General features: G+C 50.3%; 49 protein-coding genes, 2 pseudogenes and 1 riboswitch (2 of these 52 cut by a window edge). Of the genes and pseudogenes, 12 read left to right on the top strand and 39 right to left on the bottom strand.

The features are described 5' to 3' along the window. The 11 genes from AC0YOA_RS32375 to AC0YOA_RS32325 form a co-directional block, all read right to left on the bottom strand. Positions 1–656, bottom strand: the 5' portion of a protein-coding gene (locus tag AC0YOA_RS32375; protein ID WP_475790113.1) for a phytanoyl-CoA dioxygenase family protein. It extends 106 nt beyond the left edge of the window; only the first 656 of its 762 coding nucleotides appear in the window; the start codon lies at positions 654–656; its stop codon lies beyond the left edge, outside the window. Next, positions 637–939: a hypothetical protein gene (locus tag AC0YOA_RS32370; protein ID WP_475765023.1), complete on the bottom strand. Its 303-nt coding sequence runs from the start codon at positions 937–939 to the stop codon at positions 637–639. Before AC0YOA_RS32370 ends, AC0YOA_RS32375 begins: the two co-directional genes overlap by 20 nt. A 39-nt stretch (positions 940–978) precedes the next feature. Beyond that, positions 979–1,737, bottom strand: coding sequence for an SDR family NAD(P)-dependent oxidoreductase (locus AC0YOA_RS32365; RefSeq protein WP_475790112.1), 759 nt, complete (start codon positions 1,735–1,737; stop codon positions 979–981). A gap of 31 nt (positions 1,738–1,768) precedes the next feature. Further along, entirely contained in the window at positions 1,769–3,856 is a 2,088-nt protein-coding gene (locus tag AC0YOA_RS32360) for a right-handed parallel beta-helix repeat-containing protein (RefSeq protein WP_475790111.1), read from the bottom strand. A gap of 168 nt (positions 3,857–4,024) precedes the next feature. After that, positions 4,025–4,873 (bottom strand): carbohydrate ABC transporter permease, encoded by an 849-nt coding sequence (locus AC0YOA_RS32355; RefSeq protein WP_210037540.1) that lies wholly within the window; start codon positions 4,871–4,873, stop codon positions 4,025–4,027. Between the two features lie 5 nt (positions 4,874–4,878). Then, positions 4,879–6,864, bottom strand: coding sequence for a carbohydrate ABC transporter permease (locus AC0YOA_RS32350; protein WP_475790110.1), 1,986 nt, complete (start codon positions 6,862–6,864; stop codon positions 4,879–4,881). Positions 6,865–6,886: 22 nt separating this feature from the next. Further along, positions 6,887–8,548 carry an ABC transporter substrate-binding protein gene (locus tag AC0YOA_RS32345; protein WP_475790109.1) on the bottom strand — a complete coding sequence of 554 codons (1,662 nt, stop codon included), beginning with the start codon at positions 8,546–8,548 and terminating at the stop codon, positions 6,887–6,889. Positions 8,549–8,844: 296 nt separating this feature from the next. Continuing rightward, positions 8,845–9,525, bottom strand: coding sequence for a GntR family transcriptional regulator (locus AC0YOA_RS32340; RefSeq protein ID WP_475765015.1), 681 nt, complete (start codon positions 9,523–9,525; stop codon positions 8,845–8,847). A 173-nt stretch (positions 9,526–9,698) separates the two neighbouring features. Continuing rightward, positions 9,699–11,579: a molecular chaperone HtpG gene (gene htpG / locus AC0YOA_RS32335; RefSeq protein ID WP_210037536.1), complete on the bottom strand. Its 1,881-nt coding sequence runs from the start codon at positions 11,577–11,579 to the stop codon at positions 9,699–9,701. 232 nt (positions 11,580–11,811) lie between these two features. Continuing rightward, a complete protein-coding gene (locus AC0YOA_RS32330) occupies positions 11,812–12,096 on the bottom strand; it encodes a hypothetical protein (protein WP_475790108.1) in 285 nt (94 codons plus the stop codon). 191 nt (positions 12,097–12,287) lie between these two features. After that, the gene (locus tag AC0YOA_RS32325) at positions 12,288–13,394 is read right to left on the bottom strand and encodes a GerAB/ArcD/ProY family transporter (RefSeq protein ID WP_475790107.1); all 1,107 of its coding nucleotides are present in this window, start codon (positions 13,392–13,394) and stop codon (positions 12,288–12,290) included. Positions 13,395–13,708: 314 nt separating this feature from the next. On the opposite strand from AC0YOA_RS32325, the gene AC0YOA_RS32320 reads away from it, so the two are divergent. Beyond that, complete coding sequence (locus AC0YOA_RS32320) at positions 13,709–14,122, top strand: hypothetical protein (protein WP_475790106.1); 414 nt, start codon at positions 13,709–13,711, stop codon at positions 14,120–14,122. A 33-nt stretch (positions 14,123–14,155) separates the two neighbouring features. Here AC0YOA_RS32320 and AC0YOA_RS32315 read toward each other — a convergent pair whose 3' ends face one another. Then, positions 14,156–14,563 carry a cupin domain-containing protein gene (locus AC0YOA_RS32315; RefSeq protein ID WP_475790105.1) on the bottom strand — a complete coding sequence of 136 codons (408 nt, stop codon included), beginning with the start codon at positions 14,561–14,563 and terminating at the stop codon, positions 14,156–14,158. 140 nt (positions 14,564–14,703) lie between these two features. Here AC0YOA_RS32315 and AC0YOA_RS32310 point away from each other — a divergent pair, with 140 nt between their 5' ends. Further along, positions 14,704–15,123 carry a winged helix-turn-helix transcriptional regulator gene (locus tag AC0YOA_RS32310; protein WP_475790104.1) on the top strand — a complete coding sequence of 140 codons (420 nt, stop codon included), beginning with the start codon at positions 14,704–14,706 and terminating at the stop codon, positions 15,121–15,123. A 128-nt stretch (positions 15,124–15,251) separates the two neighbouring features. Here the strand turns inward: AC0YOA_RS32310 and AC0YOA_RS32305 are convergent. Together AC0YOA_RS32305 and AC0YOA_RS32300 are read right to left on the bottom strand one after the other, a co-directional pair. Continuing rightward, positions 15,252–15,473 (bottom strand): annotated as a pseudogene (locus AC0YOA_RS32305) (IS1595 family transposase); the annotation flags it as partial. 406 nt (positions 15,474–15,879) lie between these two features. After that, entirely contained in the window at positions 15,880–16,464 is a 585-nt protein-coding gene (locus AC0YOA_RS32300; RefSeq protein ID WP_475790103.1) for a TetR/AcrR family transcriptional regulator, read from the bottom strand. A 188-nt stretch (positions 16,465–16,652) separates the two neighbouring features. On the opposite strand from AC0YOA_RS32300, the gene AC0YOA_RS32295 reads away from it, so the two are divergent. Continuing rightward, positions 16,653–18,137, top strand: coding sequence for an MFS transporter (locus AC0YOA_RS32295; protein ID WP_475790102.1), 1,485 nt, complete (start codon positions 16,653–16,655; stop codon positions 18,135–18,137). Positions 18,138–18,646: 509 nt separating this feature from the next. After that, entirely contained in the window at positions 18,647–19,267 is a 621-nt protein-coding gene (locus AC0YOA_RS32290) for a cysteine hydrolase family protein (RefSeq protein ID WP_475790101.1), read from the top strand. A 172-nt stretch (positions 19,268–19,439) separates the two neighbouring features. On the opposite strand, the gene AC0YOA_RS32285 is transcribed toward AC0YOA_RS32290, so the two are convergent. Then, positions 19,440–19,982 (bottom strand): SDR family NAD(P)-dependent oxidoreductase, encoded by a 543-nt coding sequence (locus AC0YOA_RS32285; RefSeq protein ID WP_475790100.1) that lies wholly within the window; start codon positions 19,980–19,982, stop codon positions 19,440–19,442. Positions 19,983–20,744: 762 nt separating this feature from the next. On the opposite strand from AC0YOA_RS32285, the gene AC0YOA_RS32280 reads away from it, so the two are divergent. Next, positions 20,745–21,851, top strand: a complete 1,107-nt coding sequence (locus AC0YOA_RS32280) for an acyltransferase (protein WP_475790099.1) — start codon at positions 20,745–20,747, stop codon at positions 21,849–21,851. Positions 21,852–21,862: 11 nt separating this feature from the next. On the opposite strand, the gene AC0YOA_RS32275 is transcribed toward AC0YOA_RS32280, so the two are convergent. The 14 genes from AC0YOA_RS32275 to AC0YOA_RS32210 all read right to left on the bottom strand — a co-directional run bounded on the left by AC0YOA_RS32275 (position 21,863) and on the right by AC0YOA_RS32210 (position 40,315). Continuing rightward, entirely contained in the window at positions 21,863–22,687 is an 825-nt protein-coding gene (locus AC0YOA_RS32275) for a carbohydrate ABC transporter permease (RefSeq protein WP_475790098.1), read from the bottom strand. Continuing rightward, complete coding sequence (locus tag AC0YOA_RS32270) at positions 22,684–23,568, bottom strand: carbohydrate ABC transporter permease (RefSeq protein WP_475790097.1); 885 nt, start codon at positions 23,566–23,568, stop codon at positions 22,684–22,686. The genes AC0YOA_RS32275 and AC0YOA_RS32270 overlap by 4 nt, the downstream gene beginning before the upstream one ends. A 63-nt stretch (positions 23,569–23,631) precedes the next feature. Further along, positions 23,632–24,906, bottom strand: a complete 1,275-nt coding sequence (locus AC0YOA_RS32265) for an ABC transporter substrate-binding protein (RefSeq protein WP_475790096.1) — start codon at positions 24,904–24,906, stop codon at positions 23,632–23,634. A 153-nt stretch (positions 24,907–25,059) separates the two neighbouring features. Beyond that, a complete protein-coding gene (locus AC0YOA_RS32260; RefSeq protein WP_475790095.1) occupies positions 25,060–26,571 on the bottom strand; it encodes a helix-turn-helix domain-containing protein in 1,512 nt (503 codons plus the stop codon). Next, entirely contained in the window at positions 26,571–28,412 is a 1,842-nt protein-coding gene (locus AC0YOA_RS32255) for a sensor histidine kinase (RefSeq protein WP_475790094.1), read from the bottom strand. Before AC0YOA_RS32255 ends, AC0YOA_RS32260 begins: the two co-directional genes overlap by 1 nt. Before the next feature lie 71 nt (positions 28,413–28,483). Further along, a complete protein-coding gene (locus AC0YOA_RS32250) occupies positions 28,484–30,163 on the bottom strand; it encodes an extracellular solute-binding protein (RefSeq protein WP_475790093.1) in 1,680 nt (559 codons plus the stop codon). Between the two features lie 31 nt (positions 30,164–30,194). Further along, on the bottom strand, positions 30,195–32,552 hold the full coding sequence (locus tag AC0YOA_RS32245; protein ID WP_475790092.1) for a helix-turn-helix domain-containing protein: 2,358 nt from the start codon (positions 32,550–32,552) through the stop codon (positions 30,195–30,197). A 197-nt stretch (positions 32,553–32,749) separates the two neighbouring features. Next, the gene (locus tag AC0YOA_RS32240) at positions 32,750–33,631 is read right to left on the bottom strand and encodes a carbohydrate ABC transporter permease (RefSeq protein ID WP_210037521.1); all 882 of its coding nucleotides are present in this window, start codon (positions 33,629–33,631) and stop codon (positions 32,750–32,752) included. 13 nt (positions 33,632–33,644) lie between these two features. Next, positions 33,645–34,523 carry an ABC transporter permease gene (locus tag AC0YOA_RS32235; protein ID WP_210037657.1) on the bottom strand — a complete coding sequence of 293 codons (879 nt, stop codon included), beginning with the start codon at positions 34,521–34,523 and terminating at the stop codon, positions 33,645–33,647. Between the two features lie 159 nt (positions 34,524–34,682). Beyond that, entirely contained in the window at positions 34,683–36,326 is a 1,644-nt protein-coding gene (locus tag AC0YOA_RS32230) for an extracellular solute-binding protein (protein WP_475790091.1), read from the bottom strand. A gap of 530 nt (positions 36,327–36,856) precedes the next feature. After that, positions 36,857–37,408: a GNAT family N-acetyltransferase gene (locus AC0YOA_RS32225; protein ID WP_475790090.1), complete on the bottom strand. Its 552-nt coding sequence runs from the start codon at positions 37,406–37,408 to the stop codon at positions 36,857–36,859. Between the two features lie 42 nt (positions 37,409–37,450). Next, the gene (gene cysK, locus AC0YOA_RS32220) at positions 37,451–38,386 is read right to left on the bottom strand and encodes a cysteine synthase A (RefSeq protein ID WP_475790089.1); all 936 of its coding nucleotides are present in this window, start codon (positions 38,384–38,386) and stop codon (positions 37,451–37,453) included. Between the two features lie 204 nt (positions 38,387–38,590). Then, entirely contained in the window at positions 38,591–39,004 is a 414-nt protein-coding gene (locus tag AC0YOA_RS32215; RefSeq protein ID WP_475790117.1) for a LytR/AlgR family response regulator transcription factor, read from the bottom strand. A 330-nt stretch (positions 39,005–39,334) separates the two neighbouring features. Further along, complete coding sequence (locus AC0YOA_RS32210; RefSeq protein WP_475790088.1) at positions 39,335–40,315, bottom strand: Ldh family oxidoreductase; 981 nt, start codon at positions 40,313–40,315, stop codon at positions 39,335–39,337. 181 nt (positions 40,316–40,496) lie between these two features. Here AC0YOA_RS32210 and melA point away from each other — a divergent pair, with 181 nt between their 5' ends. Continuing rightward, positions 40,497–41,909 carry an alpha-galactosidase gene (gene melA / locus AC0YOA_RS32205; protein ID WP_475790087.1) on the top strand — a complete coding sequence of 471 codons (1,413 nt, stop codon included), beginning with the start codon at positions 40,497–40,499 and terminating at the stop codon, positions 41,907–41,909. A gap of 108 nt (positions 41,910–42,017) precedes the next feature. Here the strand turns inward: melA and AC0YOA_RS32200 are convergent, their stop codons facing one another. Further along, complete coding sequence (locus AC0YOA_RS32200) at positions 42,018–42,599, bottom strand: TetR/AcrR family transcriptional regulator (protein ID WP_475790086.1); 582 nt, start codon at positions 42,597–42,599, stop codon at positions 42,018–42,020. A gap of 205 nt (positions 42,600–42,804) precedes the next feature. Between AC0YOA_RS32200 and AC0YOA_RS32195 the strand changes: the two genes are divergently transcribed. The 4 genes from AC0YOA_RS32195 (at position 42,805) to trhO (ending at position 46,583) form a co-directional block, all read left to right on the top strand. Next, positions 42,805–43,545, top strand: a complete 741-nt coding sequence (locus AC0YOA_RS32195) for an SDR family oxidoreductase (RefSeq protein WP_475790085.1) — start codon at positions 42,805–42,807, stop codon at positions 43,543–43,545. 400 nt (positions 43,546–43,945) lie between these two features. Continuing rightward, complete coding sequence (locus AC0YOA_RS32190) at positions 43,946–44,770, top strand: oxidoreductase (RefSeq protein ID WP_475790084.1); 825 nt, start codon at positions 43,946–43,948, stop codon at positions 44,768–44,770. 152 nt (positions 44,771–44,922) lie between these two features. Further along, positions 44,923–45,585: a TetR/AcrR family transcriptional regulator gene (locus tag AC0YOA_RS32185; protein WP_475790083.1), complete on the top strand. Its 663-nt coding sequence runs from the start codon at positions 44,923–44,925 to the stop codon at positions 45,583–45,585. Between the two features lie 83 nt (positions 45,586–45,668). Beyond that, positions 45,669–46,583 carry an oxygen-dependent tRNA uridine(34) hydroxylase TrhO gene (trhO, locus tag AC0YOA_RS32180; protein ID WP_475790082.1) on the top strand — a complete coding sequence of 305 codons (915 nt, stop codon included), beginning with the start codon at positions 45,669–45,671 and terminating at the stop codon, positions 46,581–46,583. 140 nt (positions 46,584–46,723) lie between these two features. Here the strand turns inward: trhO and AC0YOA_RS32175 are convergent, their stop codons facing one another. From AC0YOA_RS32175 to AC0YOA_RS32150, 6 genes and pseudogenes are all read right to left on the bottom strand, one after another. After that, on the bottom strand, positions 46,724–47,902 hold the full coding sequence (locus AC0YOA_RS32175) for an NAD(P)/FAD-dependent oxidoreductase (protein ID WP_475790081.1): 1,179 nt from the start codon (positions 47,900–47,902) through the stop codon (positions 46,724–46,726). A 27-nt stretch (positions 47,903–47,929) separates the two neighbouring features. Next, complete coding sequence (locus AC0YOA_RS32170; RefSeq protein ID WP_210037511.1) at positions 47,930–48,364, bottom strand: DUF1641 domain-containing protein; 435 nt, start codon at positions 48,362–48,364, stop codon at positions 47,930–47,932. 436 nt (positions 48,365–48,800) lie between these two features. Then, a pseudogene (locus AC0YOA_RS32165) lies at positions 48,801–49,121 on the bottom strand (helix-turn-helix domain-containing protein); the annotation flags it as partial. A gap of 103 nt (positions 49,122–49,224) precedes the next feature. Next, positions 49,225–49,581 (bottom strand): hypothetical protein, encoded by a 357-nt coding sequence (locus AC0YOA_RS32160; protein ID WP_475790080.1) that lies wholly within the window; start codon positions 49,579–49,581, stop codon positions 49,225–49,227. 154 nt (positions 49,582–49,735) lie between these two features. Continuing rightward, a complete protein-coding gene (locus tag AC0YOA_RS32155) occupies positions 49,736–50,686 on the bottom strand; it encodes an HD-GYP domain-containing protein (protein ID WP_475790079.1) in 951 nt (316 codons plus the stop codon). Positions 50,687–50,787: 101 nt separating this feature from the next. Further along, positions 50,788–52,635, bottom strand: coding sequence for a DUF342 domain-containing protein (locus tag AC0YOA_RS32150; RefSeq protein WP_475790078.1), 1,848 nt, complete (start codon positions 52,633–52,635; stop codon positions 50,788–50,790). A gap of 85 nt (positions 52,636–52,720) precedes the next feature. Then, positions 52,721–52,806, bottom strand: a riboswitch (cyclic di-GMP riboswitch). Positions 52,807–53,240: 434 nt separating this feature from the next. On the opposite strand from AC0YOA_RS32150, the gene AC0YOA_RS32145 reads away from it, so the two are divergent. After that, the gene (locus AC0YOA_RS32145) at positions 53,241–53,975 is read left to right on the top strand and encodes a LytR/AlgR family response regulator transcription factor (protein WP_210037488.1); all 735 of its coding nucleotides are present in this window, start codon (positions 53,241–53,243) and stop codon (positions 53,973–53,975) included. An 11-nt stretch (positions 53,976–53,986) separates the two neighbouring features. Here the strand turns inward: AC0YOA_RS32145 and AC0YOA_RS32140 are convergent, their stop codons facing one another. Further along, on the bottom strand, positions 53,987–54,898 hold the full coding sequence (locus AC0YOA_RS32140) for an AraC family transcriptional regulator (protein WP_475790077.1): 912 nt from the start codon (positions 54,896–54,898) through the stop codon (positions 53,987–53,989). Between the two features lie 180 nt (positions 54,899–55,078). On the opposite strand from AC0YOA_RS32140, the gene AC0YOA_RS32135 reads away from it, so the two are divergent. Continuing rightward, positions 55,079–56,209 (top strand): Gfo/Idh/MocA family protein, encoded by a 1,131-nt coding sequence (locus tag AC0YOA_RS32135; protein ID WP_475790076.1) that lies wholly within the window; start codon positions 55,079–55,081, stop codon positions 56,207–56,209. On the opposite strand, the gene AC0YOA_RS32130 is transcribed toward AC0YOA_RS32135, so the two are convergent. Next, entirely contained in the window at positions 56,168–57,595 is a 1,428-nt protein-coding gene (locus tag AC0YOA_RS32130; protein WP_475790075.1) for a sensor histidine kinase, read from the bottom strand. The two genes, AC0YOA_RS32135 and AC0YOA_RS32130, sit on opposite strands and share 42 nt — an antisense overlap. Further along, positions 57,588–57,671, bottom strand: partial view of a response regulator transcription factor gene (locus tag AC0YOA_RS32125; protein WP_475790074.1) — the final stretch only. The gene runs 564 nt beyond the window's last position; 84 of the gene's 648 nt are visible here — the last part of the coding sequence; the start codon falls outside the window, past its right edge; it ends in the stop codon at positions 57,588–57,590. Before AC0YOA_RS32125 ends, AC0YOA_RS32130 begins: the two co-directional genes overlap by 8 nt.

The following is a 57,671-nucleotide window of genomic DNA, read 5'->3' as shown; positions in this document are numbered from 1 at the left end:
TTTAAAATTTCCACTACCTCAGGGTCGTCGTAGCCGTCGGTATTGAACAGATTGCGCTGCTGCTCCACGGAATTCAGGCGGATTTTGAACACATAACGGGTTTTGTCCGTTTGGTTGGGCTGCGCGCAGTGCCAGATATCCTGGTGCATGAAGGCGATCGTACCCGCCTTCGATGCCAGATGGCGCTGGCCCGCGATATTCTTGTAGCGCGAAATGCTCCAATAGCTGGCCCGGCGCAGCTGGGAACCGGGGAGCACCAGCGTCGGACCCATTTCGACTGGCGTGTCATGGGCGAAATAAAAGGCCTGGATGTCAAAGTTGTGGGGATTCGGATTCATGACGCCGGAATCCACATGCCAGTTCTGCGATTTGCTGTTATTGGGCTTGACGGTATGCAGAAAAGAATGGTCATAAACATAATTTCGGCCCACCAGACTTTCAATAACGCCTCTGACCTGGGGCAGCCCGAAAACCTTGCGGATCGCCTCCGAGCTGTTCCAGAATTCGTAGCCCTGCGGTTCAACTGTCAATTCATCCTTATAAACCGCCTCATTCAGCTCCTGCGGAACCAGATCCTCCAATACAAGCAGCCCGTCACTGCAAAAGCGGGCCATCTGCCGCGCATCAAGCAGATGCTCATTCGCCTTGCTGACCATTGATCCCGACCTCCCTCTCCAGCAAATATTCCCAGGGCAGATGGCCCGTTTCGTTCTCATGGCCATGCATGAAATACGGCAGCTGGGGAGCCTGGATGACCTTCCATCCGTCCCTCATGGCATCCAGCACCGAGTCATAGGGAGGAATCGCGGAATCACCTGTTTCCATCCGGCTGTCCCCTTCAGCCGATGCACCGTCGTAAAGCGCCCACGCCACCGTTTTGGAGCTCAGCTCCGGGTTGGTCAGGCACAGAAACAAAACCTGCTGTCGTTTGACTGTCATCGTTATCGCACCTCTTATTCATAAAATGTGGACGTCAGATTACAGATGATATCCGCCATCGATCGGAATGACCGCTCCATTCACCCACGATGACCGGCTGCCTGCCAGATACAGCACGGCATCGGCAATTTGCCGCGGCGTCCCCACATGCGGCCCGTGCTTGGCGGCTTCCGCCAGCCGATCCGCCTCTTCGTGATTGACCGTAAACTGCCGGAACCACTGATTGAGCAGCGGGGTTGCAACTCCCCCGGGCATAAGCGCATTGAAGCGGATGCCCGCTGTCCGCAGATCAAGCGCCAGCCCCTGCGTCATATGGTTCAATCCCGCTTTTATCGTGTCATAGACCAGGTTATTGCTGTCATTGCGGATACTGTTGATGGAGCTGATATTGATGACGCTGCCCCGGCTTTCCCTCAACCACGGAAGCGCTGCCTGTATGAGGAAGAAAGGGGCCTTCAAATTGACGTTAAGCAATCTGTCCCAATCCTCATGCACGATCTCTTCAACCGGTTTGTTGCAGACGAGAGCGGCATTGTTGACGACAATATCAATGGTTCCCCATCGGCCTGCCGCCTCATGAACGAGCCGGGCCGGCGCATCGCGGTCTGCCAGATCGGCTTTTACAAAATGGGCTTCGCCCCCGCTCTCCGTAATGCTTCTGGCGATCTCTTCCCCTCTCGCCTGATCCCGGCCGCATACCAACACCTTCGCGCCGTGACGCGCCAATGCTTCGGCCGCCGCCTGACCGATCCCGCTCGTTGAGCCTGTTATAATCGCGGCTTTACCCTGAACGCTCATTTCTTCATCTCCCGAAACCGGTAGTTTTACGTTATTGCCTGTCAGCAGCGGAGCGGGGGCCGACATCGGACAGATCAATCGGCTTGAACCCAAGTGCGAATGCCGGCGAATCCTCCTTGAGCGTAAAATCTCCCCCTGCCGCATCCACAAGGCGCGGATCGGCATAGATGGAATGAAGGTCATAACCCAGCTGCCTCATATCCTCGATGGACCGGGTGTCGTCCAGCGAGAAATTCGCCTGCTCATCGAATTTTTGATTGCCGGATAGCGGCTCACCGCCGGAGACGTCCCAGAACAGATTCAGATCGCTGTAAAAGCCCTTTTTGTCGAAATGGCCGGCATATCCCGCAACGAAGATTGGCTGCCCGTCGGCAATGACCAGATTCTTCTCGAATGTTAAGGAATTATGACCCTCCGCCCTGCTCAGAGACGCCTGGCCTTCACGGCCGAAGGCAAAAATATTGTTGCGCACGATATTTTCCCGGCCGTAATGCTGATGAAAAACCTGGCTGGTCGTCCGGAAGCATACGTTATTCTCAATGATGATATGCGAGCTGCCTTCATCCGGATAAATCGCCCAGCCGCCATAGTTGCATTTTTCGATATCATGAACAAGATTGCCGCGGATAACCGTGCCCGGCTGGACGCCAAGCGTGTAGATGCCGCCCATATCGCTGAGCAGACCGTGGCCGATATCATGAATATGGTTCTTCTCGATCCGGTTGTCCTTCGATACATTCTCCGCATATCCCCACACCCAGCCGCAGGAAATTCCCGTGTAATACAGATCGTGAATATGATTATGCGAGATGCTGTTGCCAAACGAATGCACGGAGAGAATGCCGCAGGCACTGTGAAAGATACGCCCGCCGCCGTGAATATGATTGTCCGTAATCCGGTTGTTTCCCGTACGCCTCAGCACAGGGCCATCCGCATCCGCACCGTCCAGCTTGATCCCGCCTGCTCCCATATCGGCGATTGTATTGCCGACAATACGGTTGGACAGGCAGCCCTCGGACAGTTCGACGCCGTACCAGCCGATTCGCTCAATCCGGCAATCCTCGATTGCGCAATAGCGGGCTCTGCGCATATAGATCACGCCGGGAATATGGAATGCCGCCTGAGGTGCCGCTGCAAAATCGATTCCCGGGCGCTCGAACCGCTCTCCCCCGCCTTTGGGCTGTACCCAATCCGTATGGGCAAAGGAAAGTCCTTTGAAGGACAAGTATTCCACATATTTCTCCTCGTCCGGCCTGCCTTCCAGCTTCAGCAGCTGCTGCGCGGAACAGGCGACGAACTCCGTTTCCTCCAGCGTTTCACCCGGGTGCGGGATGTAATAGACTTTGCCGGCCGAGCGGTCAAGATACCACTGCCCGGGCTCGGTCAGAGCCTCGAATACATTCTCCACATAATATTTGGCGTACCGCTTCGCCACATCGTCTTTGAGCACGAACATGCTCCTCCGGCTGGACTTCACCTCACCCGTGAGTTTATCGAAGGATTCCACCGGCATTCTTTCTTCGATCCAGTAATGGACGGCGACGACATCCACATCGTTCATATTGCGCCAGGAGCCGTCGATATCGCCTGGTGAGCAAACGAACGTATCCGTACCGGCGAACAGATCGCTCGTCATACTTCCGCTGTGGAAGCCTGTGCCCGGCACATCCTTCATCCAATAAAAGCCCCGCCTGGGCAGACGGGTCCTCGGCCTGCGCTCTCCGCTCACGAACAGCTGGCGGAAATACCCTTTGCCTCCGGCCGCTTCCGGAACATCAGCTATCCACATCGGTATATCGCCCACTGTCTCTTCCCGCCAGCCCGTAATCCGCCAGCCCCCATCCACCACAGGCTGCTCGCCCGGATAGGCGGCGTACGTGACCGGTCCCGAGTCCTCGGGCGCAAATACGACCGGCTCCGTCTGTTCGTAAACGCCGCCCCGAAGCCATACCGTAACCGGTCCTGACAGCATCGCCGAGTTCTTCAGCCGGCGGATGGCATCCCGCGCTCCGGCGATTGTGGCAAAAGGGCCGTCTTTCCCGTCAGGGCCGGGGTCCGGCTGTCTGCCTGACCAGGCGTCATTGCCGGAAGTGGAAATATACAGCTCGTTTATGCTCATGCTCTCTCTCCTTCTGTAATTCTTTAATAGCTAAGTCATTATAGAATGGCTGCGCATACAGAAACGTCTTCCGATACTCGCAAGTGTTACAAGCGTGTTTGCCTTGCCCTTGCCTAAACCCGGCTAAGCCTGCCGATTCACTGCAGCCTGCTTATCTGCTTGCCCGTTCTAGGCTTTAATAGAGCCCGAAGTAAGTCCTTCGATAAAATAGCGCATGCCGAGCGTAAACATCAGGAGCAGCGGCACGGAGGCGAATACATAGCCCGATGTAATAATGCCGAGATCCGGCCGGGATATTTTGCCTACCGAGTTCCCGGCATCCGGCGCGTAACTGGCCAGTGCCATGGAAATCGTCTGCAGGTTCGGCGTGCTGATCATCAGCATGGGCCAGATCAGATCGTTGTAAATCGATAGAAAATTCATGATCGCGATCGTGATCAGAATCGGACGCGCCAGGGGCAGCGCGATCGACCACACGCAGCGGAATTCGCTGGCGCCCTCCACCCGGGCCGCTTCGAACATTTCCTCGGGCTGGGAGGTGAAGAAGGTGCGCAGCAGAAAAATCGCAAACAGCTGGCCGCCGCCAATGTAGAATACAGCCAGCCCCTCCAGGCTGTTCTTCAGATGCAGCCAGTCGGCAAGCACGAAGTTCGGTGTCAGCAGCAGTACCCCGGGGACCGTCATCAGCATGACGATGACCCAAAACATCATATTCCGGCCAACGAAGCTGAGCCGGGCAAACGCGTAGCCGCTAAGCGTCGCGAACAGCATGATGCCAAGGATGGAGATGACGCATAAATACATGGTCCGCAGGACAGGAGCCAGCAGATCAAACAGCGCGAACGAATAATTGCTGATTTTCGGCGGCCAGGGCAAGCCCCAGAAATCTCCGTATATGAGCAGGCTGTCACGCAGCGACATAGAGACCATCATAATAATGGGAACAAAAGAAAGAATCAGGATAACAGCCAGCAAGGAATAGCTGATGATCGCTTTTGCGTTTATTTTCCTCGGCATCCTCTTTAGACTCCTTCCTGTTTGGAAAACCGCAGGTTCAGTATCGAGCCGGCCAAGACGAAGACAGCCAGAACAAAACCGATGGCCGAAGCATAACCGAAATTGGCGTTCGAGATCTGATTGTACATCTGCAAGCCCGGCACATAAGTAGCCGTTCCCGGTCCTCCCCGGGTGAACAGATAGATATTGGCGAAGCCCTGGATGCTGCCTATGAAGGTGAAGAACAGAATCAGCCTGATCTGCGGCCGGATCATCGGCAGATCAATTTTCCAGAAGCGTCCCCATGAGCCTACTCCGTCGATGGAGGCGGAATCGTAGATATCTCTGCTGATCCCGATCAGACCGCCGAAATAAATCAGAAAAGCAAAGATGCTCACGAATGGAAATCCCGCCATAATAATACTCCAGAGAGCGAGGTTCTCCTCTCCAAGCCAGGCATGCTTCCAGCCGTCAAGTCCGATCACGCCCAGAAACTGATTGATCATGCCGACTTCGGGCTCATACATCATCTTCCACAGCAAAATGCCGACAACGCCGGGTACGATGCTTGGAACGACATAAGCGGTGCGGAACCAGTACTTCATCCGGCTGCTGCGGAGCCAGAAGATCAGCTCCGCAACGAGCAGCGGCATCGTAACCTCTTTGATAATCGAAGTAATCAGGATCAGGAACATGTTCCATATCCCGATCCAGAAAAATTCATCGGACCACATTGCAACGAAATTACTCAGACCGATCACCTTGAGCGGCTCCTTCAAGCTGAAGTTGGTGAAAGAATAGAACACCGCCATCAGTGTCGGCGCAATATTAAAGATAAGAATGAGAATGATGGAAGGCAGCAGCAGCATATAGGCGGATCTGGAACGCCTGAGCTTCCTGCCGAAGCGGATGACGGCGGCACGCCAGCTTGCAACAGACCACACAAACAGGCAGAAGGCTGTTATAGCAAGCGCCGCATCGACGACGATCAGGGCGGTTTGAATATAAAACTGCCTCTTTGCATCCAGAGCGCTGCTGAGGGAAACCGTTACCGGCTTGCCCTGATCGGTCAGCAGCAGAATTTCATCGCCTGTTGTGCCAATCAGACTGTTGATTGAACCGGCTGAAACCCCTGCATTATAAAGAGCGTAGCCTTCCGCATTCAGCACAAACAGCTTCCCGTCCTTATCTCCCGCCAGAATATGTCCCGCTTCGTCCACCGCTGCGACCATTGTAATCGGGTATGCGGAGAGATGATTGATCCACAGAACCTTCCCTTGGGCCGAGACCAGCGAAACATTGCCTCTCTCGTCTCCAGCCAGCAGCTCCTGCTTCCCGTTCAGACTGAGCCGGGTAATCGGCTGGATCAGATTCGTTCTCCACAGCTCCTCGCCCTCAGGGGATAAATAGCCGACTTTGGAATCCGCGGTGCCGAAATATACGCCTTGCTCTCCGGCTGCGACGGCGTTAACGTCAAATCCGATCTTCGTCTTGTACCGGTCCGCTCCGGACTCGTCGAACAGACCGACCCAGAACCGGTCTGTATACTGTCCAATTCCGTAAGCAATGGCCATTTCACCGTTTACCGCCGAATCAAGTCCGATGACTCTGCCGTTCACGTCGAAGCCGGCAATCTCGTTCAGCGTCAAATCAAACACATATACCTTTCTGTCGCTTGTGCCGATATAGATCTTGCTCTTGTCGGCTGACAAGGCAAGCGCCGAGGCCGTTCCTTCAAGCTTCTTCTCCCTGAGCACCTGCTGCTTGCCGTCAAGCAGGATTAACCGGCTGTCGCTAGTGATTGCGGCGGTCGTCCGGGCGTCAATCCCGGCGGCTTTCATCACATTCCCGCCGCTGATCGGGCTGCCTGTCTTGTAAGGCTCACCGGAAGAGGCAAAAACGAGAACATACAGCAAATTCACAAGGATGAGCAGGATAAGCGTTCCAATGGCAGCCCGCAGTCCTCTTCCGGCGAATATCGGCGCGCCTTTTTCCCGTGTTATGTTCGGCATAATACCCTCCTGCCCCGGGCGGCTACTGCCCCGGCGCCCGCTCCGGATGCTCGATGTCTTCGGCGGTCAGCCCTGCGTTCTTGATGATCGCGTCAAAGTTTTTGGTCCATGACTCCTGAAGCTTCTTGCCGAATTCCTCAGGCGTGATTTTGCCCTCCAGCGCCTCCTTATACAAATTAAAGTGGGCCTTATCCAGGTCAGGCACGCGTGTGGATAACGGATTGTTGAGGGGAATCTCCGCGTTTCCGAGCATTTTGACCCCTTTGAACATCTCCTCGATCTCCGCCGGGACCTTCACATTCTTGACCATAACCGGACCGCCGGGATTGAACTCATCGGCTGCCACCATGCCGTCGACCCATGCCTGATAGCCGGGCTGGGAGAGCCAGAACATGACGAAATCCAGCACCATATCCGTTTGAGCCTGATTCTTCTCGATAATGCTCACATATTCGCCTGTTGCGGATTCGACGCTCCGTACGGGACCCTGCACAAGATCTCCAGTCATCGGCGGGTTCTCGAATGTTCCCCAATTGAAGGGCTTGAGCGAGCTGGTATCTGTAATTTTCAGTTCCTTCAGCCGGGCCGGGTCGTTGAGGTTAGCCATATCCTGCTTTACTGTCGGCAGGCTCCAGGTGCCATCAATAATCATGGCCGCTTTCTGCTGCAGGAACAGCGGATAATCGTCGGTGCTGACGAAGAAATCCTTCTGCGCATATTTTGGAAACACCTTCGCCATGTTGGTGACCATCTGGGCCATTTCCGGTGTATCGAAACGGATTTGACCGTCCCTGATCGCTTTATACATCCGGGCCTGATTAAAATTATATTTCAGATCAATATAAGGATCGTTCGGATCCGCTTTGAAATTCCCGTCCAGCTCGTCGTCGTAATTGTAATCTCCCTCATGCGCCCGGACGATATCATGCCAATTGCGGGTGAATTGATCCAGATAAATCTCGATCACCCACTGCGGCACCTTCCATACGAAGTTGGAGGCAATCGGAATGATGCCTGCCGCGTTGATCTTCTCTGATACCGCCGCAAGCTCATCCCAGTTGGTCGGCGGCTGCAAGTTCAGCTTGTCGAAGATATCCTTGTTGTAGAACCACATAATATGGACCGATTGCGTCGGAAGCATGATCCGGTCTCCTTTGGCATTCTTCGCCACGAAGAAGTTAAAGTCCAGATCATCGTCCCACTTGTTGCCGGTATACGGGTTGACCTGATAGCGGTACTTATCGAAATTCAAATACTTGTCATAGGTCGGTACATAGTTGCCTGCCACCAGGTCAGGACGCGGGCTGCCTACAGCCAGCATCGTTCCGAGGACGGTCGGATAATCGCCGGCTGAGCTGCCCTTGGGCTCCCATACCAGCTTCACATTAGGCTGCACCTTCTTGTAAGCCGCTGCGAGAGCCTCGAACGCTTTGGCATCCCCGACATCATCGGAATTCCCGTTCAGGGAAATGACGATTTCCCCGCTGTATTGTTTATGTTCAGGTTCAGCTGCCGCCGGTTCCTGACCGGCTGCCGGTTCCGCTGGCGTATTTGCACCATTGTTCTCTTGGGTCGCCGGCTCATTATTGGCAGGTACAATCGGCGCGGACGAATTGCTGCACGCAGATAAAATTGCGGTCAAAGCAAGGAGCGTAACTACGAGCATGGAGCTGATCTTTTTCATGCATAACCCTCCGTAGAATAGATTAGGAACGCAGAACGCATTCAAACCCCTTTTCGAAGCAGCAGCCTGTGGTCAGCTATCTATTATAGGTTTATCGAATAAAAACCACCTCCTTTATACAATAAATGGATAATCGATTGTGATGCTGCTATATAAAATGAGTATTGGGAGGGGCAGCAAGTGGAAATAGGCTGGGATAGTTTTGATAATTGAGGATTGATAACGCAGGAAAGGAATAATAGAGGCTCTTGGGTGAGGATGATGTAACCGTTTGCAATATTGAAGAAAGGTTTGGTTTATACCTCCCCTCCATTGCTTTCGATCCAGTCGGTCAGATTTTGCCTGGAATAATTCAGATGCTGCCGGATCGCATTGCGGGTTCCCTGCCAGTCCTGCTGCAGCAGCTGCTTTACGATTTCCCGGTGCTGCGTCATGGATAGATTGTACTGCTCGGGTGTGGGGTCGCTGACCGTCAATATCCGGAAATTCATCAGGTTCTGATAGGTTTCAAGAATCTGAATATTGCCGCAGGCGTTAATAAATTCCGTATGAAAAATCATATCGAAATTACCATACTGCTCGATAGGCGTTACCGCCGGGTCAACCTCCTCGACCGCGAATTGGGTGAGCTGATCGAGCTTGGCAGCAATCTCGTCGAAGCGTTCCCCGGAGAACGTGCGGTATTGCTCAAGCACCCAGAAATCGATCATCAGCCTGAACTCAATCACCTGCTCCACATAGCTCTTATCGATCCCCACGACAAAGGTCCCCACCTTGGGTACGGTTTTGACCAGTCCCTCGGCTTCCAATCGATTCAGCGCTTCGCGGATCGGAGTAATGCTGATGCCCAAATTTTTTGCAAGGACAGGGATGGATATTTTCTCATTGGTACGGAAGCTGCGGCGGATAATCATCTGCTTCATCGTACCGTATACCTGATCGAATAAATTGGAGGTTTGTATTTTGGGAAGTTCCACAGCAATCACGCCTTCTTCAAATAATGGAAAAAACCATTTGTTATATATAAGATATAAGATGCCCGGAGGGAAGTCAACCCAAAATAAAATACGACAAAACTCAGCAGAAAAGAGGCGAAGCCTGTTTCGGCCCGCCCCTTCCTGTACTCCTATCGCCTGTTAAACCACCATGCTTAGACCATGATTTTGCAGATATCGTTCGTGAACTCCACGGGATCCTGAAGCGGCAATCCTTCGATCAGAAGGGCTTGATTGTAAAGCAGAGCCGTATACAGCTGCAGCTTTTCCTTGTCCTTGCCATAAGCGTCCTTGAGGGATTGGAATACCGCATGATGCGTGTTGATTTCCAGCACCTTGTCCGCTTTTACATCCTGATTGTTTGGCATCGCCTTCAGGATCTTCTCCATCTCGATGGTGACCTCGCCGTCCGTCGAGAAGCATACGGGATGAGTGCGGAGTCTCTTCGATGCTTTGACGCTGCTTACTTTGTCCGCGAGGATTTCTTTCATCGACTCGAACAGCTCTTTATTGTCGTTCTCATCGGAATCCGACTGATCCTGATCCTTGTCCTCCTCAATGCCGAGGTCGCCGCTGGATACGGATTTGAATTCCTTCTCTTTGTAGGACATGATCATTTTGATCGCGAACTCATCGATATCATCGGTGAAATACAGGATTTCATAGCCTTTGTCCGCTACCAGCTCGGTCTGTGGAAGCTTGTCGATCCGTTCATTTGTTTCGCCGGAGGCGTAATAAATGAATTTCTGGTCTTCCGGCATTCTGGCGATATATTCATCCAGCGTCACAAGCTTCCGCTCCTTGGAGGAATAGAACATCAGCAGATCCTGCAGCACATCCTTGTGGCGGCCGTATTCATTATAAACCCCAAATTTCAGCTGTCTGCCAAACGACTTGTAGAACTGCTCGTACTGCTCTCTCTCATCCTTCAGGAGGCTTTGCAGCTGGCTCTTGATTTTGCTTTGGATGTTCTTGGCGATCAGCTTCAGCTGGCGGTCATGCTGCAGCATTTCCCTGGAAATATTAAGCGATAAATCCTCCGAATCCACCATCCCTTTGACAAAGCTGAAAAAGTCAGGGAGCAGATCGGCGCATTTGTTCATGATGAGCACGCCGTTGGCGTACAGCTCCAAGCCTTTCTCAAATTCCTTGGAATAGTAATCAAATGGAATGTTCTCAGGAATGAACAAGATCGCCTGATATCTCACTGCGCCGTCGACACTGATATGGATATGCTTGAGCGGCTTGTCGAAGCCGTAATGCTTCTCCATATAAAACTTCTCGTAATCCTCAGGAGTCAGCTCGCTTTTGTTTTTTCTCCAGATGGGAACCATGCTGTTGACCGTTTGCTCTTCCTGGTAAGCCTCGAATTCGTTCTCGGTGCCTTCCTTTACCCTTTGGCTGGAAATCTCCATCTTGATCGGATAACGGATGAAATCGGAGTATTTCTTGATAATCGCCTTTAAACGATATTCCTCCAGGTACTCGTCATAGCTCTCGTCTTCTGTGTTTTCCTTGATTTTCAGGATAACCTCTGTGCCCACCGTATCCTTCTCGAAAGGCTCAATCGTATATCCTTCCGCTCCGTGGGATTCCCACTTGAAGGCTCCTTCGCCTCCCAAAGGCTTGCTGATAACCGTCACGACGTCAGCAACCATAAACGCGGAATAAAATCCGACGCCGAACTGACCGATGATATCATGGCCGTCTTTGGACTCATTTTCTTTTTTGAACGCCAAAGAACCGCTTTTGGCAATGACGCCGAGGTTGTTTTCCAAATCCTCCTGGGTCATCCCAATACCGGTATCTGTAATGGTCAGAGTACGGTTTGCTTTATCGGCTGTAACTTTAACAAAGTAGCTGTCCTTGTCAAAAGCCAAATTGTCATCAGTTAGCGCTTTATAATAGATTTTGTCGATTGCATCGCTGGCATTGGAAATCAATTCTCTCAAGAAGATTTCTTTCTGCGTGTAAATGGAGTTGATCATCATATCCAGAAGCCGCTTGGATTCCGCTTTAAACTCTTTTACTGCCATCCTTATCTCTCCTCCAATTATAAAAAGATTTTCATCCTGCTTAAATAGTAACCGGATTGCGATTAGCACTCTAATCCATTGAGTGCCAATCCTTATTTTATAATCCCCATTTTTTTATGTCAATACGAAGAGACCGGTTTGTACAAAAAAACCCAAGCCGGGGTTGAGCTTGAGCTGGCGCCGTTGAACCGTATGCTTATACTGACAACTGTGCGGCATCGCCTGTACAGCTTTAGAACGAATCGCTCCCGCAGGCGATCAGGTTCAAGCCGGATAACTCGGGAATGGAGCCCCGCTTGACTCCCGGAGGCGTAACAGCACAGAGCTGTTTCGGCTCATAGTCTGAGTCGAATGCAAGAATGGCTGTCGTATGCAGCGGATTTCCGTCGACCTCGAAGGTCATCTGCACTTGACCTGTGCAAACACAACCGTCTTCGTAGTCGGCCTGGATACGGTTGTAGGACAGCAGCCGGAAATCCTGTTCCTCATGGAGCTTCCGCATTTTTTCAATATCCATCTAACCCCCGTATTGCTCGGTCAACTCTTCGAAATGTTGGGACTGCAGCGCGTTCAAAAACGCAGCGGTATTCTTTTCTGCATCATGTCGATTCAATAGAATTCGGATGCCCTGGATTCACCCCTCTCATTGCCGGGGGAGGAGACGCGCATTATATCCAGGTTCGAATGGTATGAAAAAACTTGACTGAATTAGCTGTTGCTGTTCTTGACGGCGACCGGTTTTCCGCGTTTTTTTCGAATTACCGCAATGAGCAGCAGCAATAAGGGATAGCCGATGGTAATATACAATCCCAATTTTCCGGCATATTCTGCAAACTCATATAATTCAAGCACGCTTTGCGGAAGCATGGCAATCAGAAAGATAAAAGGCAGCATGAAAAAAGCAAATATTTTATGCTCCTTCAAATGAAACATCTGGGTTATGGATTTGACCGTAAGGTAGAAAGTCGACAGCATCGTCGTGAACACATTAGTCACCCAGACCGCAAGAAACGCCGCGTCCAGCCGTTCCAATATATTGGCGGGCAGTGCCGTTGTTTTAGCCAATTCCAATGTAGGCCACATCAATAATTTGATTTCTTCCGGACCGAATACGGCTACGGAGGAAATGACTATGAGTACATATAACAAACTGGGTATAGCCCAGCCCCAAATCATGGAGAGATAGGCCTTTGTTGGGGATTTCATGAACGGGATAACCATCGTAATGATGAAGGAGCCTTGAAACAAGGCGGCAATCGTAAATATCCATAAAAACAGGTCGTGATGCTCATTACCCCATACAGGCAGCAAATTCAGGACGCGGGAGTTCTTAAGTGACAATGATACGATAGTAAGGCCGGGCACCATAATGAACGGCAGGTAAAAAAGATGGATACTGGCGAACGTCACAATATCCGTTCTGGCGAATACGGCTGCAAGCAGCAGCATCGCGAGAACGGTCACTTCCAATGGTGTCCTCTTTAATATGGAGGTGATAACCACTTCCCCAAATTCCCTGGAAATCGCAGCTGCCAATATACTGAAGAAAATGACAATACTCAGGCTGGCCACGAATGAGATGCCTCTTCCGATAATATCCTCGCTGTATTGAATAATCGACTGGTCAGGAAAACGGATGCCGAGCACCGTAACAATGATCAGGCCGAATAATCCGACCAATGTTCCGAGCAGCGTGACAAGCGGAGCTCCGGTATCTGCTGCGCGAACAGCAAGAAGGGGAACTGCGAGAACGCCACCTCCGATTGTAGAACTAACTACAATTGCTGCTACCTGAAGCGTGGTGATGGGACGCAATTCATTTTCTCCTCTCAGAATAAGCGATTATAGGGATAGGTTTCCATTTTTTTCATTCAATTATGTATCGCGATTCTTCTAAGTTGAAGTTGAGACAGTCGTTTCATGCAAATAATGATCGCGGTATGAATGACAGTGATCATGGACATTCGTGTACGGTACACACAGCATGCCCGATAAACTGACACTGGGACACAGAATAAACTGCTAGGTAGGGAACTGGATGGCCAAAAGGCATCCCAATGCGTTCATTCACCGCACCTTTTTTTGTCCGAAGGAATTCACCAGCTGGTCTTCTAGGCGAGGCAGGAGATTTGAGCGGATTTGTTCATGGCGAAGATCGTTGCCGGCTATCGCCGGCCGTCGTCACCAATGCAGTAGCGATCATAGTGAGCATTGCACCGCAAATAATTAGCGATTCTTATGCGTACATGTTTGTGTCATTAGAACCGTTTGAGGGGATGTTTATGTCACTGGATCGTGACACAAACATCCCCTCAAAACTAAATGCTTCTCCAAGCTTATACGAGGTAGTGAACGAAGCTTATGAGAGCCTTGTTAAAGTTGGTCTATATCGCAGTCAGGTCAAATACGCCGGCTGCCAGTTGCAGTCTATCTTCTCGTTCGCTGGCGGCATTGCGTCGACGCAGACTCACGCATCAGCACCTGCCTCGGCGATGGCCGTCGGAGCCGGGTGCAGCCATGGGCCGAATAGCGTCTTTCGTTAACTCAAATCTAAATCCAGGGTAGCTCCTACAATCCTATTCCTGCCACGTTACTGGTTTATCGACTATGACGGCATCCGTCCTCCACCATTGGCGGAGACTCCCCGCCTGGACTTGAATTACGATGAAATACAAGTCGCCAGTACCATTATTGCGCACTGTGCGTTCGCCTTCAGGGGCAACACGAACCGTCGTTCCTTCCTTGACATCAAAAATCTGTCCATCCACCTGGAACTGACCTCGCCCGCCAATGAAAACGTATAGCTCCTCATTTTCGCGATGGGTGTGAAACGGGATAGATCCTCCCTCCGGAAGTTGGTTCAGTGAAGTCTCCATACCAGTTAGTCCAAGCATGTCCTTCAGAAAGTACTTGCCTTTGATGGGGTCATCCGACAGACTGCTAAAAGGACCTGCTTCCACAACGTTAAAATTTATTCCATTCATTTGTTAACTTCCTTTCAATTTTAGTTTATCGCTAATTATTGACTAGCAATCAAAGTATAAAGTACGTACTTGCATAATGCAAGCACATATATCAGCTTCATAATCACGACTTGCAAATTGCACGTACAGAGAGTATAATCATGCACATGAAAAAGCGAACCTCGACTGATTGTCCCATCGTATATTCGCTCGATATATTAGGTGATCCATGGAGCCTCGTCATACTTCGCGATGTCCTAATCCATAATAAGCGGCATTACCGCGAGTTTCTTGCTTCAGATGAACGGATCGCAACCAATATTTTGAGCGCACGGCTCCAATCACTCACTGAAGCAGACCTGCTCATCAAGATAGAAGGCGAAACAAACCGCGCACAAACGATGTACCGACCGACGCAAAAGGCGCTTGATCTGTATCCGATCGTCTTTGCCATTATGAACTGGGGCTTTAAATACAACCCAAATACCGATATGAGCATTCCGATCATGCAAGAACTTAAAACAAATGAAAAAGGGCTGGAGCAGCGCCTTTTGCGGAATTTCGATGATATTACGTCTTGATTCAGTTTAACATGACTATAAGCAAGTTATTTATTAATTACATGTAGAAAAGACATGCAGATACGAGCATGTTTTTTTTATTTTCTATGGTTTTTTCGTATTCCTTGCTATCTAAAAAGCGAAACCAAGCCATTGGGCTTGAAACGGTATTGAACCAAAACTTCTTATTCGCATATGAGCTGAATACCCTCCATGAATCGGTACAAAGCACGTTTGTATCAGATACATGACCTCTAATACCTTCACCTAATTTCGTTGTCCGTATACGTACAAGAACCAGAGAAAGCCATCTTCTGACGGTCATGAGCAACCAATACACAAATCTGGTCATTGCTGATTCCACGGTGTTTATAGAATTCACCGTTCAGCCACTTACACTAATCATAGTCACGCCACGTAATATCCACGCTCTCGCCGTGGTACCGCTCGCAAAATACACTTGCATAAATATTGCCAATCTGCTTTTTACGTTCTGGACCGCCATGATCGCTCCACTGTTGAAGCTGAATATGCATGCGTATTTGATTCGTATCGCATAATAGGAGAGGACGTAGGACGCACATATCTGGATCATAAAAGAGTGGCGCATATCGTGGGCGCAAGCGGGGACATCGGCCGCGAGACGGCGCTGATGTTGACCGCCAAAGGTTACGCGGTGATTGTCTCGTCGCGGGACAATTAGCCGGAATCCGGCAACCGAGCCGGGATAACTTCGAGCGCATCCGCTCCGTATTCGGCAGTCCCGGATTGAGCCGTTTATTGTCCGGGACGTTTGTCGAAGTGACTGTCGATGATGAGCTTGGCGGCTTCGAAAAACACGTCAGGACGGAACCTTTCCTTGTGCATATAGGATGTTGACATGGCGCCATTGCATATGAGCCGCATCTTGAACGCGAGCTCGTCCGGCTTGCGTGCGCCGCCGCGCGTGGCGATTCGTTCGATGGTGTCCCACTGCTCCAGCCGGTTCTCGACCGCTTGGCGATGCGCGGGATGGTCCTCGTCCGGGAATTCCACAACCGCATTCATGTAGGCGCAGCCTCGGAAGCCCGTCTGCCGCATCCGCTCGACCAATTGGCGAAGCAGCATATAGAGCTGCTCCTTGGCCGAATCGGGATGAAGGAGCTCCGCCTCCTTCACTCTCTCCCGGCCGAGCCTGCCCCGCTCTTGCAAATAAGCGACAATCAGGTCGTCCTTCGTCGAGAAGCTGCGATAGAAGCTCGCCTTGGCGACGTCCGATTCCTCGATAATCCGATCGATTCCAACGGCACGAATGCCTTCGCGGTAAAAAAGCTCGGATGCCGTGGCCAAAATCCGTTCCTTGGCCGTGCGTTTCTTCTCCACATCGTTCCCTCCTGTCATTAGGAAATATATCTATGGGTCATTGACATGAGACAGATTTGTCTGTATCATTCAGTGCATGTGAGACAGACTTGTCTCCCTAATTCTACAGAAAATCCCCCGCTGCTGTCAAATTGGGCCATAGCCAATCCGTCACGGGGAGATCTCGGGTAAAAGGAGAGAAAATATTAATGTCCGACGTGTTGGAGTCACACAAACTTGCCGGGAGCGCCGCAGCCAGCAGAAGCAGGGCCAAACCACGGCCGCGGTTGATGCTTGCCGTCATGCTGTTGTCCGTATTTATTACGGTCTCGAATGTTTTCATTGTCAGCGTCTCGACTCCCGCTATTCAGAAAGCCCTTCATACGAGTTTTGCCGGAGTCCAATTCGTCGTTTCCGGCTATACGCTGGCCTATGCCGTTTCGCTCATTATCGGCGGCCGGCTCGGCGATAAATACGGGCGAAAACGCCTGCTGCTCTTGGGAGTAGCCGGCTTCACAGCCGGTTCGTTCCTAAGCGGGATAGCGCCAAGCATCGGTTTGCTCTTAGCCGCCCGTATCATTCAGGGCTTCAGCGCCGCGCTGCTTACCCCGCAGATCCTTTCGCTCATCCAAGTCCACTACCCGCCTGAGAAGCGCGGACCGGTCTTAGGGCTTTACGGAGCGTCCATAGGGCTGTCGGCTGCGACCGGACAGATCATCGGCGGACTGCTGATCAGTTGGAATCCCGGCGGTCTGGACTGGCGGACGGTCTTTTTCTTCACCGTTCCGGTCGGGATCCTTTTAATGGCGCTTTTGCCATTCATCAGTGAATCCAGAGAACCGGCCGGCAGCAAGCTCGACTGGACCGGGGCTTTTCTCGTTGCGCTGGGACTTTTCATGCTCGCTTATCCGCTCGTTCAAGGACCGAAGGAAGGCTGGCCGGCTTATCTCATTATCCTTTTGATCCTGGCACTGCCCGTTCTTATTGTTTTCGGACTATTCGAAAAGTCGCTTAAGCGCCGGGGACGCGTTCCGCTTATGAACGTCAGCCTATTCGGGCAAAAAATGTTCACCACGGGAATGGGTGTCGTTTTCCTGCAGTACCTCCTGTACGGGTCGTTCTTCTTCGTCAGCTCCTTTCTGCTGCAAGTGGGGTTTGGCTTCAACCCATTGAAAGCCGGCGCGATCGTCTTGCCGATGGGCCTTGGGATTTTCATAGCCTCCCTGGTATCGGCTAAGGTTGCAGCCAAGATTGGCCCCCGTGTCTTGCTGCTCGGCACTGTCCTTGCAGCAGTCGGTTTTCTGGCACTGGTCTTGTCGGTTCACCTTGCGGGAATAGGGTTTGCCGGCTACGAATGGATTCCGGCGCTTGCGGTACTTGGTATCGGCCTAGGATTCATCGCCTCTCCCATTACCAACATCGTTCTGGCCAAGGTGCGAAGTGACGATATCGGCTCGGCTTCCGGTATTCTGACGACGGGGATGCAGGTAGGACTGACCATCGGTATTGCCCTCATCGGCATCGTTTGGCAGAATGCGCTCGGTAATCCCGCTCCCGCCCTGACGGCGGCGCATATGCAAACCTACGCCGATGCCTTTATGCTCTGTCTTTATTTACTCGTGGGACTGACTGCAATTATTCTGGTCCTTGCCCTGTTATTGTCGCGTAAAGTTAGGACAAGCAGCGAGCGGTAATGCTAAACATCATGGTTCCGACAAGGGCGCCGGGTCTATCCAAGACAAGATGAACATATGATTCCGGAACCGCTATTAATAACGATAGATATGAGCGAAATCTCTTTCACTTAACTCATTCAACAGAGAATGGGGGCAAATGGCCAGATCCAACCCCATCACTAACACTGGCAGCGAAGAGGTCAACGGTCCGATCCCGCCAGGCTCCACTGAAACAATCATTCAAACCACTTCGTCTGAAGTGGTTTTTTTTTATTCAGTGGAGCCCAGGAAGGCGTAAGCAGTGTAAACATCATCGTCTGCTAATTCATTGGCCTGGAGATCGGAAGTCCTACATTAGCCGGGATCTTTCGTCTTACTTTGCACTTGTATTAATACCGATGCGCCATCAAAAAACAGAATATCTCCAAGATTCCATTAATATATATTCATAAACGACGATAGCCGAATCATTATATAAATTGTTACTCAAAAAATAGATATATTTAAATCTGAATTGGAGGAGAAAAATGTTTAAATCTCATCCTGCTAATACAGCAATTGTCATAACGGACCCACAAAATGACTTTCTTTCACCTGGAGGGAAAGGCTACTTTTTAACTAAACATATTATTGAGCATTACAACACACTAGGAAACCTTGAGATTCTAATAAGGACCGCCATGAGTAAAGGGTATCAGCTTTTTGTATCCCCTCATTATATATATCCGCATGATTATGGTTGGCAATTTACTGGAGCTGAACAAGACATGTTATTAAAGCTTCGGGTCTATCAAAAAAATCATGACCACATTTCTGTGGGAGCTGACTGGGTTCCATCGCTTAAGCCATACATCTTGGCAAACCAAACAGTCGTTGCGACCGCCCATAAGGTTGCCAGTCCGCAGAACAATGATCTAGTTTACCAATTACGTCAGCATAGAAAAGAAAAGGTCATTTTGGCAGGTGTCCTATCAAACATTTGTGTAGAATCGCATATGAGAGATTTAATTGAAAATGGATTCCAAACCGCTGTTGTATATGATGCCACTGCAGCTTTAAGCGAGAAGGATTTTCAAGCAGCGATTACAAATTTCCAGGCATTCAGCAGTGCTACGTGGTCAACTCAACAGGCGATCTCGCAATTATAAATCTATCCAGCAACTCTCCCAGAGGAAATTCTTTAAGCCTAGCATGCCCCTTTCACAGCGATCTTCCTATAAAATCCGTCTCCTCAGTGTTTTCATAGACTTTTTTCAAATCAGTTTTGGTCGCCAGGTTGATTCTTATCATAACTCCGGATGCCGGATTCCTGGTTTTTTCTTATTGTCTCATAATCGGCGATAGGATTGCCTCCAGCACGAATCGATCCTTCAGAGAAAAAGTTGGTGCGAAGAAGCCAGGCTTAACCGATGTGACAAAGATTCCTAAAGGCGCTACTTCCTGCGCCAAAGATTCACTCATTCCATCTACGGCAAACTTTGTAGCGCTAAATACGCCGGTTGCAGCCATCCCTTGATATCCGGCTATCGAGGATATATTAAAAATATGACCTGACCTTTGTTTCGGCAGCTGGGGAAGCGCGTGTCTTATTATATTCAACGTTCCAAATACATTGATTTCAAAGTTTTGCCGAATAAGATGATCTGGAACTTCCTCTATTGGTCCAACCTGGCAGTATCCTGCATTATTAACAACTACATCCAATCGGCCAAACCGCTTAATTGTGGCATCAATTGCAGTTTTGACATCTGAATCATTTGTTAAATCCATTTGAAGCGGAAAAAAATTGTCGTGCAGACCAACGGATAGCTCAAGATCTCTAACCACTCTTGAAGTGGCTGCTACCTTATAACCCCTATCCACCAGTGTCTTAACTAAAGCTAATCCGAATCCTTTGGAAGATCCCGTAACGAACCAGACCTTTTTCTGTACATCCTTACCATTCCCTTCAGAATTCTTGATTCACTTTTTCTACTCAAAATGTCTTCTTAGATTCATTTCATTGACAAAAATAATAACGGATAGCATCTTATATCATTCTTCTCTGTCTGTTCCCGGATGCTCTATGCGATCGCCTTCTTGATATATTTCCTCTAGACGCTTCACTCCAACACTTCATATACCTGTGACTGAATGGAATCCATGTCCAGAGCATTTTGACCATGTCATGTTGGGTGAATTATTTTGAAAACAGTCCATCGTTTTCGGAATGTCCTCTGTTTCTATTTCATAGATAGCCATATAAGGCAGCTCGGCTTTTACGCTGTAGTATCTGGTGCCATCCTTTTGCATTTTTCAGCCACGAATAGTGCGTATTATCGTTTTTGCACAAGATAAATAACGACAATCTCATGACAATTATTTACAATTAAATATAATTACCTGAATTCATATAATTTTAATTATTTATGTGGGTATACTCTGGATTTTTCTAATCGGAATCCGTCGGGAGTGAGAATAAGGGGACCAGGAGAACCGAATATGTCTAGGGGAGTTTTCGGGCATACTGGCTAGAAGATTCTGTAAGCTGATTCGAAGGGCGCGCTGGATGTCCATATGTAAGTAGCTAATCTTTCGTTGGAGAGGTAATGTTCAGGATATAGATCAACTGCTATCGGAGGGCGTATGGTGAGAGAAAAACTTACTTATCTCGAAATATTAAGGGGATTTGCGATTCTGGCCGTTTTGGCAATTCATACGACGTCGTCCGCGATCACTGAGCTGTCGACGGCTTCGTCACTTTTTCCCGTCTACAAGATTATTAATGCAGCCTCGCATTTTGCCGTGCCGGCCTTTCTCTTCCTGAGCTCGCTCCTGCTTTTTTATCATTATGATGAGAGCACGAAGCAAAACTGGCTCGTTTTTTACCGTAAACGGCTGAAAACGATCGTTATTCCCTACTTGATCTGGTCCGTGTTCTACTCAGCTGCCGACTCATACGTCAAGCATATGTCCGCGGAAGACAGCCTGATCGGCTTTGTTAAAGGGCTGCCGTTCGGCGGCAGTTACCCCCATCTGTACTTCATCATTGTCATCGCCCAATTTTACCTGGCATTCCCGCTCTTTCATTTGCTGTTTCGGATCCGATTCGTCAAGAACCATCCATTGCTGTGCGGCGCAGCAGCCCAAACGGCCTTTTACCTGTTAAATTATTACACTCTTGATATGAAAGGGATCGGCTCGTTCATCGGCTCGTACCTGCTCTATTTTTTTCTGGGCGCTTATGCGGCCGGAAAATTGAAAACCATTACGGCAAGCAGCAAGGATTGGCGGAGATGGTGCCTTTTTGCCGGATTTATCATCTCCGCCGTTATCTATGTCGGCCAAATGTGGCTGCAGAAAACAAATCCGCACTGGATTCCGCAGCCGTATTACTCTTATCTCAATTTCGTTTCCGACTACTCCTACGCCGCAATCAGCTGCATCGTTCTGCTGCAGGCCGCATCGCTGCTGGAAGGAGGACGTCTTCATCTTTCGCGCAATACGCTGCTTTCGATCGGCACGTACTCATTCGGCATATATTTCATCCATCCATTCTTCCTGCTCCTTTGGCGTCAGGAAGTGATGATTCACGGCGCGATATCCTATCATCTGCTCATATGGGCGGGAGGAGCGGTCGCATTCATTCTTTCATGGCTGATTACAATCGCCGTTCAGAAATCGCGCCTCGGCATGTACATCGTCGGGAAATCGGATAGTCGCAGACTTTCTCCTGCGTCTTCAACGACGTGACTTTTCGTTGACTATCCTTTTACCGCTCCGCCTACGATGCCTTTCACAATCTGCTTCTGCATGAGGATGAAGAAGATAAAGATCGGAATAAGCGTTATAACGGTCATGGTCATGAACAAAGGCCAATTCACCGAGAACTCTCCCTTTGCCTTGTAGATTTCCAGAACGAGCGTAGAGTTGCTGCGGGAGCCCAGAAACAGCATCGGGGCCAGAAAGTCATTCCAGATCCACATCGTCTGGAAGATGATGCTTGTGACGGTGATCGGCTTGAGCAGGGGAAGAATAATCCGCCAGAATATTCCCCATATCGAGCTTCCATCAATAATGGCTGCCTCCGACAGCTCCTTCGGGATCGTTTTCATATAGCCGAGCATCAGGAAGAAGACGAACACCGCACCCCCTGTATACAAGGCAATCAGCCCGTAAAGACGGTCGACGAGGTTCAAATCGGTCATCAGCTGAAATAATGGAATCAGCGTCGTCTGGAAAGGAATCATGAAGCCAAGCAGCAAATAAAGCATGACATAGTGATTCAGGCGTCCCGGGTTGAAGACGACCGGGTAAGCCGCCATTGCGCCAATCAGCACCATCAGCAGGACGGACACGACGGTCACGACCAGGCTGTTGCCGAAGCTTTGGACGATGGAAGTCTGCTCGAACACCTGGGCGTAATTCGAGAAATCCCAGGTCGTTGGCAGGCTCATCGGTCTGGCCGCCGTTTCCTGCTCGCTCTTGAAGGTGTTGACGATAACCAGGTAGAACGGAAAGAACGTCAGCAATCCGACCGGCAGCATCAGAATGTCAAACCACCAATTTCTTCTCACTGCGCCCGTCATTGGATCCGATCCTCCCTCTTCTGCATCAGGGTAACCTGGAAATAGGCGATGACCAGTACAATCAGGAAGAAAACAATGGATATCGCGGAAGCCAGCCCATACTGGGTCTCCGTGATGCCGCGCAGCACGATGACCTGTGTAATCGTATGGGTTTCGAAGCCGGGACCGCCCTTCGTCAAGGCAAAAGGCACTTCATAGACTTTGAGCCCCCCTGTAAGAAGCAGCATGACGCTTACCGTCATGGCTGGCGCAAGCAGCGGCAGCGTGATATAGCGGATCTGCTGCCGGCGGTTGGCCCCGTCGATCGAGGCGGCTTCATAATAATCCCTGGAAATCGATTGAAGGAAGGCCAGATACAGCACGGCATGCCAGCCCACCGCCGCCCAGGCAGCCACAACAATGGTAGACAGCTTGGCCAGAAGCGGATCCGACAGCCACGGCTGCGGACCGGCATGGAAGACTTCACGCAGCACCGTGTTGAGAACGCCGGATGGAACGGGCGACAGGATAAATCCCCATATGAAAGCCAGCAAAAGACCGCTCGGAATGGATGGGAAGAAGAAGATGGCCCGGTGCAAATTTCTTGTCATAAATTTCTGATCCAGTATGAGAGCCAGCGGGATGGCCAGTATCGTGATCAGCAGGGTGCTCAGCAGTGCAAACAGCAGGGTGAACGAGATGCCCGATACGATGGCGTCGTCAGTAAATAATTTCATATAATTTTTTAGTCCGGTAAAATCATAATTCTTGTCATACCCGTCAAAATCCGTGAAGCTCAGAATCAGAGAGCGAATTAACGGATAGATCGTGAATAGCGTGTAGACCAGCAGGATCGGAAGCAGAAAAATCTGGTACTGTAGCAGTCGAAGAACCTTAGTCACGATTGTCTCCTTTCAGCAGCCGAAAGAGCAGCAGGTTTCCCTATTGCCCTGACGCGATGACTGTTATTTATTTTCCATTTCCTCGAACTTTTTATCGATCGCTTCCGCTGCTTGCTCCGGCGTTATTTTGCCGACTGCCATATCCTGTGTCGAGATGACGAATTGATTGCGGAGCGCTTCCTGATGACGCGGCCACGTTACCATCGGCAGGTAGACGTTTCCTTTCATCAGCCCTTCTTCAAAAGCGGTTTGCAGCGCCGGATGCACCTTGGCCTCGAAGTCCTTGACTGTTATCAACGCTCCCGTTCCGTCATAAAACAGCTGCAGCCCTTCCTGCGTGCTTAAATATTCAATGAACTGCAGCGCTTCCTCCTGATGCTTGCTGGCAGTATTGACCGCAAACCCGACGCCTGGCGCTCCTACATAATAATTCGCCCCCTGCTTCGGACCCGGTATAGGCATCATGCTGAAGTTCAGCCCCTCCGTTGCCTCCAGCTTGGCGATGCTCCATGGACCGCCGAAGAACATCGCGACGTTGCCCAGCGTAAATTCACTCTCAATCTGATCGCCTGTCAGACCGATCATATCCGGTGTCAGAATCTGGGTGTCGATCAGATCCTTTTTCCATAGCTTGAACACTTCCGTCCAGCCTTCGGCAAATGTTTTTTCTCCGGTAAAGATTTTGTCATCAAAATTTGCGTCTGCCGCGAGAGTCATGTTGCCGTACAGCGCGGAATGAATCTGGGTGAGGTCCTGCATATTGTCATAGATCGGAGTAATGCCGGCTTCCTTGAGCTTCAGACAGAGGGCGACGAATTCATCCCAGTTTTCAGGCAGCTTCTCAATTCCCGCCTTCGTGAACAGGTCTTTGTTATAATACCAGCCGCCTACCCAGCCGTTCTGCGTGTAAGCATAGGTTTTGCCGTTTTTGCTAAGCATAGGCTTGTTGCTGTCCAGCATCGTTTCCATGAATGGAAAATCCGTCAGATCCAGCGCATGACCGCCGTCGATAATTTCATTCCGGTTTTCGGCCGCGATCATGAAAATGTCCGTAGCCGATTCCGACAACAGCATCGTCTGGAGCTTGGCAATATAGTCCTTCACGGGTGGAGCGAATTGAAAATCAATGGAAATATGCGGATACTTCTTCTTGAATCCGTCGAGAACCGGCTTCATTTCGGTTTCATTGTTCCAGGAAAGCAGGCTCAGCTTAACCTTCTCCTCCGTCTGCCCATTGCTGCTTTCCGCCCCCTGCTCATTGCCGCCGGCGCTGCCGCATGCGCTGAGCAGCAAAGCAGTCAATAGAACAATCGGAAGCAGGCACCTTATTCTTCTCATCGTATTAGTTCCCCCTTCAATACTGGTTGTAAGCACTTACAAGCCATATGATAACTTCTTTGCCGCAACGGGGGAATTCATATTGTTGCATGTTTATTTGTATTTTGTTGCGTAAGCCAGGAGTCATTTGATCTTCCGGCCGCTGCTCCGGATTCAACTGCCGCTTTCCGCTCCTCCCTTTACTTGCCGGTACTGCTTGGGGGACAGGTCAAAATGCTTTTTGAAGCTTCGGCTGAAATGGCTCTCGTCGCCAAAGCCGGTTGCAGCGGCGATCGCGCTGTTCTTCATCTCCGTATTGACCAGCATTTCAGCGGCCTTGGACATTCTTGCCTGCGTCACATACGTCCAATAATTAATATGCAGCTCCTGCTTGAAGGCTCTGCTTAATTGAAATTTATCCATGTTGAACAGCGTGGCGATCCTTTGCAGCGACAGATCCTCGCCGTAATGGAGATCGACGAAATGCTTCACCTGCAGCACCGTTTCACCGGCATGCGGCGCAGCCTCGGATTTATCGGCAATACGGTGAAGCAGGGCTTGAAGGTAATGCTCAAGTCTATCCGCCGTCCGGTAAGCTTTGAGCATGTCGAGTGTTATTCCAGCCCATTCCGTCTTCCCTGCACCGGAGTCATTCAAGGCTTGTCCGGTTATGTACACATAGTGGAGAATCAGCATATATACGTTTTCCGGATGGAGACGCTTCTCCCGAAAATGATCGAACAGCCCGGATACAAGCTTGCTGACCGAAGCGGATTGAAAGCCATAGGATACTTTCTCCGGAAGCGCGCGCTCATATTTTTGAAGCTCCCTGGTTCTCCAGTCTTTCGTGAAATAGCCTTCCTTGTACAGATTGACCGCTTCCTGCGAATAGAAACGCTGCAGGCCCGCTTCCTCACTCTGCCTGTACAGCTCCAGCAATCTGTCGGGAGTATCAGCCACCGTGCTGATCCCGATTGAAGCCTGTGAATCCGCAAACCGCTCAAGCCATTGATCGGATAATTGCCGGTACAACTCCTCCAGCCGCATGGCTGGAACCGGGGCTGTCATTCCCAGCAAGCAGGCATATCCGTCGGGGCTTTTCCGGTGCACGACCGGTATAATCGCATCTTCAAGCCCGGAAATCCACTCGATCAATGACTCGGCGGACGGCTGTCCGCCATCTACATCCAGCAGCATATATTCCCTTATTTGCAGCGCCTGGAACGAGCGCAAGATCACCTCAAACGATTCTGCCGGACAGGATAAGGACTGAACGATCCGGCCCAGCTCATGAGCGAGCGCTGCTTGCTGCTCATCCTGAATGCTTGCGCGAAGCTCACGGATGGAGCTCGTCAGAAGAGCGACATCCACCGGTTTAAGCAAATACTGGGCTACGCTCAGGTGCAGCGCTTCCCGTGCAAATTCAAATTCGTCATAGGCGCTCAAAATAACCGTCTTCGGTTTTCGGAAGGGCTGCTTCAGCTGCTTCAGCATTTCCAGGCCGTTCATGAAGGGCATCTGCACATCAAGTATCAGCAGATCCGGCATGAATTGCTCAATAATCAGCAGCGTTTCCTTGCTGTCGTATGCATGTCTGATCTCAGTAATCCCCAACGAGAGCCAGTCTACCATTTTGTCCAGGAAGGTGTGGAGGGAGGCTTGATCATCTGCTATCAGCAATTTCATTAAAAGTCTCCTTTCCGCAAATCGGCTCCGCCAGGAATGACAGGCAGTAAAATATACAGGGTCGTATGGACACTCTCGTCGCTTCGGATATAAATACCGTAATCATTGCCAAACTTCAGCTTGATCCGGTGGTTGACATTATACAGTCCAATGTTGCCTGGCTTTGGGCTGGCAGGATCAATATGCCGCCTCAGCGCCTTCAGACTGTGCCTGTCCATCCCTTTACCCGTATCCCGGATGACGATCAGCAGCCCGCGCTTAACGGAGAGGACGCTTAACTGAATCGCGCCTTCCCGGCGGTTCTCCCCAAAGCCGTGCCGGATCGAATTTTCGGCCACAGGCTGAAGGATGAGCTTCGGAATCTTGTAAGCCAGGACCGCAGGATCCGGAATATGAAACGTCACTGTAATCCGATCCTCGTATTTTTTGTTCATGATAAATAAATAGTCCTTCATATGGGCTAGCTCCGTCGCCAGCTCCGCCATTTCGTCGGATTGTCTCATGGAGTAACGAAACAGGCTGCTTAAGGAAAGCACGATCGTATTGGAGGATTGGATATTCCCGCATACGATCTCCGTTTGCAGCAGCTGCAGCGTATTGAACAGAAAGTGAGGATTGATCTGGGATTGAAGAGCCTTGAATTCTTCATCCTTCAAGGCGATCCGGGTCAGGTAATTTTGTTGAATGAGCAGCTCAATGCGGTTCATCAGCTCCTTGAATTTGGTGCCGATATGATTGAGCTCCTGATACCGGTAGTCCCTGTTTTTAACAAAAAGCGTGTCATCTCCTCCCATTCTGTCCAGCGTCATCAGCAGCCTGCTGACCGGACGCGAAATCCGGAAGGTAATAACCACGCTGATCAAGGTATTGAGCAGAATGCAAAGATACAGAATGCGGATAAGATTAGATTTGAGCGGGATGGATTGATCGGAGATTTCCTTCATGGTAACGGTTGCAATCATGGTCAAGCCTTTAATGACGGTAGGCTGATAGATAACAAGATGTTCTTCCCCGTCAATTTCCTCCGTGAAATTGCCGCCCGTATCGGAATCAAGCTTTTCGATTCCCTGGAATTTCAGATCGTGGCCGATCTGCTCCCTGTCCTGGTGAACGATAATGGTGTGGTTCTCGTCGATCAGGAAGATATTGCCTCTGTTGTGATAGGTGCTCCTCTCGAACATTCCGTTCAGCTTGTCCAGGTCGAGATTGGCGATAACAGAGCCTACCGTGTCCCCCTGAAAGCCCTGCACCTTCATGCTAACGGACAAGGTCGGAAGCCCGTATCGGGACGTATCATCCTTTAAATAATAGTTTTGTACGTGTACGCCGAGACTGAAGAAGGTGTTGTCCGGATGGGAGCGGAAGGATTCCTGTACCCAGGGCTGCTGCCTGAAGGCATAGTCCCACTGGAGGGAATTGCGGCCATTCAAGTTGTTCACGTATCCATTCTGGCCGAGAATCAGCACATCGCTGATCAGGGACTGGTACGTATAAATGCCTTTCGTTATTTCGGCAATATTGCGTTCATGCTGAATCAGGTTGATCATCTCCATCTTGCCTGCCTCACGCATAAGCGAAGCGACAGAATAATTCCCTGCCAGGAGGATCAGCGAACGCTTGGTCTCTTCCAGATTGAAGCTCAGGCCCAAGGCGGCCTGCTCCATCACCTTGTTGCTCGAACGGATAATTTCATCCGTCATCATTCTCGTGGAGTCCCGGATAGAGAGCATGCCGAAGAACAGGAGAAGAAGCAGATTAACGATCAAATAGGAAAACAGGATCGTCCGGTAAATCGTTCGATTAAAAATAAAATGCCGAAAAAAACGGAACAATTTCTTCATCAGCCACCTCATTTCATTTTCCATATTCCGCACGATTGCATTATACCAGAACCATTGGCATTATTATGCAGCTACATGCGGTTATACCGCTCCAGCGCCTTCTCCTGAATCTCTATCGCTCTATCAATATGCAGGGCTTTCAGCTGCGCGACATAGGCATCACAGGCATCCACCGGTTCGATACCAAGGATGATCTTCAGGGACATCTCATCGACAAGCGTCGTCACATCCATCATGATCGCCGACAGCTCCGCGCTTTCCCGCTCCGTCTTCGGAACCGGCGGCAGCAGATGGCTGTCGGCATCCGTATCCGACCAGATGCGCGTCGCCTCCTTCTGCTCGGGCAGTACATAATACTGCTCCAGGTATCGCACATCCTGCACGAAAGGCCCGAAGTAGCTGGCCCTGTTATACATGGCAAGCGCCTGCGAGGGCGCAAGCCTGTCCGGATTGCGGAGGATAAGATCCGTATACGTCGGGTACCCGTCCACCATCGTGTAGCTTATATTCTCTATTCCGAAGTTAAAGAACAGATGTCCCTCCGGGCTGTAGCCGTAGTCCAGCATCCGGACCGCTTCCTCGACATTGCCGCTCCTGCTGGAGATGGCAACGCCGCCGCTGCCCGAGTACAAATTGGTCCGCTGTCCGAACTTCGGGCGGTCACCCTTGTTCAGCACGGGATAAGGAGCCGCAACGAACCTCGCGTTCGGGTCCCGCTCCTGTACAATCGGCTGCCAGGTACCGATTCCCGCTCCCGCATTCCATATGCTCGCGCCGCTTCTCCCCGATATCATATTGGAATCGAGCGTCTTCGTATCGACCGTCGCAATGTTCCGGTCGAGCAGTCCCTCTTCATACCACTTGCGGAACAGAGCGAGGAATTGCTTATAACCCGGCTCAAGCGGTCCGAACTTCACCTCTCCCTGATCCAGGTAGAAGCCTTTCTTAATGCCGAAAGCACCTACGAAAGCGCCGTTCTCGATACCGAATAACGGGCTTGGCACGCCCAGGAATGTCAGCGGCGCCTGGACGCCCTTCTTCTCCTTGAAGCCCTTCAGGGCGGTATGCCATTCATCAATGGTAGCCGGCACCGGAAGGCCCAGCTCATCCAGCCAATCCTTGCGGATAACCGGTCCCTGGTAAGTGCGCAGCCGGTCGTCTCCCTGGATGAACGGAAAGACGTAATAGCTGCCGTCTGCCGTCTTGACCTGTTTATCGATCTCCGGGTGCCCGCCAAGATAATTTTTGAGATTGGGGGCATAACGCTCGATGGCTTCGTTCAGTCTGAGGATATAACCGTCCTTAATGGCTTTCTCCGGCCCGCCGGGAAAGCTTGCCCATTCGTATTCGATCATGTCCGGCAGCTCGCCCGAAGCGAGGAGCACATTCATCGCTTCCTTCGCCTGATTTGCCGGAGGCTGGATAAATTGCAGCTTCACGCCCGTCCGTTTCTGCCATTCCCTGAAGAACGGAATGTCCTCAAAGGAAGGCTTGATGCTGGCCGCATTGCCGTTCAGCTCCGCCCAATAGGTGAGCGTTTTGCCGGTGCGGATCGGATAGCTTCCGATCCCGCCCGTATGTCCAGGCAAGCCTGCCCCTGCCCCTTTCCCCGAACCTGTCTGCTGCTCCGGCACGGCATTCCCTTGCGAATACCCGGCAAGCGGAACGGCATCCTGCCGATCGCAGGCGGACAGCAGCAGCGCCGCAGTCAGCAGAAGAGCTATCACTGCGGTAAGACGTGATCCTCTCATTTTCCCAGACCTCCCCACTACTTGTCGCGAATTAATGAATTTCCTTATACTTGCCAGGAGTAATGCCTTCATACTTCTTGAACACGCGGATGAAGGTAGCCGCATCGTTGTAGCCGACCAGCCGCGAAATATCCGAGATCGATTCCTGCCTGCTTTTCATCATCCACTTGGCCTGCTTTATCCGGTATTTGTGTATATAGTCCAGAAGCCCTTCGCCGGTCTGCGTCTTGAACAGCTTCGACAGGTAGCTGCCCTTCAGGTCGAAGCGTTCGCCGATCATATTGACATTCAGATTGGAATCCTGATAATGGTCTTCGATATGGTGAGCGACCCTTGCCGTCAGCTCCCGCAGCGATTCCGCCCGCTCGTGCGTCACATTCGTCTCCAGCCTGGCCGCTGCGAAAGCGCATACCTCACGGAGCAGGGCCTGGAGCTCATCCTGCATCTCCTGAATCGTGTCGCATGCGATAATCTGATCCATCCACAAGGGATTGCCGCCCAATACGCTGCTGTCTCCGTCGCCCAGCTCGTTAATCGCTTTCACCATTGTCCCTACAAGGTCGAAAATCAGGCATCTGGCAAGCGTCAGCGACATGATCGGCTTGTTGAAGTTCCGGTCTGTAATCTCCTTCATGAATGCGGATGCATGCTCAAAGTCGCCGGCCTTGATCAGATTGATCATCTGCTGCTCCGCCTGGAGCGGGTAATAGTAGCCGAACTGCAAGTGATCCGCCGGGTCGATCCGGATGTCGTCGTACGTAATAATCCCCTTCTTGCCGAGAACCATCTTGTACTCCATGGCGTCCACCGCCTCCTGATACGCCGCGGCGATGCCGGACAAATTGGCGTGCTTGCCACCGATCGAGACCGTCAGATCCATCTGGTACCGCATGAGGAAGCGCTGGGCCTCCCCGGCAATCATACGCAGCTCATCCTTATAGCGCCCGTCATCGGGCTCCGCCAGATTAACCAGGCAAACCATCATATCGTCCACTTCGGCCACATAACCCGCATGACGATGCTGGCCGGCCAGCTCCTCCACCACATTCGTAATAATAAAATGAATCAGCTTCCGCGTCTCGTTGATATCGATCCCCGGCATATTTTCCGCAAGGCTCCCGTCATTCTCCACGACGAACAGAATAACGGCAAACTCATCGGACAACAGCTTCATGTTGAACGATTTGAAGGCTTCCTCGTATGGGATCGGCGAATCCAGCTTGCCTTTCATCAGCCGGTTCAGCATGTTCGAGCGGAGCACATTCTGATGAATTTGCAGCTGCAGGGCGATATTCTCCTTCTCGCTTCTGGCAGTGGAGATCGCCCGCTGAATGAAGCTCAGTTCATTCCACTCCGTCCGCTCCTCATAGACATTCTTATCGGACAACGACTGTACGAGCTGCTGAATCGGCGAGTAGTTGCGGCGCATGAAGAACCAGGTCAATACGCCGGCACCCATAATACTGATGAGAATACTGATGTAGGTGAACTGCCTGACATACTCCGCCTTCTCCCAGTAAATGCTGCTGGGGATGACAAGCGCATACTTCAAATCCGATACGGCGGACTTCAGATAAAAGAGCTCCGAACTGCCGTCCTTCGCGGAAGCGGGCATCGTCTGACCGCCTCCCTTGATACGCTCCAGAATATGCTTCTCATCCGCCTGCACCGGCAGATTGGACAACAGAACCTCATTATTCCGGTTCAGGATCAGCACCTGTCCGCCGCTGAACCCCGATATGCTCTCGATCGCCGCCTGGAACCGGACTGTATCGGCCATGACGACGACCGTTCCCGTTTCCTTGCCGTTCAGGTCCTTGGGCAGACGGGTAATATAGGCGATTGACGTGTTCGGCTGGGCCGAATCAAGATGGGGCAGCACCATGAACTGATTATGCTCCGATCCTCCGATGACCGCGAGCCACTGCTCATACGTCATCTTCCCGGTCTGATGCAGCGTATTGAAAGCGGTCTTCATATCCCTGACGTTGCCTGGGCGTAGCACCGAAGCCTCCCGCTCCCAGGTTACATAAAATTCATCGATGGAGGCGTACGAGGTTTGATACATGCGGAAATCCTTCACCAGCTCGTAGGCGCTGAATTGCGCGCTTCCGTCGGGCATGCTGGAATACATCAAGGTCTGCAGCTTGGCATTCCAGGTCAGCTCCATGTTCAAGCGCTTCATCAAATCGATCTGGTTGTCTATGGTATACCGCACCTGCTTGAGCATGGAATCGTTGGCGCGGTGAATCTCGCTCCTCAGCGCCCCACTCGACTGTGAATAGACGATGAGGCTGATCAGGATCGGCACGAACAGGACAGTGCTATAAGAGATAAGCCATGTAAAAATAATACTCTTCCGTTTCTTCCATAACTGTCGGATGTTCAATAGAATCTCCTCACCTAAGCGTAGAGTAGATAACAAGGGGTTACCCGAGTCAGACCCTTATTATACCTATAAATGCAAAGGCCAAGGAATATGCAAAACGTTCAAAGCGATTGACGAAACGCACAAAAAACCGAATGGATCCCCTCCATTCGGGTTTTTGTGCCAAGCGGCCGTTACGATTCATATAAATACTGCTTTCAGCCCTTCAATGAGCCGACCATTACCCCTTTGACGAAGAAACGCTGCACGAAGGGATATACGCACAGGATCGGCACAGTCGCGACCATGATCGTCGCATATTTGATCGTCTCGCCGATCTGATGGCGGTCGCCCGCCGAGGCGCCTGCCGACATGCTGTCCGTGGAATTCGCGATCAGAATTTCCCTGAGCACGAGCTGCAGCGGGAACAGCTCGCGGCTCTTGATGAACACGGAAGCGTAGAACCAGCCATTCCACTTGTCTACTGCGTAATAAAGAATCATGACGGCGATTACCGGCATGGACAGCGGAATGATAATACGGAACAGGATCGTAAAATGATTCGCCCCGTCGATCTTAGCCGATTCCTCCAGACTGTCAGGGATGCCCATAAAAGCCGTGCGCATAATGATCAGATTGAACGTGCCGACCGCGAAAGGCAGAATGGTCGACCATAACGAATCGAGCAGCCCTACTCCTTTTACAACGAGATAGAGCGGAATCAATCCGCCGTGGAAGAACATCGTGAACACGATGAATACCATGAAGCTGTTGTTCCACAGCACATTCTTCCGCGACAGCACATACGCGCCGAGCGCAGTCATGACCAGATTAACCGCAAGACCCGCAAATACGATGAACAGCGTGTTGCGGTAACCGATCAGAATGCCGGGGTTGTTCATTACGCTTTTATACGCCTCGAAGCTGAAGCCGAGCGGCTTCCACAGAATCCCCTTGTGGATAATGAGCTGCCCCGCCTCGCTGAATGAAGCGAATAATACATACAGCAGCGGATATAAGGTCACAACGACGAGAAAGATCAATACCGCATAGATACCGGCGTCGAACAATCTTTCGAACAGGCCAATCTCTCTTTTCATTTGATAGCTCACCTCACCATAAACTGCTTTTGTTGACCTTGCGGCTGATATAGTTCGCGGTTACCAGCAGCGCGAGATTGATGACCGAATTGAACAAGCCGACTGCCGAGCTGTAGCTCCACCCGAATTCCAGCAGGCCCTTGCGGTAAACGAACGAAGAGATCACGTCGGCTTTCTCATAGGTAATGGGATTGTACAACAGGATAATCTTCTCGAAGCCGACATTCAGCAGATTGCCCATCCGCAGGATGAGCATAATGGCAATCGTAGGCATGATGCCGGGAAGCGTGATGTAGAAAATCTGCTTGAACCGGCTTGCTCCGTCCATTCTCGCCGCCTCATACTGCTCCTGGTCGATGCTCATCAAGGCTGCGATATAGATAATCGACTCCCAGCCGATACGCTGCCAGATCTCGGACAGAATATAGATCGGCCGGAACAGATCCGGCTTCTGGAGCATCGCTTGCCCGTCGTAGCCCAGCAGCATGAACAAACGGTTAATGACGCCGTCGGCATTCGTAAAGTCGGTGATGATCCCGCAGATGACAACGAGCGAGATGAAATAAGGCATATAGGTGATCGTTTGGGCAACACGCTTGAATGCCCTGCTGCGAACCTCGTTAATCAGCAGCGCCAATATGATAGGCGCGGGGAACTCGAAGATGAGGGAATACAAGCTGATGATAATCGTATTCTTAAGGATTCGGACAAAATAATAGCTGTTGAAGAAATCATAGAAATGCTTGAGCCCGACCCAGTCGCTGCCCACAATGCCCTTCATCGGTGAATAATCCTTGAAGGCGATCAGGGCCCCATACATCGGGGCATAATGAAAAATCAGATAATAGGCGATAACGGGAAGCATCATCAGGTACAAATATTTATTCAGCATGAAGTCGCGTGCGAACCGGTTCCGGCCTTTCTTGACGAACCGCTGCGTCTGGGCGCTGAGCGGCTTCCTGCTGTTCATCGCTTGCGCTTTTGCCACTTGTATCTTCACCTCGATCCGGATTGAAGGAGAGGCCGTACCCCTCCTTCGGATTTTCATTTTTTACCGGCTGTTATAGCGCTCCAGAGCCGCAGTCTGAATGGCAATCGCCCGATCCAGATTAAGCGACTTCATCTTCGCAACGTAGCTCTCGAACTGATCCAGCGGCTCGGAGCCCAAAATGATTTTCAGCGTCATCTCGTCCACAAGGGTATTTATATCATTCATAATGGTAGCGAATTCCGAGCTCTCCTCCGGCGTCGGCGTGATCGGCGGCAGATTGTATTTGTTGGCGTCCGTCTTCTGCCAGGTCGTAACCGCGTCGCGCTGCGTCTGCAGGGCGAAGAACTGCTCGGCGTAACGCTTATCCTGTATGAAAGGGCCGTTGTAGCTGGCGCGGGCATACATGGAGATCGCCTGTGCCGGAGCCAGCTTGTCCGGATTCTTCATCAGCAGATCGGTATACTTCGGATACCCGTCCTCGAGATTATAGCTGACGCCTTCCGTGCCAAAGTTAAAGAACATCCTGCCTTCCTCGCTGTAGCCGTAGTCCAGCATCCGGACCGCAAGCTCCGGATTCTTCGCAGCCGTCGTTATGGCTACGGTTCCTTCGGAAGCATAAGCCATGCTCTTTTGCCCGAACTTGGGCATATCTCCATGCTTCAATACCGGATAGGGAGCAGCCACCAGCACCGCTTCCGGATTGTTCGCTTCCACAAGCGGCTGCCACTTGCCGATGCCGCCGCCCGCATTACCAATGGTTGCTCCTGTAGCGCCCGAAGCAATGCCGCTGTCAAGTGCCTTCGAATCTGCAGTGGCAACATTCTTATCGATCAGGCCCTTCTGGTACCAATCGCGGAACAAGCTCAGGTACTCCTTGAAGCCGCTCTCCGACGGTCCAAACTTGATCACGCCGTCCTCCTGATAGAAGCCGCGGTTCACGCCGAACGCTCCCAGGAAAGCGCCGTTGCCGGATTCATTGAAGAAGCGCGGCTTGCTGACTACCGAGAATGGCGCCGCCGCCCCTTTCTTTTCCTTGAAGGCCGTCAAGGCTGCGGTCCACTCGTCGATCGTCTCCGGAACGGAAAGACCCAGCTCGTCCAGCCAGTCCTTGCGGATAATCGGCCCCTGGAACACGCGCAAATATTCATCTCCCCGGATGAACGGGAAGGCATAGTAGCTGCCGCTGTCGGTTTTGACCATTTTGTCGATGTCCGGATTCTCCTGCAGGAACTTCTTCAGGTTCGGCGCATACTTGTCAATCAGATCGTTCAGCTTGAGGATATAACCGTCATTGATTGCTTTCTCGGGCCCGCCCGGAAAGCCCAGAAAGTTGTATTCGATCATATCCGGCAGGTCGCCGGAAGCCAGCATCACGTTGAGCGCTTCCTGCGTCTGGCCGGTCGGCGGAGCTGTGAATTCGAGCGATACCCCCGTCTTCTTCTGCCAATCCTGGAAGAACGGGATTTCGTTATGCGATGCTTTGACACCGATCAGATTGCCGTTGATCTCTCCCCAGTAGGAGAGCTTCTCGTCCGTCTGTATCGGGTAAGTTGCCGCAGTCGTTTCGGCAGGCGTCTCTGTCTCATTCGCCGGTTTGTCCGTATTCGTATTGCCGCTGCCGGCGTTCCCCCCATTAGAAGAACACGCGATTAATAATGTGCCCAGCATCACGATGCTCAGGGCAGTTGCGAACAGTCTTTTCATTCCCTAACCTCCGTTGGTCGTTTAGTGAGATGCATCTCCTCCACAGACTAACGGATAACCGGCTTCTCCCGATATGAGCAAAAAAGCAAATCCGATGCCGATTTCGTTCCAGGCAGATTGATCATAACGCCAAATGAATTGATCATAACGCAAGAATAACGGCTATCGTTGACAGCCAAAATCAGTTTCTTATGCTCAGAACAGCAAAAAAACCGCCTCTGCGGGCGGTTTCCTGCAATCACATATGAAATTTCATCACTCTGATATAAAGGCCCCTATTCACCGGCATTCGGACCGGTATGAGGCAACTTCCGGCTTGCTTGCTTCCTCAAAAGGAGTCGAATGAATTTGATTTTCTCCATAAACGTCTTCTATAGAACTCATAAGCCGGCGCAAGTACAATAATCGAGACTCCAATTATTTTTAAAACAATCAAGGTTATTACCTCCCACCTGATTATCAATCGCGCTAATCAAATAATTCTACGTCAAGAAGCCGTTTCCTCTAACTGCTCTTGTCAGCCAGATTTCCTATTTTTTCAGCTGGTCATATTCACTCCGGAGCAGGCCGTAGACAAGCTCATCATAATGCTGTCCCTTCGTGAACAGCATATTTCTGAGTCTTCCTTCCTGCTGGAACCCAAGATGCTCCTGCAGCGCTTTGGAGCTTTCGTTAAAAGCATAAACATGCGCCGTTGCTTTCTGGTAGCGCAGCTCCTCAAAATAATACCGCAGCAGCAGCCCGACAGCCTCTGCTGCGTAACCCTTCCGCCAGTGCTCCCGAAATATCGCAACACCGTACTTAAAGGTTCCATGCCTTGCATCACAGCTGTGGGTATTGATGCTTCCGATCAACTCGCCCTCATGTGTTTCAATGGCCAGCATAATATTATCGTTATCAGGGCCGAGAGAGGCTTGATTATCCGCCCATGATCGGGTGCCTTCTTCCGATCTCGGGAAGTGTGTGACATCGCATAACCTGGCGGTTTCAGTATCATAATCATTGTGATGAAACTTCTCCCAATCACCAGGTACTATTGAACGCAACCTTACTTTGCTGCCTGTCCAAATGTTCTCTACCATAATAGTCACTCCTTCATGCTGATCTTACGTACACATGTACCGTTATGAATCCGGATAAAGATCACTGGACAAATAACGCTCGCCGCTGTCCGGAAGCACGACAACGATATTTTTGTTTTTATTTTCCGGTCTTTTGGCGATTTGGAGTGCGGCGAATACAGCGGCGCCCGATGATATTCCGGCAAGCAGACCTTCAACCCGGGCTAACTTACGCGCCGTATCGAACGCCTCTTCATTTTTCACCTGAATAATTTCGTCCACAATGGACCGGTTAAAGTTATCCGGAACAAATCCCGCGCCAATCCCCTGGATCTTGTGAACCCCTTTGCTGCCTCCGGAGAGGACGGGAGAATGAAAAGGCTCTACAGCTATGATTCGGACGGATGGCTTACGCTCCTTCAGCAATTCGCCTACCCCGGTAATCGTCCCTCCCGAGCCGACACCGCCAATAAAAATGTCTACCTCGCCATCTGTATCTCTCCAGATTTCCTCAGCGGTTGTTGTTCTGTGAATTTGCGGATTGGCCGGATTATTAAATTGTTGGGGGATATAGGAATGAGGAGTTATTGCCGCTAAATCTTCGGCTTTTCTTATAGCTCCGGCCATTCCTTCATTCGCGGGGGTAAGCACCAATTCCGCTCCGAGCGCAACCAGGAGCTTCCTGCGTTCCATACTGAAATTTTCCGGCAGCGTAATAATTAATCTGTATCCCATCGCCGCGGCCGCAAAGGCAAGACCAATACCCGTATTCCCGCTCGTCGGTTCAATAATGACGGAATCCTCATGAATAATTCCCCGTTCTTCAGCATCTTTGATCATGGCATAGCCAATTCTGTCTTTTACACTGCCTGCCGGATTAAAAGATTCCAGTTTTACGATGATGTTAGCTTCGACATGATATTTTTTGGTGAAATTGGTGAGTGCAAGCAGCGGCGTATTCCCTATCAGATCAGTTAGATTCTTAGCAATTCCGGACAATGTCATCACTCCGAACCTTCAATTCCAACTTGAGAAGTTGGTATTATCATACTAGCATAGCCATTTTGGAGAGTAAATAAATACCAACCGGATGCGATTCTTATAACAGCTATAAATTTCAAAAAAAAGAAGACGTAGACTAACCGCCTTCCTTATCGTAAGTTACTTCCGCTGCAGATCCCGGACATGGCTGCTCGCAGCACATCAGATCTGTGACGATTCCGGACAAGGTATTGGAGATAACCCGTCTATCTCCCTGACCAGCATAATTTTCTGTCTCACACGCTCTACGGTCTGCTGCAGACGGATTGGATGCACAGGCTTCAAAATATAATCCAGCGCGCAAATATCAAATGCCTTGACCGCATACTGATCATAACCCGTTACAAACACAATCTCTACATGCGGCACCGCCTGCTGCAGCTTCTCGCCCAGCTTCAAACCGTTCATGCCGGGCATATGAATATCCAGAAATACAACATCGGGCTGAAGCTCCTCCGACCGTTCGAGAGCCTGCACCGGATTTGATGTCATCTCAATGATCTCTACACCGCCTACAACTTCTTCCAGCATTCTCTTGAGCTGTTTCAAAGCCAATCGTTCATCATCGATCAACATCGCTCTCAACTTGCGTTCACCTCGGCATTCCCGCCCGGCCGTTCACCAAATACAGCAGCGGTTGTTGGGCAGTCATTCTGTATTCAATGCAGTATACCAACCGCACCTGTACAAAATCTGTACATGACGAGCATGAGGAATTTTATACTTTCTTCTGTAATTCAAAAAAAAAAGAAATACCAGGGAGCTGCCCTGGTATTTCTTGATATCGAGCTCTAATTTGTTCATAGCGGCTGCCATATTTGGGAAACCGGTACTCTCTTGGCAGCCTCGCAGCCGGATCGATTGGCCTCCTGTGAAACAACCATCCCTCGCCCCAACTCCCGGCTATTAGAACGGAAGCTCCAGTCCGAATTCAGCCGCGGCTGCCGCCAGATCGGCTTTGTGTTCACGGCTGACAGGTATGCCCGAGACTGTCCAGTCCCGCTCGCGCTGTGCTTCCAGAACGCCGGGAAGCGTCGCCTGGTCATACCCTGGCATAGGCTGCATGGTGCGGGTCATTCTCATATAGGCATCCATTTCCCCCTTGAAGGCTGCCGGGGAAATAAACCGGCTTATATCAAGGGCAATAATCAAGGCGCCTTGATTCGCTCCGTTGAAGCTTTTGCCGTTCCCGGACGGCGCAGCCGGAACCCCTGCAAGGAAGCCGCCAAGCGCCTGACACAAGAAACCCAGACCCATACTGCGAAATACAAGGCCGGGAGCGAGCTTGAACAGCTCGTCCACATGAGGGGAATCGGCATACAAATCATGCATGGCGCCAAAATCGAGCACCATCGGAACCTCTTCGCCGGAAGGGACCGCAAACGACATCGGCGAGCCGCCCGCCGCTCTCATAATCGAATCCTCGGGCTTCAGCTCCAGCTGATGCCCGGAAGTGACATAGCCAATAAGGCCTTGCTCGGCCAGAAGTCGGGAATAGATGCCGGCTGCGCCGATGTGGCCGTGATTGCGTGTGACCGCAGCGGCTATCCCCTGCTCACGGGCACGATCCGCAAGCTTCTCCACCGCCCGGTAAGCGGCAAAATAACCAAGACCTCCATCGCCGTCGACCACGATTGTTGAAGGAGCCTCATTCGTAATGCTGATCTGCGGATCAGGATTAATCAACCCGTCGCGCATAATACGCGCATAGGTGGCCATTTGTCTGGTTCCATGGCTGAGTACGCCGCGGAGATCATTTTGAACCAATATATCCGTCAAAAATAAAGCCTTTTCTTCAGGCACGCCGGCACTCTTCGCCAATGCGGAAATAATACCGCGCAGCTTCTCCGGTTCCACCCTCGTATGATTTGCTTGTTCAATATTCATATTTGTATAAACACTCCCATCTATCGCCAATTGTACCCCTCGCCCGGCGTAATTACCATTGTATCATTTCAGCCATCCCGCTTCATATTCTTGATTATAATTATGGGGACAACCGTTCAGCTGGAAAACAAATCATGCTATGATGAGGGCATGCAGAAACCATAAGGAGGTTCAACACAAAATGAGAAGAGTTGCGATTATAGGAGCTGGCAGCATTGTATTTTGCAAAACACTGATGCTGGATATTATGGCGACGGAAGCGTTGGAGGAAACAGAATTCGTGCTCATGGCCCCATCCACCTCCAAGACAGCTCAAGTGGAGGCTTTTGCAAACAAGGTCATTGCGGAGAATGGCTTGAAGTCCAAAGTCTCCATTACAACGGATCGGCGGGAAGCGTTGACCGGCGCCGATTATGTCATCTGCACCTTCCAGGTGGGAGGCGTCTCCGCTTTTGAAATGGATTATAAGATTCCGCTTAAGTACGGCGTGGATCAATGTATCGGCGATACGCTGGGACCAGGCGGCATCTTCCGGGCGCTGCGCAGCATTCCCGTCATACTTGATGTGGCCAGAGACATGGAGGAGCTGTGTCCGAATGCCCTTCTGCTCAACTATGTGAATCCAATGGCGATGATTGGCTGGGCGCTCGGGGAAACCAAAGTGAAATTCGTCGGGCTCTGCCACGGCGTGCAGACGACGCTGGATCTGATCGCAGGTTACGTCGGTCTGCCCAAGACGGAGATCGATTATGTAAGCGCTGGCATTAATCATATGGGCTGGTTTCTCCGGCTTGAGCATCAGGGACGGGATTTGTATCCCCTGCTGCGGGAGAAGTTCGAGCAGCCGGAATTCTATGTCAATGAGAAGGTGCGCGGGGAAGTGTTCCGCCACTTCGGCTATTTTATGACGGAGTCGACGGGCCATCTGTCCGAATATGTCCCCTGGTTCCGCAAAAATGCCAGAGAGCTTGCGCTTTACTGCGACGAACCGGCCTTCGGCGGGGAATCCGGCGCGGCTTACGAGTGGTCGGCTTATGTGGCCGGCAAGTACAATCAGCCGAATATTATGGATAACGAGCCGACGATGCTGCCGAAGCGGAGCGTGGAATACTGCGCCTATATTATAGAAGCGCTGGAGACGGGCAAGCCCTTCAAGTTCAACGGCAATGTGCGAAACAATGGAATGATCGCCAATCTGCCTGACGAATGCTGCGCGGAGGGGCCAATCTATGCGGACCGGACAGGATTGAACCGTACGCTGCTGGGTGATCTGCCGCCGCAGTGCATGGCGCTCAATATGACGAATATTAATGTGCAGCGTCTAGCTGTTCTCGCCGCCAAGACAGGCGATCCGGAAACGGTTGTCCATGCTTGCGCCCTCGACCCTCTCACCTCAGCGGTGCTTTCCCTGAAGGAAATCCGCGAGATGGTCACCGAGATGCTGGAGGCGGAAGCCCAGTGGCTGCCGCAGTTTGCCGGCAGGAAGCCAAGAGCGACTCCCACCATCGCTATCCCCCAGGACGTACAGCGCGCCGAGGTCCCTATCGATCCCGCGCTCGCGATATTTTCAAGATTTGGCGAGCTTGCCAGGTAGGGTGGTTGGAACCCTGCCCTTCTGCTGGACACTGACTTATTATAGAAGCTCCTGCCCGGCTTATCGCCGGACAGGAGCTTTTATTTTTCACAGTCTTGTTTTTTCGCTTTATCTGTCCAGAGGATAAATATCGTTCCGTTCAAATAATCTCCACAGCTGCTCAGCCATAAATTGAGGCGGATGCGGCATTTTATTCAGAATCCACCACTCCACGGTACCCACGAAGGCTGAGGCCATAAATTGGGCAATCAATTCCTTATCCATTTCCTGATTGATGTCATTCATTTTTATCTTCTGGTCTACCGTTGACGCAATGACTTGCATCAGGCGTTCCCGAAATACGGTTGTTCTTTGATTGGCAAGCATGGAAGAGAAGAACAGGTAATTCTCCTCAAAATAAACGAATGCAGGCTTCAGCGCACCAATCAGACTGGTTTGCACCTGATTAAACTCGTTGAATTTGCAGGCACGGAACATTTTGTTCAAATGGTCATCTATACATTGATTAAGCAGATCATATTTATCCGTGTAATGAAGATAGACGGTTCCCCGGTTTACATTTGCCCGTTCCGAAATGTCATTTATGGTAATGTGATCGAGTTCTTTCTCGGAAAACAGTTCCAGAAACGCCTTGTTGATGGCTTCCTTCGTCCGTAGAATCCGGCGGTCTATTTTCGTTTCCGCAGCCATTTTGCCATTGCCTCCCCTGTTATTGAACATTCCCGGTGCTGCTGTTGGATATGAAACAAAAGCGAGTATATTAGCGATTGAATTAACTTCTCTTCTCTATATAATAATAATCAACAGCAGTAAGATAATCAACTGTCGTTAAATAACCAACACCAGTTTTATAGCAGGAAAGCAATAACAAAATTCCTTTAAGGGGCGATAACGAATGGAAAACTTGAAATCCAAGGTCATCATTATTACGGGAGCATCCAGCGGAATAGGTGAAGCAACAGCGAAGTTATTGGCCCAACAGGGCGCAAAGGTCGTATTGGCGGCAAGAAGAGAGGATCGTCTGCAAACCATCGTGAACGATATTAAACAAGACGGCGGAGAAGCTGTGTATATACCAACGAATGTAGCTTCATCAGAGGACATGCAGAAGCTGGCACAGTTTGCATTGCAGCAATATGGCCGGATCGATGTGCTTGTGAATAATGCCGGAATTATGCCGGTTTCCCATTTGAATGAACTCAAGATTCAGGAATGGGATCAAATGATCGATGTTAACATCAAAGGCGTTTTGTACGGCATCGCCGCTGTTTTGCCAACCATGAGAGAGCAGAAATCGGGACATATCCTTAACGTCTCCTCGGTTGTAGGTTATCAGGTAAGTCCGACCGCGGCTGTGTACAGCGCTACAAAATTTGCAGTCAGAGCGATTTCGGAAGGGCTGCGCCAGGAGGAATCTCCTTCCTCCAATATCCGGTCCACCATCATCTCCCCGGGACTTACGGATACGGAGCTGACCGATACGATCAGCAGTCCTGAAATAAAAGCGATGGCAAGTCAAATGAAAAGCATGGCCATTTCGCCTTACAGTATCGCAAGAGCGATTGCCTATGCCATTAATGAACCCGAGGATACCGGAGTCAATGAGATTATTATCAGACCGACGATACAACCCTGATGCAATCATCCTGATGGAAAAATACGTCTCGAGGGATCCTCTCCAAAGCAATGGTCGTCCTTTTTATGTTCAACAAAAATAGGATTGTTTTAGGGCAGCTTCGCTCAATGCGAAGCTGCCTTTTTTTATCCCGCTGCGACTTTTCGCGGATGGCGAATGCGGGGATGATGTTTGCGTTAAACCGCCTGGGCGCAAGCGGACTTGTCATTGATGGAAGCTCGTGTTCATCCACTTATTAGCGGCTCCATATAGCCTCCAAAAGATGTATCACCAAAAAATCCGCCTTTACAATCGACTCTAAGTCAATTATAATCGATTGATAGTCAATTATAATTGATTTAGAGTCAATTATTTCAGTTAACAAATTATACACTGAATACTTATTCAGGGCGGAGGATGAATGATGAGTAAAAAGGTCATCTTGATCACGGGTGCATCATCCGGTATAGGCAAAGAAACCGCAAAGAAGCTTCTATCCGAAGGTCATATTGTTTATGCCGCCTCAAGGCGGGTTGAACAAATGCGCGATCTAACAGAATCAGGCGCGATAACAGTAAAAATGGATATTTCAATAGAGGAAGAAATCAGAGCTTGTATCGATAAAATCATCAAGGAACAAGGGAGAATTGATGTGCTTTTCAACAACGCCGGATTTGGTCTTTACGGGAGCGTAGAGGAAGTGAGCATGGATGATGCGAGATATCAGTTTGAAGTGAATATTTTCGGATTGGCCCGAATGACCCAGCTTGTCGTGCCTTACATGAGAGCACAAAGAAAAGGAATAATTATCAATACTTCATCTGTAGGCGGAAAAATCTACACGCCGCTTGGCGCATGGTATCATGCCACCAAACATGCCCTGGAAGGATGGTCCGATTGCTTGAGACTCGAATTGAAGCCGTTTGGAATAGATGTCATCGTTATTGAGCCGGGAATTATTGAGACCTCATTCGGAGATGTGATGAGCGAGCCTATGCTGAAAACCTCTGGAAACGGTCCGTATAAGGACTTGGCAGAGTCCGTTGCGAAGACAACCAAAAGCTCCTATCAGGCAGGAGGCGGTTCATCCCCTGGCGTAGTGGCAAATATCGTTTCAAAAGCAATCGCAGCGAAGAATCCCAAAATCAGATATGCTGTCGGTAAAATGGCCAAACCCTTGATTTTGTTGAGAAAATGGATTAGCGACAGGAACTTTGACAGACTCATTATGAGTCAGATGAAATAAAGACAAAGCTTTGCCAAGAATACCTTGATTCCAGTTTGAGGATGCTCAATCTGAAGTCAGGGTATTTGTCCTTTTCCTTGACAATCCTGCATGTATTACTTACGATTGACTGCAAGTCGACATAGAAGTTAATGATCGAGGTGCTGGTTTCAATGAAAAGAGCCATGACGGAAAGCGCTAAAGCAGAGAAAGCGAAGCTGATTTTAGATACCGCACGTGAAATGTATCAGAACAGCACATTTGATAAAATCAAAATGAGTGATATAGCGAAAGCGGCGAAAGTTTCAAACGGGACGTTGTTTTATTACTACAGCACGAAAGAAATTCTGTTTATGGAAATGCTTTTCCTGGAATACGAGAAACGCTTTCAGAATTTCGTGAATCTCCTTCTTGCTTCTCAAACCATGACACTTGAAGCATTCAAAACCTTTTTTCTGAGCGAGATGGAAAGCATTCTGGACCAGGATTCCGTGTTGACCCGATTGAGCGCCATAAAGAATACCATTCTGGAAAAGAATATCGATCAGGAAACAGCCGTTAAAGACAGTACGGGTTTGTACGCAATATTAGATAATATCGTACGCTTATTGACTGAAAGAGTGAGTTTATTAAATGCTGAAGCTTTTTACGATTTACTGCTGGCTCAGAACGCCATTATTGTAGGGTATGCCAATATGGCAAGCATGCCCGAGGTGCTGCTTAAAGCGATTGACGACAATGAGCTGGAAGGTTTCAGAATAGATTTCAAGAAAAATGCATTGACCGCAATGGATTATTATCTTGTTGGATTATTTGAAAAGCTGAAGATTAATTAAAAAGCCTGGCGCCGGATATAATATTTTTCCGTTTGTTAATCAAGCACGTTATGTTAAAATATATAGAATGTATTTTACAATCAATGAAGCAGGTGAAGAAAGTGAACGGGCAATCCGAGTACAATGTATTATTGTTTTACAAATTTATCGCCGTACCCAATGCGGAACAATTTACGCAGGAGCATTTGGCTTACTGCAGAGAGCTTGGCATCAAGGGACGCATCCTGATAGCCGACGAAGGAATTAATGGAACCTTATCGGGGACGATCGGGCAGACGGAGCAATACATGCATGATCTGCGCCAGAATCCTCTTTTTGCTGATATTGTCTTCAAGATCGATGCCGTCGAAGGACATACCTTCCGTAAAATATTTGTCCGCTACAAGAAGGAACTGGTCACCTTCCGCTTCAACGAGGAAGATATTAACCCTACTCTCCAGAGCGGCAAGCGGCTCGCTCCGAAGCAATTTTATGAATATTTGCAGCGCGATGACGTGATTGTGCTCGATGGCCGCAATGGGTATGAGTATGACCTGGGTCATTTCCGCGGCGCCATCCGGCCGGACATCGAGACCTCCAAGGAGTTTCCCGAATGGATCAGGGAGAACCTGAGCGAGAATAAGCATAAGCCGATTCTGACCTACTGTACCGGCGGCATACGCTGCGAGAAGCTGAGCAGCTTTCTGCTGAAGGAAGGCTTCGAGGACGTTTATCAGCTGGATGGCGGCATCGTCACCTATGGACAGGATGAGGAAGTGAAGGGCAGATTATTCGACGGCAAATGTTATGTGTTCGATGAGCGGATCTCCATTCCGGTCAATCATACGGAGGAAGCCAATGTAGTGGGACAATGCCATCATTGCACCAAGCCCGCCGACCGTTACATCAACTGCGCCAATGATCTCTGCCATCACCAGCATATTATCTGCGACGAATGCGAAACCCTGCACAATCATTATTGTTCCGAGGAATGCAGCTCGTTCTCGCAGGCAATCTAATTTACGGTCAAAATGCAACCACTTACCCTCCCGCTGCAGCCGGGAATGGATAAGTGGTTTTTTTTATAAAAAACAGCGCCGATTTCAGGAAGCTGAAATCGGCGCTGCCGGTATGAATAGAAATGTGCCGCTGGTGAATCTTAATAAGCGAGTGAGAACAAGCCGTTGATATGAGCCAGGTAGCGGGCGTTGCTCGCTTTTTTCATCAGGGAAGCCGGCGTGCCTTTCAGCTCGATGCCGCTGCCGCCAATGCTGCCGATTCCGTCTTTGCGTCCGAGACTCGCCAGAGTACCGGAGAATACCGGGTTGAACGTGTCCATGCTGCTGCCGTTGAAGAAAGCTGCGATGTTCGCGCCGGCAAGCTCGCCCATTTGCCAGGCCAGCTGTGCTGTCGGCGGGTAAGGACGGCCCTCGGGACCAAAGACAACCGCACAGTCGCCGGCAAGGAATACTTCCGGATGGGATACGGATTGCAGGAATTCATTGACCGTGGCACGGCCGCGGTTTACTTCTACGCCGCTTTCGGCAACCAGCGTGCTGCCTTGAACGCCGCCTGTCCATACCAGCGTGCTCGTATCGATTGTTTGGCCGTCTTTCAGGCTGACAACAGATCCGTTCACTTCTGTAATGGCAAGGCCTGTCAGGAACTTAACGCCGCGCTGCTCAAGGCTTGAAGTTGCACGCGCAATCAGATCGGCCGAGAAAATCGGCAGAATGCTTGGCATAGCCTCAACAAGATAAAGCGAAATATCGGCAAAATCTACGCCGTTCTTGCGGCAGATGCCTGGAAGCTCGTCCGCCAGCTCGCCCACAAGCTCCACGCCTGTAAGTCCGCCGCCGCCGATAACGAAAGTAGCGTCCGCTTTGTTTTTGGTTTTGCTGTATTCGCGGATGCAGTCTTCAACATGCGCGTAGACACGGTTGGCGTCCTGTACGGATTTCAGGGTCAGGCTGTTTTCCTGCAGTCCCGGAATACCGAAGTAGTTCGTTTCGCTGCCCAGAGCAAGAACCAGGGAATCATAACGATAGGATTCTCCGCCCTCAAGCTTCACTGAACGGCCTGCGACATCGATTTTTTGAACCGTGCCGACTTTAACGTTGATTTGCTTGCCTTTAAGCAGCTTCTCCAAAGGCAGGGCAACCGCCTTCTCTTCCACATTGCCCGCCGCAAGACGGTGCAGTTCCGTGATGATTTGATGTGAAGGAACACGGTTAATGACTGTGATTGTAGCCTCTTCTGCCGACAGATGCTCACGTGCCGAAAGAGCGCTCAACAAGCCGCCGTAACCGCCGCCCAATATAAGAATATGTTTACTCACGTTCATCCTCCGTTCTGAATGATTAATCTATTCGTCTTTTTTATTTCTTTCGCCCAGAATATCCAGGTAAGCTTGGCTGAAACGAAGCATTTTCTGAAGCTCCGGATCTTTCAGCAGCTTAAGCATGCCAAACAAACCGATGGTTGCTTCGCTTTGCTCAGCGCGGTCATTCGCTTCGATAACGGCAGATGCGTAGCCTTTGACTTTCTTCTCAAGCGGCTTTACCACCTCTTGAAGGCCTCCGACCATATCTTGAATAAGCACGCGGTCCGTTGCCACTTTTGAAGCAAGATCATACGTTTTGGTAAGCAGAGTCATCATTTCAGTAAGCTTCGGCAGTTGTTCCACCAATACCGTTAAGGACTCTTGTACTTCCGGCTTTAGCAGTTGATCCAGCACATCCGGCTTGGCAGCTGCTTGTACTGCGGTAACTTCTGTTTGTTGTACAGTTGTTTCTGACATTTGCACGTTTCCTCCTTCATTCAAATAAATAGTGCCGGCTCGCTGCTGAAAACGGATACTCTTCTAATCAGTCGGAATGTAATAACTTTTCATCTATCAGCCTTCTTAGTGAAAATCTTCACATAGAATCATAGAGGTTGGCCGTATCCAGACTGATGCGAACGACATGGTCACATCTGTATCTATTGTATACCTAAACGACGAATTTTGCATCCCCAAAACAAATTGTCAGATCTTTTGTTTTTATGGCGGATCTGGATTTATTATACGGGATAGTCTGGCTGCTTATTCTACCTCGGCCAATGAGAATTTTTCAACAAGAAAAACGGCTGGGTGCATATCGCGCTGCCGGTTATTTTTTAATATGAGGGTTATGGCGTTGTTCCTTGCTTATCCCAGATGTAAATTGTAACCGTTTAACATTTGTTGGTTCCTGTTATCGGAATTTATGGATGATGAATAGTGGAGAGAACCGCATTTTTTCTTCAGGTACGGCACTTAAAGAATTGCGAAGTCGATTCATACCGCTAACCGGGGGCAGACCGAACATTCGGGCATATTTCCTGCTGAATTGGAAAGGACTTTCATAACCTGCCTGAAAGGCCGCATCCGCAGCTTCCGCGACGTTTCCCTAAGCAGCAGACGGCGGGCCTTCTGCAGTCTTATTTGCTTCTGATACTGCAAGGGACTCATGGCGGTAACTTTCTTTGAAATGCTGATGCAGCGATGACGGGCTCATATTCACAGCCCTTGCCAGCGCTGTTTATTGTCTTTTGCTAACCAACCTTGCCGCTGACCAAAATCAAATAGAGGACCGCCTGCAATTTGCCAGGCGGTCCTCTATTTGAATACGGAGCTGATTACAGAGAAAACAAGGTGTATACACCTATAGCCAGGACAATAACGGAGACTGCGCTGCATAAATAAGTATGCCGCGTCAGATTGGCGCGTTTCCTCCATGCTAATGCCAGCTGCCGGCAGGCAAAATACATACTGATTATATTGACAAGAAACAGCACGAGAATGAGCACATCCATAATGACGGAGCCATGACCTTCCATATCCCGATGCTGCAACTGCATCCCCGCTGTCGCGCCCATTATGAGCGGAGCCAAGGCCCAATGGATCAGATGCAGAATAATGACGCCCGTAACCGAAATAAAAGATAAGGTGGAATATTTCGACTCAAGACCCATTACCCTGATTTTCTGCAGCATTCCATTCCCCCTTTTCACTTAAGGCGGCGGCTTGTTCTTTACACTGCGATTGTCTGAAGCTTCCTATTTGCCGTTATTTTTGTATATTCATTCCTCTCCGATTGCAGAACAACCATATAGGAAGGCACGTTGAAAAAAACAGGCAGCCTCCCCGTTATACGATCTGCTCCACATGCACCGATTTGTCTTTGCTTAAATCCAGATATTGGCCTTTCACCTCGACAAGGGGACTCAAGGGATCATTGGCATGAATCAGAATAATATTGCCCCGCTGTCCATTGGAGAGGCAGACCTCGCTGCCAATCAGCATGTCCATGATACGCGCGAGAAAGCATAACGTTGTCTCCGGATCGAGCAGCCCATAGGCATTTTGCGACATTTCCAGCAGCACCTGATAGAAAGGAACCTGTTTCTTGTAGACCCGCTTCGAGATCATCGCGTGAAAGACGTCCGCGACGGCTACGATTTTGCTGAAAGGGTCCATCTGCTCTCCCTTGATGCCATGCGGATATCCGCTTCCGTCCTCGCGCTCATGATGCTCCAGAGCCACCAAGGCGTGCCGCTGCGCAAGCCCCGGCGTTTGCCTGATCAGTTCGTACCCGTAAAGCGTATGCTTCTTCATTTCATCAAATTCTTCAGGCGTCAGCTTGCCCGGTTTATTCATGATCGCTTCAGGGACTTTCGCTTTTCCGATATCATGCAGGAAGCCCGCGATGGTCAGATCCAGCAATTCCTCTTCGCCAAGACCCTTCACTTTGCCGATTAAACGGGCAATCAGCGCAACTGCGATAATATGACGGTAGGTATATTCATCATTTTCGCCGAAATAGGTGAAAACCTGCTTTAAATAAATATGGTTGCTCATATCCACAATGATCGGCACCATCGTATTGCGGACATGCGCAAACGGAATCTCATCGAAGTGCTGGACCTGATGAAAGACGTCCTTGATTTCCACAATAGCCGAATTCAGCAGGTGCAGGACCGGAAGATCTTCAATATCCTCTTCCTTCAGCGTTATTTGATGTTGAATGAGCCGCTTCAGATTTTTTCGTGTGAGCCGGGAAAAAGCAGGCACAATCAAGGCACCCATTTGGTTGTACATATTTTTATTTACTCTCATGCCTACATATTGATATTGCCGAACAGTCGGAGTCACCAAGATTCCACCACTTTCACGGGGTGCTTATTATAGAAGAAATCAGATTAAGCCTGCATCATGTTATCGATATCAAAGGTTGTATTTTCGACAGACTCCAGAATTTCTTTACTGTAATTCCCGATAGAGACTCTTCCCGAGTGCATTCTGACGACGCTGACCCGCCTCTTGGCTTTCAGCAGCGTGGCCGCTCCGGTCTGCCCTCCTACAATCTTCGCCGTGATATCCCCTTCGGCTTCCAGCCTTGAACCGCGGCAAACGGCCAGCCGATGCTTGAAGGATATATTGCCGGCCGAGTACAAATCACTGACAAGAACTCCGTCGCGCTGGATCAAAATATCGCCATTGGATTTGAGCTCGCTGTTATGGCATTGATTGATGGTAATATTGACCAGCGCCTCCTGCATGCGGGCCACCTCCTGATGGGCGTCCGTCAATAGGGACAGGAAGCTCTGGATGCCATTTCTGGTGGCCGACTCAATGAGCTGCGAGGGCTTCAGGAAAACCGCCGCCATTTCCATCAGCTTCTGGTACTCTTCTTTCTTCAGATGGCGGATATTGGCGACCACGGATAGCAGATCCTTGATTAGCCCCGGTATATCCTTCATTTTCTTCTCCAGCAGCAGCAGCACAATCTGTCCGTATTTAACCGTCTGGTCACGTGACTGGATCGCTTGCTCCAGCACCTGGGAGCCGATCAGCAGCTTCTCGATCTGCTTGCTCAACAGCTTCGAGGTGTTGTATAAACGGTTGAACATGACACCGAAGTATCCCGAATACAGCTTGCTGCCCATTACATTCCCCCGGATATGGATGCATCCCGTTGCTGTGATGGTCGCATTGAAGACACTGCCAATGACATATACATTCCCCAGAGATTCAATAATCATATTGTCGGTTACATTGCCATATACGATCACATCGCCGGAGAAGACAATATTGCCCGTTTCAATGTCCACATCGCCGGAGACGGTATACGCTGTCGAGATATCAAAGACTTTGATTTTGGTTCCCGTAATCCGCGGGCGTCCTTCTTTTCTGGCGATAATGGCCCCCTGTGGAGTCAGCTCTACGCCCGACTTGGCTACCAGCAGGATATCAGCCGGCGCTTTGGGCGTGATCAGATTGCCGTAAACATCGTATCCCGGGATGCCGTCGATAATCGGGGATTTCCTGGCAATAACGTCGCCGCTGGTGACGGAAGGAATTTGCAGATGATTGCGGAAGTCAACCGTCCCTTCCGTTTCATGGAAACGGCTTTCGATCTCCTCGGAGAAATAAATCTCCAGCTCCGCATCCTTCCCGGGTACGGGAGCTTTGCCCCTGGCGATGAGAATCGGGCTATAGGTGGGCTGCAATAATTCCTGATGAATAGCGGCCAGGTCGACGTTTGCTTTGATCGATTTCTTTTCAAGCACGGCGGCGACATCTGTCAAATGCACACTTTCAAGAACCATATTCCTGTCTTCCTCGGCAGATAATATGATTTTGGCAAGAGGCTCTGTATCGGTTAGCTGCCAGGCATACCGTTCTTTGGCGTGAAGGTGGAAATAAGCGTGAAGCTTGTCTTCCGAGACCGTAATCTCATACATCGGTTGATTCTCAATTTCCCAAAGGATGCTGTCGCTGGAAGTCACGTTGATTTCTGAATGTATGTCATGATGATTTACCTTTAGTTTGACCGGGGCAATAGCACTGATGACGGGGAGCTTGCCATTATTGACGGGATCATGGACAATTATGCGGTGTTCAATTACCTGAATCCAGCCGTCCTGCTTCAGGGGGCTTCTGATATCCCCTTCGTTAGTGGAAGATCTGGAAGCCGCCTCCACTTCACCCAGATGCAATTGCTTGATCAGCTGTGACAATTCATCTTCAGAGATTTTTTTCTTCACGTTAACACCTCTCAAACCTCAGACCAGAATGGTTTTTTTTAACAAAAAAACACCATCCGATTGGATCGTGTTTATACACCACCAATTCGGCAGCCTGGCGACCATAGAGATGCTCTCTTTAGGCCCATAGCTTTGCGTCCCTGGCTTTCGGCAGGTTTGCCTTTATCGTTTGAGTTTCTTAATTAATAGTCACTAGTTCCTATTTAAAGTTTAATAATTAGGAAAATATACCTTGCAAGTCCAAATTGAGTGTACTAAAAGGACTGCCTTTTGTCTAATGCAGTCAAATAAAGAAGTTCGCCTGTTTACAGCCGTTCATACCTGAAATCTGCCATGTTCAGGACGGAAAAACGACTTTTCAAGTCATTCGATAACTATTTTCACTCCGCTTCCGATAGGCACGAAGGGTGATTGCATTTTAATATTGTTAGCGTTATGATTTCAAATCATATCATTCCGTGATTCTGCAAAAAAACGATGATTAAAATAGATATTTCTAATAGATATTTAAATATAAACGGTTTTCATATGGGGTTTTTGAATATTTTTCCATTCCGCTTTTTTTCGTCGGGCAGCCCAAAACAAGTATTGGAGTGTAAACAAGAATGATAAATATCAGGGTCATTATTGCTGACGAAGACAATCAAACGAGAGAAACTGTCAAGAAGTTTATCACTGCGCTTCCTTATATTGCGCTCATTGGCGAAGCTCCCGACGAACATTCCGTTATGGAAATCATGGTCCGGGAGAGGCCGGATTTAATTTTGACCGATCCTTCGCAGCCGGGCCTGGGAGGACTTAAGGCGCTGAAGGACTATTTGCAGATCGTCCCCCGTCTGAAAATGATCTGGATGGCCTCAGGCCAGGAGTATGCAATCGAAGCGTTCAATATGGGTGCAGTCGACTATATCATAAAACCGGTCCTTCGCACCAGACTATACAAGGCGCTGGAGCGAACAAAACATAATCTTGAAATGGAACAGAAGGCCAATCATTTGTTCATTAATCCGGACCCCAAGCTGATTATAAAAATCAATAAAAATATTCATATCATTCCTTTTAATGAAATACTTTTCATAGAAAAGATGGGAAAAAAATCTATAATACATACACTGAATAACGATCCCCTTGAAACCTATGACAAACTGGAACCGGCTCCTCATCTGGTACAGGCTCACCGCTCCTATCTGATCAATCTCAGCAAAGTGTCCCGTATAACCAGGATGGGTGAAACCTACCAATCCTTCTTCGGCAGCTATCCCAGACAGGCGTTGATCGCCAAATCGAAAATGAAAGATATTCAGGAGCAGCTTCTACTGAGAGACCCTAAACAGCCTTAAAAAAGAAGCCGTCAATTTCCGGTTTCAAGCTTCATTCGCGATTTCACCGAACGCGCATATTCCGAAGGACTCATCCGCGTGGCATTCTTGAATGCCTTGGAAAAATAATGGACGCTGCTGAATCCCAGCTGCCGGGAAATCTCTGTGAAATTATAGCTTTCTTCCCGGATGTACCGCTTGGCGCGCTCGATCTTAAGCTTCGAGAAGTACTCCTTTACGGAATAGCCGGTATTCTGCTTGAATAAGCTTTTGAGCTGGGTTTTGCTGATATGCAGCTCGCCGCAGATATCGTTCACATTCATCGGACCGCCGATTCTTCCTTCCATAAACAAAAGCGCCTGTCTGGTCAGTTCATCCTTGCTTTTCTCCCGGGCTGGCGAGGACAAGGGTTTTTCCGATTGCAGAAAACTGCTTTTTCGCAGCAGACGGATCAGGAAAATTTCCAGGTAACAGCGGAGCAGCTGCTCGCTGCCGATCACCGCACCCTCGCGGCGCTCCAGCGGATGGCGGAACGGGAAAATGAAGGCATTCTCACCCTCCTTGATCATCTGCGCCAGTAGATTGCGCTCCTCATCCTCCAGACTGAACACTTTATCCGCAAAACGGTTCATTGAGTCCGACCGGCAGTCGAACGTCATGACGATCGCATTGGGCGCTTTGCCCTTGGCGGCATAAAATTCATGAAACTCATTCGGCTTATGAAAAATAATCATGCCCTGCTTCAGCAGCTGCCTCCTGCCGTCGGCAAACACCTCGATTTCTCCCTTGTCCACGTACAGAAACTCCCAAAAGTTATGTTTTTCACCGTTAAACCCGAAGTCCTTGTCCAGTTCAAAATAATACATCGTGATGAGCTTCTCAATGACAAGGGTCTGCTGCAGCTGTGTCCGCTGCAGATCGTCCAGCTCTGCTTGCGTGCTCACTTGCAATCATCACCTTCCGCTTTATCCGTTAATGCTATCATACCGCGTGCCGCCAGCGGCGGGAAGGGTCGCCCGATAGCAAAACAACAAAAAACGGGGCTTTTTGAACAAAGCCCTTCCGCCTCTAAGCTCTTATACTGGTAGTAAATCCAGTCAAGCAGATCATAGGAGGATGGCAAGATGAATTTGGGTGTAATCGGTTACGGGCTTCGCATACGCACGATAATTGCGGAGATTGTCAAGCAGGAGCCCTCGTGCAGGGTGACGGCTATCGTCGATGTGCGCAAGGATGAGATCCGGGAGGAGCTTCAGGCGCAGGGAATGGACAGCATCCATTATTATGATACAGCCGAGGAAATGCTTGGCGCTGAGAGCCTTGACGGCATATTAATCGGCACGCGCTGCTCGCTGCATACGCCAATGGCGCTGAAGGTGCTGCAAAGCGGAATTCCGCTTTATCTGGAGAAGCCGGTATCCACGACGATGGAGGATTTAAGACGGCTGAAGGCGGGCTTTGAAGCATCCATATCGAAGGTGGTGGTATCGTTTCCGCTGAAGCTGACGACGATCGTGCAGCTGGCCAAGGAAATTATCGATTCCGGCAAAATCGGTACGGTGGAGCATGTGCAGGCCGTGAATAATGTGCCGTATGGCGGGGTTTATTACCAAAGCTGGTACCGGGACGAGCAGGAAACCGGCGGACTGTTTCTGCAGAAGGCCACGCATGACTTCGATTATATAAACAGCCTGCTTGGGATCAAGCCCACCGAGATTGGCGCGATGACCTCCAAGCAAATTTTCAAGGGCACGCGGCCGGCAGGCCTGAAATGCGTCAACTGCGAGGATAACCGGGTCTGCCCGGACAGCACCGCCTTCAATAAAGATCGCTGGCGCAGCTGGGAGTACTGCTGTTATGCGGAGGATACCGGCAACGAGGATTCCGGAAGCTCCCTGATCCGTTACGAATCCGGCATGCATGTCTCCTATTCGCAGAACTTTTTTGCCCGCCGGGAGGCTGCCGCGCGCGGAGCGCGTTTGCTTGGCTATAAGGGGACGCTGGAGTTTGATTTCTACACCGGCAAAGTGAACGTATTCATGCATCATACGCCGCGTGTGGAAACCTATGATATTTCAGGGGGCGAAGGACATTTTGGCGGCGATTCCACCCTGGCGCAAAATTTCGTGGCTATCATGCAGAACGGCGCGGAATCGCTCTCCCCGCTGGAAGACGGTTTATTGAGCGCGTTGATGTGCCTGAAAGCCAAGGAATCAGCCGAGACCGGCATGTTCCGCTCCATTGATTGGGCGTAGCTCGCGGCGAAGCAGCGGCAGGGAAAAATAAAACGTGACTTTTCCTTCCTCTGCCCGAACACCGAAGGAAGCGTTGTGGCTCTGCAAAATGGTCCCGGCAATGGATAGCCCGAGACCGGTGCCGCTGAATTTTTTGCTGCGGGAGCTCTCCATGACATAGAAGGGCTCCCATACCCGCTCCCACTCGGCCTCCTTCCCGGTGTTCGTGCTGTTGGTGATGCGGAAATGAACGGCGTCCTCCTTCGCCGCAAGCGTCAAGGCCACCTGTTTGCCGGTCGAATATTTCATCGCATTCGTCATGAAATTGTGCAGGGCGGATTCAAGCTTCCTCCTGTCCGCCATCACCCATGATGGAGCGGGCAGGCGGTCGTCCACCTCCAGCTCCAGGTCCTGCTGCCGGAACGCAATCCGGTATGCGATCAGCATCTCCCCAAGCAACTGCCGAAAATCGACCGGCGCGAATTGATACGTCTCGGCCTGCAGCCTGGAGAGCTCCAGCAGACGGTCGATCATCCCGGACATGGCTTCGCTCTGCTGCCGGATCACATCGGCATAGCTGGCATCGTCCAGACCGTCCTGAATGCCGGACGCGTACAGCTGAATCAGGGACAGCGGCGTTTTCAGCTCATGCGAGATATCCGCGATAAACATCCTCAGATTGGCATTCTTCGCTTCCAGCGATTGATGCGCGTCCTCCAATTTATCGCTCATCCGGTTGATACTGCTGGCCAGGGACTCAATTTCATCGCCCGTCCGGATATCCACCTTGGCAAATGACAAATTGGAAATCGCCTCTGCCGTTTCATTCAGCTTCGCAAGCGGTTTGACAATCCGGGTCGTATACAGAGCGGACAGCACGATAAGCAGCAGCAGCATGCCAACCCAAATGTACAGATTGAAGCGGTTGACGATCTGGATCGTATCCGAGGAATAGGAGATGGACTCCCCAACCGCAAATACATAACCGCCTGCTGGCAGAAAATTGACCAGGAAGCTGGACTTCAGCTTCGCCTGATCATATATTTTATTGACCTTTCCCCCTTCGCGCAGCGCCGCCACGCTTTCCTCGGCCAGCCAAAATTTGCTGAGGGCGATGCCCTTCCGGTTAAACTGCACGATGAGCCGGCTGTTCAGGTCATTGACCGTATCCGCCAGGGAAGTATACGCGATCGTAACCTGATACTGCTCCTCCATAGGTCCGATCCGCTCCACCAGCTGCCCGTACTCCATGGCCGCCAGCTCCGAAGTCAGGCCGGAAAGCTTATGCTTCTTCTGGTACAGGAAGTATTTGGGAAGAAAAAATGTATTCACGGCAAAAGACAGCACAAAAACCGCGCACAGCGCCACCGTAATCCGCAGGATCAGCTTCCTGGTCAGTTTACTCATCGGCATCCACCAGACTGTAACCCATTCCCCGGAATGTTTTGATGCGATGCTCGCCGACCTTCTCCCGCAATCTGCG

The organism is Paenibacillus sp. JT22N12, assembly GCF_056269365.1.
The sequence above is the reverse complement of the archived record's forward strand: the minus strand, read 5'-3'. Positions and strand labels throughout refer to the sequence as shown.

Bases quoted from the DNA above. Each gene is read 5' to 3' on its own strand.
- AC0YOA_RS32370 (WP_475765023.1), bottom strand. From the start codon at position 939: ATGACAGTCAAACGACAGCAGGTTTTGTTTCTGTGCCTGACCAACCCG.
- AC0YOA_RS32365 (WP_475790112.1), bottom strand. From the start codon at position 1,737: ATGAGCGTTCAGGGTAAAGCCGCGATTATAACAGGCTCAACGAGCGGG.
- AC0YOA_RS32360 (WP_475790111.1), bottom strand. From the start codon at position 3,856: ATGAGCATAAACGAGCTGTATATTTCCACTTCCGGCAATGACGCCTGG.
- AC0YOA_RS32355 (WP_210037540.1), bottom strand. From the start codon at position 4,873: ATGCCGAGGAAAATAAACGCAAAAGCGATCATCAGCTATTCCTTGCTG.
- AC0YOA_RS32350 (WP_475790110.1), bottom strand. From the start codon at position 6,864: ATGCCGAACATAACACGGGAAAAAGGCGCGCCGATATTCGCCGGAAGA.
- AC0YOA_RS32345 (WP_475790109.1), bottom strand. From the start codon at position 8,548: ATGAAAAAGATCAGCTCCATGCTCGTAGTTACGCTCCTTGCTTTGACC.
- htpG (WP_210037536.1), bottom strand. From the start codon at position 11,579: ATGGCAGTAAAAGAGTTTAAAGCGGAATCCAAGCGGCTTCTGGATATG.
- AC0YOA_RS32330 (WP_475790108.1), bottom strand. From the start codon at position 12,096: ATGGATATTGAAAAAATGCGGAAGCTCCATGAGGAACAGGATTTCCGG.
- AC0YOA_RS32315 (WP_475790105.1), bottom strand. From the start codon at position 14,563: ATGAATGGAATAAATTTTAACGTTGTGGAAGCAGGTCCTTTTAGCAGT.
- AC0YOA_RS32310 (WP_475790104.1), top strand. From the start codon at position 14,704: ATGCACATGAAAAAGCGAACCTCGACTGATTGTCCCATCGTATATTCG.
- AC0YOA_RS32295 (WP_475790102.1), top strand. From the start codon at position 16,653: ATGTCCGACGTGTTGGAGTCACACAAACTTGCCGGGAGCGCCGCAGCC.
- AC0YOA_RS32290 (WP_475790101.1), top strand. From the start codon at position 18,647: ATGTTTAAATCTCATCCTGCTAATACAGCAATTGTCATAACGGACCCA.
- AC0YOA_RS32280 (WP_475790099.1), top strand. From the start codon at position 20,745: ATGGTGAGAGAAAAACTTACTTATCTCGAAATATTAAGGGGATTTGCG.
- AC0YOA_RS32275 (WP_475790098.1), bottom strand. From the start codon at position 22,687: ATGACGGGCGCAGTGAGAAGAAATTGGTGGTTTGACATTCTGATGCTG.
- AC0YOA_RS32265 (WP_475790096.1), bottom strand. From the start codon at position 24,906: ATGAGAAGAATAAGGTGCCTGCTTCCGATTGTTCTATTGACTGCTTTG.
- AC0YOA_RS32260 (WP_475790095.1), bottom strand. From the start codon at position 26,571: ATGAAATTGCTGATAGCAGATGATCAAGCCTCCCTCCACACCTTCCTG.
- AC0YOA_RS32255 (WP_475790094.1), bottom strand. From the start codon at position 28,412: ATGAAGAAATTGTTCCGTTTTTTTCGGCATTTTATTTTTAATCGAACG.
- AC0YOA_RS32250 (WP_475790093.1), bottom strand. From the start codon at position 30,163: ATGAGAGGATCACGTCTTACCGCAGTGATAGCTCTTCTGCTGACTGCG.
- AC0YOA_RS32240 (WP_210037521.1), bottom strand. From the start codon at position 33,631: ATGAAAAGAGAGATTGGCCTGTTCGAAAGATTGTTCGACGCCGGTATC.
- AC0YOA_RS32235 (WP_210037657.1), bottom strand. From the start codon at position 34,523: ATGCTGAATAAATATTTGTACCTGATGATGCTTCCCGTTATCGCCTAT.
- AC0YOA_RS32230 (WP_475790091.1), bottom strand. From the start codon at position 36,326: ATGAAAAGACTGTTCGCAACTGCCCTGAGCATCGTGATGCTGGGCACA.
- AC0YOA_RS32225 (WP_475790090.1), bottom strand. From the start codon at position 37,408: ATGGTAGAGAACATTTGGACAGGCAGCAAAGTAAGGTTGCGTTCAATA.
- AC0YOA_RS32215 (WP_475790117.1), bottom strand. From the start codon at position 39,004: ATGTTGATCGATGATGAACGATTGGCTTTGAAACAGCTCAAGAGAATG.
- AC0YOA_RS32210 (WP_475790088.1), bottom strand. From the start codon at position 40,315: ATGAATATTGAACAAGCAAATCATACGAGGGTGGAACCGGAGAAGCTG.
- melA (WP_475790087.1), top strand. From the start codon at position 40,497: ATGAGAAGAGTTGCGATTATAGGAGCTGGCAGCATTGTATTTTGCAAA.
- AC0YOA_RS32200 (WP_475790086.1), bottom strand. From the start codon at position 42,599: ATGGCTGCGGAAACGAAAATAGACCGCCGGATTCTACGGACGAAGGAA.
- AC0YOA_RS32195 (WP_475790085.1), top strand. From the start codon at position 42,805: ATGGAAAACTTGAAATCCAAGGTCATCATTATTACGGGAGCATCCAGC.
- AC0YOA_RS32190 (WP_475790084.1), top strand. From the start codon at position 43,946: ATGATGAGTAAAAAGGTCATCTTGATCACGGGTGCATCATCCGGTATA.
- AC0YOA_RS32185 (WP_475790083.1), top strand. From the start codon at position 44,923: ATGAAAAGAGCCATGACGGAAAGCGCTAAAGCAGAGAAAGCGAAGCTG.
- trhO (WP_475790082.1), top strand. From the start codon at position 45,669: ATGAAGCAGGTGAAGAAAGTGAACGGGCAATCCGAGTACAATGTATTA.
- AC0YOA_RS32170 (WP_210037511.1), bottom strand. From the start codon at position 48,364: ATGTCAGAAACAACTGTACAACAAACAGAAGTTACCGCAGTACAAGCA.
- AC0YOA_RS32160 (WP_475790080.1), bottom strand. From the start codon at position 49,581: ATGCTGCAGAAAATCAGGGTAATGGGTCTTGAGTCGAAATATTCCACC.
- AC0YOA_RS32155 (WP_475790079.1), bottom strand. From the start codon at position 50,686: ATGTACAACCAAATGGGTGCCTTGATTGTGCCTGCTTTTTCCCGGCTC.
- AC0YOA_RS32145 (WP_210037488.1), top strand. From the start codon at position 53,241: ATGATAAATATCAGGGTCATTATTGCTGACGAAGACAATCAAACGAGA.
- AC0YOA_RS32135 (WP_475790076.1), top strand. From the start codon at position 55,079: ATGAATTTGGGTGTAATCGGTTACGGGCTTCGCATACGCACGATAATT.
- AC0YOA_RS32130 (WP_475790075.1), bottom strand. From the start codon at position 57,595: ATGAGTAAACTGACCAGGAAGCTGATCCTGCGGATTACGGTGGCGCTG.